Annotated in this window: 62 protein-coding genes (1 of these 62 only partly in view); 30 read left to right on the plus strand and 32 right to left on the minus strand. The window is 57.5% G+C overall.

Translation table 11 applies throughout. The features are described from left to right. The 3 genes from AC2FNR_RS20745 to trxB all read right to left on the minus strand — a co-directional run. A protein-coding gene (locus AC2FNR_RS20745) for an adenylate/guanylate cyclase domain-containing protein (protein ID WP_496851187.1) crosses the window boundary here: on the minus strand, positions 1–418 show its start. 1253 nt of this gene lie to the left of the window's left edge; only the first 418 of its 1671 coding nucleotides appear in the window; it begins with the start codon at positions 416–418; its stop codon lies beyond the left edge, outside the window. 60 nt (positions 419–478) lie between these two features. Beyond that, positions 479–748, minus strand: a complete 270-nt coding sequence (locus AC2FNR_RS20750) for an RES family NAD+ phosphorylase (RefSeq protein WP_496851479.1) — start codon at positions 746–748, stop codon at positions 479–481. A 191-nt stretch (positions 749–939) separates the two neighbouring features. Then, positions 940–1881 carry a thioredoxin-disulfide reductase gene (trxB, locus tag AC2FNR_RS20755; RefSeq protein WP_480867850.1) on the minus strand — a complete coding sequence of 314 codons (942 nt, stop codon included), beginning with the start codon at positions 1879–1881 and terminating at the stop codon, positions 940–942. Between the two features lie 227 nt (positions 1882–2108). Between trxB and AC2FNR_RS20760 the strand changes: the two genes are divergently transcribed. Further along, positions 2109–2609 carry an Lrp/AsnC family transcriptional regulator gene (locus AC2FNR_RS20760; RefSeq protein ID WP_170352355.1) on the plus strand — a complete coding sequence of 167 codons (501 nt, stop codon included), beginning with the start codon at positions 2109–2111 and terminating at the stop codon, positions 2607–2609. Positions 2610–2725: 116 nt separating this feature from the next. Here the strand turns inward: AC2FNR_RS20760 and AC2FNR_RS20765 are convergent, their stop codons facing one another. The 6 genes from AC2FNR_RS20765 to lgt all read right to left on the minus strand — a co-directional run bounded on the left by AC2FNR_RS20765 (position 2726) and on the right by lgt (position 6943). Beyond that, positions 2726–3502 (minus strand): Hint domain-containing protein, encoded by a 777-nt coding sequence (locus tag AC2FNR_RS20765; protein WP_170352356.1) that lies wholly within the window; start codon positions 3500–3502, stop codon positions 2726–2728. 2 nt (positions 3503–3504) lie between these two features. Continuing rightward, on the minus strand, positions 3505–3663 hold the full coding sequence (locus tag AC2FNR_RS20770; protein ID WP_170352357.1) for a hypothetical protein: 159 nt from the start codon (positions 3661–3663) through the stop codon (positions 3505–3507). A 173-nt stretch (positions 3664–3836) separates the two neighbouring features. Then, positions 3837–3965: a hypothetical protein gene (locus tag AC2FNR_RS20775; protein ID WP_269149638.1), complete on the minus strand. Its 129-nt coding sequence runs from the start codon at positions 3963–3965 to the stop codon at positions 3837–3839. A gap of 271 nt (positions 3966–4236) precedes the next feature. Next, entirely contained in the window at positions 4237–4995 is a 759-nt protein-coding gene (pgeF, locus tag AC2FNR_RS20780) for a peptidoglycan editing factor PgeF (RefSeq protein WP_170352358.1), read from the minus strand. Next, positions 4992–6059 (minus strand): class I SAM-dependent methyltransferase, encoded by a 1068-nt coding sequence (locus tag AC2FNR_RS20785; RefSeq protein WP_496851191.1) that lies wholly within the window; start codon positions 6057–6059, stop codon positions 4992–4994. The genes pgeF and AC2FNR_RS20785 overlap by 4 nt, the downstream gene beginning before the upstream one ends. Further along, positions 6056–6943: a prolipoprotein diacylglyceryl transferase gene (lgt, locus tag AC2FNR_RS20790; protein WP_496851193.1), complete on the minus strand. Its 888-nt coding sequence runs from the start codon at positions 6941–6943 to the stop codon at positions 6056–6058. The genes AC2FNR_RS20785 and lgt overlap by 4 nt, the downstream gene beginning before the upstream one ends. Before the next feature lie 97 nt (positions 6944–7040). Between lgt and AC2FNR_RS20795 the strand changes: the two genes are divergently transcribed. The 5 genes from AC2FNR_RS20795 (at position 7041) to AC2FNR_RS20815 (ending at position 10233) form a co-directional block, all read left to right on the plus strand. Continuing rightward, positions 7041–7289 carry an accessory factor UbiK family protein gene (locus tag AC2FNR_RS20795; RefSeq protein ID WP_170352360.1) on the plus strand — a complete coding sequence of 83 codons (249 nt, stop codon included), beginning with the start codon at positions 7041–7043 and terminating at the stop codon, positions 7287–7289. A gap of 309 nt (positions 7290–7598) precedes the next feature. Beyond that, positions 7599–8099 (plus strand): type III secretion system chaperone family protein, encoded by a 501-nt coding sequence (locus AC2FNR_RS20800; RefSeq protein WP_170352361.1) that lies wholly within the window; start codon positions 7599–7601, stop codon positions 8097–8099. Between the two features lie 37 nt (positions 8100–8136). Further along, positions 8137–8952 (plus strand): pyrroline-5-carboxylate reductase, encoded by an 816-nt coding sequence (proC, locus tag AC2FNR_RS20805; protein ID WP_496851196.1) that lies wholly within the window; start codon positions 8137–8139, stop codon positions 8950–8952. Further along, entirely contained in the window at positions 8945–9283 is a 339-nt protein-coding gene (locus AC2FNR_RS20810; RefSeq protein WP_170352363.1) for a tRNA-binding protein, read from the plus strand. Before proC ends, AC2FNR_RS20810 begins: the two co-directional genes overlap by 8 nt. Beyond that, positions 9283–10233 carry a 2-hydroxyacid dehydrogenase gene (locus tag AC2FNR_RS20815; RefSeq protein WP_496851198.1) on the plus strand — a complete coding sequence of 317 codons (951 nt, stop codon included), beginning with the start codon at positions 9283–9285 and terminating at the stop codon, positions 10231–10233. The genes AC2FNR_RS20810 and AC2FNR_RS20815 overlap by 1 nt, the downstream gene beginning before the upstream one ends. Here AC2FNR_RS20815 and AC2FNR_RS20820 read toward each other — a convergent pair. Both AC2FNR_RS20820 and AC2FNR_RS20825 read right to left on the minus strand, forming a co-directional pair. Further along, a complete protein-coding gene (locus AC2FNR_RS20820) occupies positions 10230–10808 on the minus strand; it encodes a thymidine kinase (protein ID WP_496851200.1) in 579 nt (192 codons plus the stop codon). The two genes, AC2FNR_RS20815 and AC2FNR_RS20820, sit on opposite strands and share 4 nt — an antisense overlap. A gap of 48 nt (positions 10809–10856) precedes the next feature. After that, positions 10857–11027 carry a hypothetical protein gene (locus AC2FNR_RS20825; RefSeq protein WP_496851201.1) on the minus strand — a complete coding sequence of 57 codons (171 nt, stop codon included), beginning with the start codon at positions 11025–11027 and terminating at the stop codon, positions 10857–10859. Between the two features lie 138 nt (positions 11028–11165). On the opposite strand from AC2FNR_RS20825, the gene AC2FNR_RS20830 reads away from it, so the two are divergent. Then, the gene (locus AC2FNR_RS20830; RefSeq protein ID WP_068336404.1) at positions 11166–11627 is read left to right on the plus strand and encodes a hypothetical protein; all 462 of its coding nucleotides are present in this window, start codon (positions 11166–11168) and stop codon (positions 11625–11627) included. Positions 11628–11641: 14 nt separating this feature from the next. Here AC2FNR_RS20830 and AC2FNR_RS20835 read toward each other — a convergent pair whose 3' ends face one another. Beyond that, entirely contained in the window at positions 11642–12028 is a 387-nt protein-coding gene (locus tag AC2FNR_RS20835) for an ankyrin repeat domain-containing protein (protein WP_496851203.1), read from the minus strand. Positions 12029–12156: 128 nt separating this feature from the next. Beyond that, complete coding sequence (locus AC2FNR_RS20840; protein WP_496851205.1) at positions 12157–13281, minus strand: beta-ketoacyl-ACP synthase III; 1125 nt, start codon at positions 13279–13281, stop codon at positions 12157–12159. A 169-nt stretch (positions 13282–13450) separates the two neighbouring features. Between AC2FNR_RS20840 and AC2FNR_RS20845 the strand changes: the two genes are divergently transcribed. Genes AC2FNR_RS20845 through AC2FNR_RS20855 form a run of 3 tightly spaced genes read left to right on the plus strand, consistent with a single transcriptional unit; the run spans position 13451 to position 18014 of the window. Continuing rightward, positions 13451–13918, plus strand: a complete 468-nt coding sequence (locus AC2FNR_RS20845; protein WP_496851207.1) for a MarR family winged helix-turn-helix transcriptional regulator — start codon at positions 13451–13453, stop codon at positions 13916–13918. Beyond that, positions 13915–14952, plus strand: a complete 1038-nt coding sequence (locus AC2FNR_RS20850; protein ID WP_496851208.1) for an efflux RND transporter periplasmic adaptor subunit — start codon at positions 13915–13917, stop codon at positions 14950–14952. Before AC2FNR_RS20845 ends, AC2FNR_RS20850 begins: the two co-directional genes overlap by 4 nt. 11 nt (positions 14953–14963) lie before the next feature. Beyond that, a complete protein-coding gene (locus tag AC2FNR_RS20855; RefSeq protein WP_496851210.1) occupies positions 14964–18014 on the plus strand; it encodes an efflux RND transporter permease subunit in 3051 nt (1016 codons plus the stop codon). Between the two features lie 53 nt (positions 18015–18067). On the opposite strand, the gene carB is transcribed toward AC2FNR_RS20855, so the two are convergent. Continuing rightward, positions 18068–21412, minus strand: coding sequence for a carbamoyl-phosphate synthase large subunit (carB, locus tag AC2FNR_RS20860; protein WP_496851212.1), 3345 nt, complete (start codon positions 21410–21412; stop codon positions 18068–18070). Positions 21413–21588: 176 nt separating this feature from the next. On the opposite strand from carB, the gene AC2FNR_RS20865 reads away from it, so the two are divergent. From AC2FNR_RS20865 to aspS, 4 genes are all read left to right on the plus strand, one after another. After that, positions 21589–22716: an aminodeoxychorismate synthase component I gene (locus AC2FNR_RS20865; RefSeq protein WP_480496958.1), complete on the plus strand. Its 1128-nt coding sequence runs from the start codon at positions 21589–21591 to the stop codon at positions 22714–22716. Continuing rightward, positions 22671–23318: an aminotransferase class IV family protein gene (locus tag AC2FNR_RS20870; protein ID WP_496851214.1), complete on the plus strand. Its 648-nt coding sequence runs from the start codon at positions 22671–22673 to the stop codon at positions 23316–23318. The genes AC2FNR_RS20865 and AC2FNR_RS20870 overlap by 46 nt, the downstream gene beginning before the upstream one ends. Beyond that, positions 23315–23986 (plus strand): CPBP family intramembrane glutamic endopeptidase, encoded by a 672-nt coding sequence (locus AC2FNR_RS20875; protein ID WP_496851216.1) that lies wholly within the window; start codon positions 23315–23317, stop codon positions 23984–23986. The genes AC2FNR_RS20870 and AC2FNR_RS20875 overlap by 4 nt, the downstream gene beginning before the upstream one ends. Before the next feature lie 79 nt (positions 23987–24065). Continuing rightward, the gene (gene aspS, locus AC2FNR_RS20880; RefSeq protein WP_496851218.1) at positions 24066–25841 is read left to right on the plus strand and encodes an aspartate--tRNA ligase; all 1776 of its coding nucleotides are present in this window, start codon (positions 24066–24068) and stop codon (positions 25839–25841) included. Positions 25842–26024: 183 nt separating this feature from the next. On the opposite strand, the gene AC2FNR_RS20885 is transcribed toward aspS, so the two are convergent. Next, positions 26025–26741, minus strand: coding sequence for a response regulator (locus AC2FNR_RS20885; protein ID WP_170753332.1), 717 nt, complete (start codon positions 26739–26741; stop codon positions 26025–26027). A gap of 137 nt (positions 26742–26878) precedes the next feature. Here AC2FNR_RS20885 and mce point away from each other — a divergent pair, with 137 nt between their 5' ends. Together mce and AC2FNR_RS20895 are read left to right on the plus strand one after the other, a co-directional pair. Further along, positions 26879–27283 (plus strand): methylmalonyl-CoA epimerase, encoded by a 405-nt coding sequence (mce, locus tag AC2FNR_RS20890; RefSeq protein WP_170352375.1) that lies wholly within the window; start codon positions 26879–26881, stop codon positions 27281–27283. Positions 27284–27299: 16 nt separating this feature from the next. Continuing rightward, positions 27300–27575, plus strand: a complete 276-nt coding sequence (locus AC2FNR_RS20895; RefSeq protein WP_170352376.1) for a DUF1467 family protein — start codon at positions 27300–27302, stop codon at positions 27573–27575. A 3-nt stretch (positions 27576–27578) separates the two neighbouring features. Here AC2FNR_RS20895 and AC2FNR_RS20900 read toward each other — a convergent pair whose 3' ends face one another. Further along, positions 27579–28274, minus strand: coding sequence for an EI24 domain-containing protein (locus tag AC2FNR_RS20900; RefSeq protein WP_496851481.1), 696 nt, complete (start codon positions 28272–28274; stop codon positions 27579–27581). Next, positions 28274–28852, minus strand: coding sequence for a nitroreductase family protein (locus AC2FNR_RS20905; protein WP_170753328.1), 579 nt, complete (start codon positions 28850–28852; stop codon positions 28274–28276). Before AC2FNR_RS20905 ends, AC2FNR_RS20900 begins: the two co-directional genes overlap by 1 nt. Before the next feature lie 136 nt (positions 28853–28988). Between AC2FNR_RS20905 and AC2FNR_RS20910 the strand changes: the two genes are divergently transcribed. Further along, the gene (locus AC2FNR_RS20910) at positions 28989–29264 is read left to right on the plus strand and encodes a DUF167 domain-containing protein (protein WP_496851221.1); all 276 of its coding nucleotides are present in this window, start codon (positions 28989–28991) and stop codon (positions 29262–29264) included. On the opposite strand, the gene AC2FNR_RS20915 is transcribed toward AC2FNR_RS20910, so the two are convergent. Continuing rightward, positions 29252–29500: a DUF8831 family protein gene (locus AC2FNR_RS20915; RefSeq protein WP_480867977.1), complete on the minus strand. Its 249-nt coding sequence runs from the start codon at positions 29498–29500 to the stop codon at positions 29252–29254. The genes AC2FNR_RS20910 and AC2FNR_RS20915 overlap by 13 nt on opposite strands. 123 nt (positions 29501–29623) lie before the next feature. Here AC2FNR_RS20915 and AC2FNR_RS20920 point away from each other — a divergent pair, with 123 nt between their 5' ends. From AC2FNR_RS20920 to AC2FNR_RS20940, 5 genes are all read left to right on the plus strand, one after another. After that, positions 29624–30331, plus strand: coding sequence for a M48 family metallopeptidase (locus tag AC2FNR_RS20920; protein WP_480867820.1), 708 nt, complete (start codon positions 29624–29626; stop codon positions 30329–30331). Beyond that, positions 30328–30696: a YigZ family protein gene (locus tag AC2FNR_RS20925; protein ID WP_480867819.1), complete on the plus strand. Its 369-nt coding sequence runs from the start codon at positions 30328–30330 to the stop codon at positions 30694–30696. The genes AC2FNR_RS20920 and AC2FNR_RS20925 overlap by 4 nt, the downstream gene beginning before the upstream one ends. Before the next feature lie 68 nt (positions 30697–30764). Next, complete coding sequence (locus AC2FNR_RS20930; RefSeq protein WP_234899418.1) at positions 30765–31040, plus strand: DUF6455 family protein; 276 nt, start codon at positions 30765–30767, stop codon at positions 31038–31040. A gap of 35 nt (positions 31041–31075) precedes the next feature. Beyond that, positions 31076–31300, plus strand: a complete 225-nt coding sequence (locus AC2FNR_RS20935; protein ID WP_496851482.1) for a DUF6455 family protein — start codon at positions 31076–31078, stop codon at positions 31298–31300. Continuing rightward, the gene (locus AC2FNR_RS20940) at positions 31300–31557 is read left to right on the plus strand and encodes a DUF6455 family protein (RefSeq protein ID WP_170753320.1); all 258 of its coding nucleotides are present in this window, start codon (positions 31300–31302) and stop codon (positions 31555–31557) included. Before AC2FNR_RS20935 ends, AC2FNR_RS20940 begins: the two co-directional genes overlap by 1 nt. Here the strand turns inward: AC2FNR_RS20940 and AC2FNR_RS20945 are convergent. Beyond that, positions 31554–31796 carry a CDGSH iron-sulfur domain-containing protein gene (locus AC2FNR_RS20945; RefSeq protein WP_170753318.1) on the minus strand — a complete coding sequence of 81 codons (243 nt, stop codon included), beginning with the start codon at positions 31794–31796 and terminating at the stop codon, positions 31554–31556. The two genes, AC2FNR_RS20940 and AC2FNR_RS20945, sit on opposite strands and share 4 nt — an antisense overlap. Before the next feature lie 216 nt (positions 31797–32012). Here AC2FNR_RS20945 and AC2FNR_RS20950 point away from each other — a divergent pair, with 216 nt between their 5' ends. Then, positions 32013–32201: a hypothetical protein gene (locus AC2FNR_RS20950; RefSeq protein ID WP_170352385.1), complete on the plus strand. Its 189-nt coding sequence runs from the start codon at positions 32013–32015 to the stop codon at positions 32199–32201. 125 nt (positions 32202–32326) lie between these two features. Continuing rightward, positions 32327–32683 (plus strand): diacylglycerol kinase, encoded by a 357-nt coding sequence (locus AC2FNR_RS20955; protein ID WP_170352386.1) that lies wholly within the window; start codon positions 32327–32329, stop codon positions 32681–32683. A gap of 126 nt (positions 32684–32809) precedes the next feature. Here AC2FNR_RS20955 and AC2FNR_RS20960 read toward each other — a convergent pair whose 3' ends face one another. Next, complete coding sequence (locus AC2FNR_RS20960) at positions 32810–33052, minus strand: hypothetical protein (protein WP_496851225.1); 243 nt, start codon at positions 33050–33052, stop codon at positions 32810–32812. Positions 33053–33156: 104 nt separating this feature from the next. After that, positions 33157–34545, minus strand: coding sequence for a 30S ribosomal protein S12 methylthiotransferase RimO (rimO, locus tag AC2FNR_RS20965; protein ID WP_496851227.1), 1389 nt, complete (start codon positions 34543–34545; stop codon positions 33157–33159). Positions 34546–34640: 95 nt separating this feature from the next. On the opposite strand from rimO, the gene AC2FNR_RS20970 reads away from it, so the two are divergent. Further along, complete coding sequence (locus AC2FNR_RS20970) at positions 34641–36596, plus strand: AsmA family protein (protein WP_496851229.1); 1956 nt, start codon at positions 34641–34643, stop codon at positions 36594–36596. A gap of 35 nt (positions 36597–36631) precedes the next feature. Here AC2FNR_RS20970 and AC2FNR_RS20975 read toward each other — a convergent pair whose 3' ends face one another. From AC2FNR_RS20975 to AC2FNR_RS20990, 4 genes are read right to left on the minus strand one after another with little or no spacing between them, the layout of a single operon-like run. Further along, positions 36632–38128, minus strand: a complete 1497-nt coding sequence (locus AC2FNR_RS20975; RefSeq protein WP_496851230.1) for a phosphomannomutase/phosphoglucomutase — start codon at positions 38126–38128, stop codon at positions 36632–36634. 15 nt (positions 38129–38143) lie between these two features. Continuing rightward, entirely contained in the window at positions 38144–38977 is an 834-nt protein-coding gene (gene kdsA / locus AC2FNR_RS20980) for a 3-deoxy-8-phosphooctulonate synthase (protein ID WP_496851232.1), read from the minus strand. 5 nt (positions 38978–38982) lie between these two features. Beyond that, on the minus strand, positions 38983–40557 hold the full coding sequence (locus tag AC2FNR_RS20985) for a KpsE/RkpR family capsule polysaccharide export protein (RefSeq protein WP_496851234.1): 1575 nt from the start codon (positions 40555–40557) through the stop codon (positions 38983–38985). After that, positions 40535–41194 (minus strand): ABC transporter ATP-binding protein, encoded by a 660-nt coding sequence (locus AC2FNR_RS20990; protein ID WP_170352393.1) that lies wholly within the window; start codon positions 41192–41194, stop codon positions 40535–40537. Before AC2FNR_RS20990 ends, AC2FNR_RS20985 begins: the two co-directional genes overlap by 23 nt. Before the next feature lie 217 nt (positions 41195–41411). Between AC2FNR_RS20990 and AC2FNR_RS20995 the strand changes: the two genes are divergently transcribed. Together AC2FNR_RS20995 and AC2FNR_RS21000 are read left to right on the plus strand one after the other, a co-directional pair. Beyond that, on the plus strand, positions 41412–41999 hold the full coding sequence (locus AC2FNR_RS20995; protein ID WP_353393629.1) for a uracil-DNA glycosylase family protein: 588 nt from the start codon (positions 41412–41414) through the stop codon (positions 41997–41999). Next, positions 41992–42780 (plus strand): SseB family protein, encoded by a 789-nt coding sequence (locus AC2FNR_RS21000; protein WP_496851236.1) that lies wholly within the window; start codon positions 41992–41994, stop codon positions 42778–42780. The genes AC2FNR_RS20995 and AC2FNR_RS21000 overlap by 8 nt, the downstream gene beginning before the upstream one ends. A 35-nt stretch (positions 42781–42815) precedes the next feature. On the opposite strand, the gene yghU is transcribed toward AC2FNR_RS21000, so the two are convergent. After that, a complete protein-coding gene (gene yghU / locus AC2FNR_RS21005) occupies positions 42816–43694 on the minus strand; it encodes a glutathione-dependent disulfide-bond oxidoreductase (protein WP_480867797.1) in 879 nt (292 codons plus the stop codon). A 248-nt stretch (positions 43695–43942) separates the two neighbouring features. On the opposite strand from yghU, the gene AC2FNR_RS21010 reads away from it, so the two are divergent. Then, positions 43943–44461, plus strand: a complete 519-nt coding sequence (locus AC2FNR_RS21010) for a YHS domain-containing (seleno)protein (protein ID WP_496851238.1) — start codon at positions 43943–43945, stop codon at positions 44459–44461. Between the two features lie 59 nt (positions 44462–44520). Here the strand turns inward: AC2FNR_RS21010 and AC2FNR_RS21015 are convergent, their stop codons facing one another. Beyond that, positions 44521–45174 carry a J domain-containing protein gene (locus AC2FNR_RS21015; RefSeq protein ID WP_496851240.1) on the minus strand — a complete coding sequence of 218 codons (654 nt, stop codon included), beginning with the start codon at positions 45172–45174 and terminating at the stop codon, positions 44521–44523. Between the two features lie 163 nt (positions 45175–45337). Further along, positions 45338–46204: a methylenetetrahydrofolate reductase [NAD(P)H] gene (gene metF / locus AC2FNR_RS21020; protein ID WP_170753528.1), complete on the minus strand. Its 867-nt coding sequence runs from the start codon at positions 46202–46204 to the stop codon at positions 45338–45340. A gap of 93 nt (positions 46205–46297) precedes the next feature. Here metF and AC2FNR_RS21025 point away from each other — a divergent pair, with 93 nt between their 5' ends. Continuing rightward, complete coding sequence (locus AC2FNR_RS21025) at positions 46298–47203, plus strand: LysR family transcriptional regulator (protein ID WP_170352400.1); 906 nt, start codon at positions 46298–46300, stop codon at positions 47201–47203. Between the two features lie 96 nt (positions 47204–47299). After that, positions 47300–48085, plus strand: a complete 786-nt coding sequence (locus AC2FNR_RS21030) for an inositol monophosphatase family protein (protein ID WP_170753297.1) — start codon at positions 47300–47302, stop codon at positions 48083–48085. A 54-nt stretch (positions 48086–48139) separates the two neighbouring features. Here the strand turns inward: AC2FNR_RS21030 and bhcD are convergent, their stop codons facing one another. Genes bhcD through bhcA form a run of 4 tightly spaced genes read right to left on the minus strand, consistent with a single transcriptional unit; the run spans position 48140 to position 52487 of the window. Beyond that, complete coding sequence (gene bhcD / locus AC2FNR_RS21035) at positions 48140–49123, minus strand: iminosuccinate reductase BhcD (protein ID WP_214648659.1); 984 nt, start codon at positions 49121–49123, stop codon at positions 48140–48142. 15 nt (positions 49124–49138) lie between these two features. Beyond that, positions 49139–50302, minus strand: coding sequence for a 3-hydroxy-D-aspartate aldolase BhcC (gene bhcC / locus AC2FNR_RS21040; protein ID WP_496851242.1), 1164 nt, complete (start codon positions 50300–50302; stop codon positions 49139–49141). Positions 50303–50313: 11 nt separating this feature from the next. Continuing rightward, positions 50314–51285: a beta-hydroxyaspartate dehydratase BhcB gene (gene bhcB, locus AC2FNR_RS21045; protein ID WP_496851244.1), complete on the minus strand. Its 972-nt coding sequence runs from the start codon at positions 51283–51285 to the stop codon at positions 50314–50316. A gap of 11 nt (positions 51286–51296) precedes the next feature. After that, a complete protein-coding gene (gene bhcA, locus AC2FNR_RS21050) occupies positions 51297–52487 on the minus strand; it encodes an L-aspartate--glyoxylate aminotransferase BhcA (protein ID WP_496851246.1) in 1191 nt (396 codons plus the stop codon). Positions 52488–52649: the final 162 nt, after the last annotated feature.

Below are 52649 nucleotides of genomic sequence, written 5' to 3' on the forward strand. Positions count from 1 at the left end.
GCATCCAGATCGCCGAGCTGGGCCACATCAGCGCGATGATGTATCCCATCTCGTCGTTCACGTTGAACACCTCGTGCGCGTAACGTGTGTGAACGATATGCGCGATCAGTTGCAGCGGGATCAGCAATCCCAGAACAATCTGCAATGCCATGCTCAGCGGCATTTTTAGTGTTTTGCGTTGACTGATCGAATAGAGCGCCAGACCCGAGTGAATGAACAAAGCAGCATAGAGCAAGGCGCTGCCGATGTCGTGACGGGTGACAGCGTGGCGGCCGTCTTGCATTCCGTGCAGGTAATCGGTGTGGAACAGGCCCAAGCCGATATTGATGAAGTGCAGGAATGCAAACGCGAACAGGATCAGGCCACTGCCAATCCTCAGCCGGGTTATCCACCCGCCTTGCCACAATACGCTCTTCACTTCAGGTCACCTGTGAATTCTTGCCTTGTGCCCCGAGTCTGATACGGGCGCGCGGGCGGGTCAAGAATAAGCAGGTACCCAGGTTTCTGACGGGGCATCGACGCAAATAAGCCGGGTACTGGTACGGAACAGAACCACATGGCTGAGCTGGGGCCGTGATCGAGAGCTATAGATAATGCCATCGGCACCTAAAGCTCGAGCCTTGTCCGAGAATTGCCAGGTTGGAGAACGCCCGCAGGCCTTTGCAATGTCTTGCCAAACGATGGATGCTTCGGGCTGACCTCTCAGGTCGAAAAGACGTGCCTCTGTGATCCTTGCACGTTGCAGGATTCGCGGTGGGTCATCGCGCTATACATAGCGACGTATCGCGACTTCGACCCCTTCGGGGCTGAGAGATGCATAAAGTGCGGTCTGACCGCATAGTGAAAACGCCCCTCTGGCGCCCGAGCGGGGGCCATAGGGGCGTCTGAATGTGTTCGAAACAGAATTCTCCAGACCGGGCCGGAGAATTCTATCATTGGCTAGTCCTGCTCCGCCAGGAACCGCTCGGCATCCAGCGCTGCCATGCAGCCCATACCGGCGCTGGTAACGGCCTGACGATAGATGTGGTCAGTCAAGTCACCGGCGGCGAATACGCCAGGTATGGAAGTCTCGGTCGAACCCGGCTTGGTCACGACATAGCCACCCATGTGGGTTTCAAGCGTGTCCTTGACCAGCTCGTTTGCAGGGGCGTGACCGATGGCAATAAACACGCCCTTACAAGGAATCTCAGAGATTTCACCGGTTTTCACGTTCTTGACGCGCACGCCCTCAACGCCCAAAGGCGCATCGGTGCCAAGCACTTCATCCAGCTCGTGGAACCAAAGCGGTTCAATCTTTTCGTTTTTCATCAGGCGATCCTGCAGGATTTTCTCGGCCCGCAACTCGTCGCGACGGTGGATCAAGGTGACCTTGCTGGCAAAGTTCGTCAGAAACAGAGCTTCTTCCACGGCAGTGTTGCCGCCGCCAATGACAACGATTTCCTGTCCACGATAGAAGAACCCATCGCAGGTGGCACAGGCCGAGACACCAAAGCCTTTAAACTTGTCCTCGGACGGCAGCCCAAGCCATTTTGCGCGTGCGCCGGTCGCCAGAATGACTGCATCAGCTGTATAGGTCGTGCCGCTGTCGCCTTTGGCAGTGAAGGGGCGTTTGCTGACGTCCAGATCGCTGATGATGTCACCGATGATCTCACATCCCATTGCCTTAGCATGGTCCTGCATACGAACCATCAGGTCGGGGCCTTGAACCTCTGTATCGCCGGGCCAGTTCTCGACCTCTGTGGTGGTGGTCAACTGACCGCCGGGTTCAATGCCCTGCACCAGGATCGGTTCCAGCATTGCGCGGCTGGCATAAACGCCCGCCGTGTATCCGGCGGGCCCCGATCCTATGATCAGAACCTTGGTGTGTTTCGTTTCGGCCATGGTACCCCCAACTCGATCTGCCTGATGTGGGCGCGTGGCCCCTTGGCGACTGGATATAGCGACCCGATGGCGTTGCTTAAAGCCCCTTCCTGACAGAGAACCGCTATGCGTCACGCGAATGGCGCCTATAAATAGGGCGTTTAAAATAAAGAATATTGCGCTAACGCGAAAGATTATTGCGCATCTTCTGGGTGCTGATATAACAACCGAAAAATCAGGAGCATTTTATGGTCGCGACACGGCTGGATGAGATTGACCGCAAAATTCTGGCGGAATTGCAGGCAGACGGTCGAATGACCAATGTCGAACTTGCGAAACGTGTCGGCATTTCTGCGCCTCCGTGTTTGCGGCGTGTTCGTACGCTTGAGGAATCCGGCCTGATCCGCGGCTACCACGCCGAAGTGAACGCGCGAGAGTTGGGATTTGAAGTTCAGGTCTTTGCCAGCGTTGGTTTGGAAAGTCAGGCCGAGACGGAACTGAGCGCCTTCGAAGAGCGGTGCCGTGACTGGCCCTTGGTTCGCGAATGCCACATGCTGAATGGCGAGGTTGATTTCATCCTGAAATGCGTCGCCCCTGACCTTAGCAGTTTTCAGCGGTTCCTGACCGGCGATTTGCTGACCACCCCAAATGTGGCCAGTGTTAAGACATCGCTTGTGATTCGAGGCGCTAAGGACGAGCCCGGTGTGCCGTTCGATGTTCTGGAAGAACGCATGAACCGGATGGCCTGAAGCGCATCCGTTTATGTGCGGAACAACATGGCGGAAGAATCGCTGTAACGATCAGGAACAGCACCCAACCCAAAAGAATCTGCATAAAGCCCCCACTCTGCAGCACTGACAAAAATTTACGCTGTGATCGCGTCCACCTCTCCGTCGCCAGCACGCGGCATCAGCAGCGGACCAAAATCATTCAGCGAATCGGCATGCGCGAACAGGTTCAGGTAGATCGAGCGCAATGAATGGCTGATCATCCGAACTGCATTGACACCGGGATGATACGTCTCGAACTGCAGCCCGTCGATCTTGATCACCGAATGGCGCTTGAGACAGATATGGAACAGTTCGATCGGCGTTGGCGGCAAGGTTTCGACCACGCTCATTCCGTCCTGAAATTCGTGAACCGGGGTCAAAACGGTCTCATTACCGTGCAGATGGCGCAGGTGGGACGGGGTTCCAACCAACCGCGCCGCTGGGCCCGCGATAACGCCTGAAAGAGGTTTCTGCATCCCGAATGTGTCAGCCATAATCCGCGTTAGAGGGCGAGTCCGACCTCGGGAATCCTCGCGTCCGGGAACCAGGGTCACAGAGCCTTTCCATAGCACAGTCTGAGACGAGCCATCCTGTGTCAGTACCGTATCGCCGGGCAGCAGGTCCTCAATCGCGAGCGGGCCGGTTTCCGTCTCAATTAAAGATCCTCGGGTAAAGGCGCAGAATGCGTCCTCGAACATCGGCAAAGCGGGCGCGATATGGCGGGTCTGAGAGATATCGCCATTTGGCAGCAGCGCGCTCACTTCATAGCGCCGCAGTTGCGCCTTTGGTTTGTCCCTTGGCGCATCCCGCAGCATCGCCGAAGTATCGACGGCGTTTTTGGCCGCGCGCGAAAGCGAATGTGGAATAGGCATTTTTATTCCGTCCCTTCTATCATCCGTGCAGACAGGTTGAACCCTCCGTACAGGCCCGTCTGACCGATCTTTTTCTTTGTTTTGAATGAAAGGGCGACCTCAGGGCGAGCGTCAAACCGACGTCGCAACGTGATGGTATTCAGCACACCTTTGGTCAACATCTTGACCCCCCAGACAAACTCACAACAACGCCGGCGAAAATTACCCGCGCACACAACGCCCCTGAACCTGACCGCGGAAAATACCTGCGGCAGGTCACGCATCGGGCCGGAGCACCCCTCCGATGCGCGTCTTGGCCCCTGGAACCGGCAGCTTGGTACCCTGGGCGTCACGATCAGACCCCTTCCGCCAAACGACGGGCAACCCTGACCGAGTCGCTGGAAATGCTTTTCCACGGCATCTCCGGCGTCTTTTCGTTGGTCGCCGCGACAACGGCGCTCAGAAAGCGAGATTTTACCTTCATGATCTGGTCCTGCTCCTCTGGGGTTTTTGGGCCCCATTTCCCTTTGGGATGCCAATCTGACGCCATATTGAGGCAGCGATAAGGCTGATCCGGGATCAATTCAGGACAAAATGAAGGTTAGCAGCTCCTCTTTCTTCATACTGTCTCACACTGCTGGAGCATCGGCAGATAAACACCTGAGAGCGGACAATAAAACTCAACTTGTTACGACTCAGGTAGACACAAAGAATGTGGCAAAAAAGCGGCGAAATCGCCACAATTCAGTCTAGGTCTACAATTTGATTGCAGAAATAAGGCGGCCATAGTCCGCTTCTTTGGCGTGCGTAGATCGCCGGTAGGAATAGAATCTGTCGGGGTCTGAATAGGTGCAGTGCCGGGTCCATTCAGCTTGGCCTACGCCTGCCTGTCGAAGGCGATGCAAACCGTAAGCGGGAAGGTCAAATTGCAACCTGTCGCCTTCCCCATTTGCGAAGAAACGCAGATTTTCTGGCGTTTCTGCGACGAAATCATCCAGGAACTCAGGCCCGACCTCGTATGCTTGTTGCGAAATCGACGGGCCAATTACAGCGACCGTGTTTTCGCGCTTTGCCCCCAGTTCTTCCATGGCGTCCAGAGTCGATTCGAGAACGCCGTCCAAAGCCCCGCGCCACCCTGCGTGGGCCGCGCCGATAACGTTTGCGTGGGTGTCGGCAAAAAGAACGGGCTGGCAATCCGCTGTAAGTATGGTCAGGGCCAAGCCCGGAGTGGCTGTGACCACTGCGTCCGCGCGTGGACGCTCGCCGTTCATCGGGGCGTCAACCTTAACCACGGTCGGAGAATGCACCTGGTGTACGCCAATCAGCGCTTCGGGCTCGACTTCCATCGCCTGAGCTACACGCGCCCGGTTGATCGAAACAACCTCGGTCTGGTCTGACGAGCCGTAGCCGCAATTCAAGCCGGAAAACACCCCTGATGACGCTCCGCCACGGCGGCTGAAAAAGCCGTGGCGTACGTCTGACAGCATGTCCGAGGTCAGTATTTCCAGTGTCATGGTTCCAGTCCCGGTGGAGGTGCCGCGTAAGAGGGGTAGAGCCCCAGTACTTTGAACAGGTTTCCCATTTCCTCGGGATGCGTCAACCTGCGATGTGCTGCCACCAGCGTATCAAGCTCGGACCCGCCGAGCGGTTTGGCCAAAGCTTGCGCACGGGCGGTAATGCCAAGCCGTTCCAGAAACACGCCCTGGGGGGTCAGGCGGGAATGGGCGCAACCGGCGGCACGCGCTGCCAGTGCAAGAGGTTCGAAATCCACATGTGCGGTCAGATCCGCCTGACCGGGTGTATCCAGCGGATTCACACGCTCATGCCCGCGCAGGGCCTGAAACGTGTCGCCCAGCGAATGCCAGTCGCCATAATCCACGATCAGACCGGCACCGCCGTGGCTGGCGATTCGACCTGCGATGACGGTTAGGATGGGGATAGCTGCCGCGCAAAGCTCAACCAGATCGCCATCTTTCGTGTCTTGCAATCGGTCCGTCAGAGCGACCTGATCCGCCTGAGCACCCAGTCCGAAGGTCAGCGATTCGCCCTCAGCCCCGATAAGGCGCTCGCGCCACGCCAGGCCGTCGCGCAGGAACTGGCGGATGGGCAGGGCGTCAAAGAACTCGTTGGCGACCAGAAACAAGGGCGCGTCGGGCAGGTCGGTGAGCGTTGTGATCCGGCGCGGTGCAAAATCCTTCAACGTTTCTGCCTGTATGTCGCGCAAGGTCGGTGAGGCTTCGAATAACACGATTTCAGCCGCATCATGGAACCCGTGGACCCCGCGTGTGGCCCGGAGGATGTCCGCCATCAGAGTTCCGCGCCCCGGCCCAAGCTCGGCCAGAACGAAGTGATCTGGGTGCCCCTGATCCATCCAGCTTTGCGCCAGACTTAGGCCGATTAATTCACCGAACATCTGACTGATTTCAGGCGCGGTGACGAAATCGCCCTGCGTACCCAACGGGTCGCGTGTGGTGTAATAGCCATACGTCGGGTGCAGCAGGCATTCGGTCATGTAGTCGGCCACGGTCATCGGCCCGTCTTGCGCGATGCGCTCCAGCAGATGGTCAATCAGGCTCATCGCGCGTTTCGCGCGCGCAGGGCGAACCATAGGCCAAGCGCGATCATTGGCAGCGACAAGAGCTGCCCCATGGTCAGGCCATATTCGCCAATAGGCCACGCCAGTCCCAGTGGGTTTCCGGCCGAGATAAACTGTGCGTCCGGTTGCCGAAAGAACTCAACGATGAACCGGGACGCACCATACCCGGCCAGAAACACACCCATAACCAGTCCGGGTTTGCGCAGCGCGCCCTTGCGGTAGACCAGCCACAGCAGCGCAGCCCCCAGCAGCAACCCCTCCAGCGCGGCCTCGTAAAGCTGCGAGGGATGACGTGCACACATGCCAACCAGCACACCGGGGCAGTCTTGCGCGGCAGGGCCGGGGAAGATTACCGCCCATGGCAACTCGCTGGGGCGGCCCCAAAGCTCGGCGTTGATGAAGTTGGCCAACCGTCCCAGCAGTAACCCCGGCGGAACAGTGTGGGCAATGAGATCAGCCAGCGGCAGTACCGATATCTTGTGACGGCGCGCATAGATGTAAGAGGCAACAATCACCCCCAGCAGACCGCCGTGAAAGGCCATGCCACCCTGCCAGACTTTCAAAATGTCCGCCGGGTTCGCAAGATAGTAGTCGCGCTGATAAAACAGCACGAACCCAAGTCGACCACCCAGAATCACCCCAAGGATGATCCAAGTGATCAGATCCTCAAGCTGCTGGGGTTTCATCGGCGGCGTGTTATCCGCCCAAAGCGCGGGGCGTTTCAGCGCCGCTGACCCCAGCCTCCACGCGATTAGGATGCCTGCGATATAAGCCAGCGCGTACCAACGTAGGGCGAACTCCATCCCCAATAGTGAGATCGAGAACAGTTCGGGCGACAGATCGGGGAAATTCAGAACAGCCTTCATGTGCGTCTCATTGCCCGTGCTTTGCAGGGCAAGTCAACCTTGAGCCTGACGCAAAGTTTACCCATATAGAGAACAACCGCGATTTCGGAGAAAAACCATGCAGACCCGCAACAAGATCCTCGACGATGTTTCCCAACTGATGACCAACGCCATGGGCGTGGCGCAGGGCGCGCGGGAAGAGGCCGAGAATGCGATGAAGTCGATGATCGACCGCTGGCTGGCGGACCGCGATTTCGTCACCCGCGAAGAATTCGATGCGGTCCGCGCCATGGCGCAAAAGGCGCGCGAAGAAAACGCAGCCTTGGAACAGCGTATCGCCGCGCTTGAGGCAAAGCTGGACAAGTAACGTCTCAGCACAGATTCGAAGATAAAGAGAACGCCGCGCAATCTGAGGCCAGATTGTGCGGTGTTGTGCATTTTGCTGCCCTGCAAACGCAAATCAAGACAAAGCTGTGCTCGGCGCCAATATTTTGATCTCCGTTGCTGTTCGTCCACAACTTATTGCTGTTATCCCCAATAAATAGGGTTGCCAGATGGGTGCGCGCGGCGCACCATATTTAGTACAGGCACATGGGGGAAGCCCGGCTTGTAGAGCAGGCAACTAGCGCTGGGGCGCTGCCAGCCCCGAATTGCTAGAGATAAGTGAGGTGGCATTATGGCCCTATCCGAGCAGTTTCTCGAAGAAGACCTTCATCCGATTGATATTGTTGAACACCTGGCCGAACATCACGACTGGGATTTTGATCGCATCGGCGATGATCAGATCGCCATGGCTGTCGAAGGACAGTGGCGCACCTATTCCATCACTCTGGCCTGGTCGAACTATGACGAAACCCTGCGCATGGTGTGCTCGTTCGAAATGGACCCGCCATCCGAGCGGGAAAGCGAGCTGTATGAGCTTCTGAACAAGATGAACGATCAGTGCTGGGCCGGGGCGTTTACCTATTGGGCTAACCAGAAACTGATGGTCTATCGCTATGGTCTGGTTCTGGCGGGTGGTCAGACGGCCAGCCCGGAACAGATCGACACGATGATCACTGCAGCTGTCCTGAGCGCTGAACGCTATTACCCGGCGATCCAGCTGGTCACTTGGGGCAATCGTGATCCCGAAGATGCGATGCAAGTCGCCATTGCAGAGGCTTACGGCCGCGCGTAAAGCTTTGCCCCAAGCCAGATAATGGGGAGGGGCAATCATGGACATGTCGCGCATCGCGGAACAGGGGCTTGTGCTTCTGGGATGCGGAAAGATGGGATCGGCCATGTTGGCTGGCTGGCTAGAGCATGGCTTACCAGCGTCGTCAGTCTGGGTCGTGGATCCGTACCCCTCGGACTGGTTGAAAGCACAAGGCGTCAATATCAACACACCGTTGCCCGAAGCCCCAGCCGTGGTGCTTGTGGCCGTCAAACCGCAGATGATGGGCGAAGCATTGCCCGCGATCAAAGAGCTGGGCGGGGGCGGAAGCCTGTTCGTCTCGGTCGCGGCGGGGACGTCGATTTCCACATTTGAATCTGTGTTGGGCGCGGGCACGCCGATCGTACGGGCGATGCCGAATACGCCTGCAGCAATCCGGCAGGGCATCACGGCGCTGATCGGCAATGCACAGGCCTCCGAGGCCGATTTGACTCTGGCCGAAAACCTGCTGTCCGCGATTGGTGAGACTGTCCGGCTGACGGATGAGGCGCAGATGGACGCAGTGACTGGCCTAAGCGGATCGGGTCCGGCCTATGTGTTCCACCTGATCGAAACGCTGGCCGCTGCGGGGCAGGCGCAGGGCTTGCCGCATGAACTGGCAATGAAGCTGGCCAAATCTACTGTTGCAGGGGCAGGCGCGCTTGCGATGACCGCCGACGAAGACCCCGCGCAGCTGCGAGTCAATGTGACCTCGCCCAATGGCACCACGCAGGCAGCGCTCGAGGTGCTGATGCACGAAGAACAGGGTTTCCCAGACCTGCTGCACCGCGCCGTCAAAGCCGCGACCGACCGATCCAAGGAGCTGTCCCGTGAGTGAGATTTCCTTCGACGATTTTCTCAAGGTCGACATCCGCGTGGGTGAAGTGATCCGCGCCGAGCCGTACCCCGAGGCCCGTAAGCCGGCGATCAAGATGTGGATCGACTTCGGCGATGAGATCGGCGAGCGAAAGACGTCGGCCCAGATCACCGCGCATTACGATCCGGCTACGCTGGTGGGCAAGCAAGTTATGGCCGTGGTGAACTTCCCGCCGCGCCAGATAGGCAAGTTCATGTCCGAGGTGCTGGTTCTGGGTCTGCCCGACGAAAATGGCGAGATCGTTCTGATCGGACCGGATGGAGAGGTTCCGACCGGCGGGAGGATGCACTGATGAAATTATTGATTACACGCCCCATGACCGACGCCGTAATGGAGCGCGCACGGACGGAGTTCGATGCGGAGATTCGCGAAGAAACGTCGCCACTGACACCGGATGAGATGCGGCGGGCCTTGACGGAATTCGACGTGGTAATGCCAACGCTTGGCGATCTTTTTTCGGCGCAGGTATTCGCGGATGTGTCCGATCCGCGCTGCAAACTGCTGGCCAATTTTGGCGTCGGCTACAACCATATTGACGTGGACGCGGCCAGCGCGTCAGGTATTGCGGTCACCAATACGCCGGGTGCCGTTACGGATGCCACAGCCGATATCGCCATGACTTTGTTGCTGACAACCGCGCGCCGTGTCGGGGAAGGAGAACGCATCGTCAGGGCTGGGGGCTGGCATGGCTGGCATCCCGCGCAAATGCTGGGCCACCACGTCACCGGCAAGCGGGTGGGTATCGTTGGCATGGGTCGGATCGGACAGGCCATTGCCCGGCGCTGTCACTTTGGGTTTTCCATGCAGGTTGCCTATCAGTCGCGTAGTGCGAAGGAATTGGAATTCCCGGCAGAGTTCGTACCCGATCTATCCGCTTTGGCCGCGTCGGTCGATTTTCTGGTGCTGGCCGTCCCCGGTGGAGCGCAAACTCAACATCTGATCAATGCGCCGGTACTTGAGGCGATGAACCCCAATGCCTTACTGATCAATATCGCGCGCGGAGAAGTCGTGGACGAGGCTGCCCTGATCGCAGCCCTTCAGTCCGGGCAGATCGCAGGGGCGGGGCTGGATGTATACGAATTCGAACCCAAGGTTCCGCAGGCGCTGATCGACATGGAGAACGTGACCCTGTGCCCGCATCTGGGTACCGCCACTGAAGAGGTACGCACCGATATGGGTTACCTGGCGCTGGACAATGTTGCGGCCTTTATCGCAGGCCGGGCGCTGCTGACGCCGGTTTAAGAGCCCATCGCTTCGCGCCAGTGTCGGCGGCAGAGTGAGACATAGGTTTCGTTCCCGCCGATCTGAACCTGTGCTCCTTCGGTGATCGTATTCCCGTGCGCGTCCTGACGGATGACCATTGTGGCCTTGCGCCCACATTCGCAAATCGTTCGAACTTCGCGCATCTCATCCGCCAAGGCCAAGAGGGCTGCAGAGCCGGGAAACAGCTGTCCCTGAAAATCTACCCGTAACCCATAGGCAAGAACCGGTACGTTCAGATCATCCACGGCACTGGCCAGCTGCCAGACCTGATCGCGGGTCAGAAACTGTGCCTCGTCCACAAACACGCAGGCCACCTTACCCTGCGCCAGACGGCTCTCGATCATGTCGAACACATTATCTTCTGCCCCGAACGTGTCGGCATCTGCAGATATGCCAATGCGCGAGGCGATCTTGCCCACGCCCGCGCGACCGTCAAGCTGTGCGGTCATAAGATAGGTGTCCATGCCGCGTTCACGATAGTTGTGCGAGGCCTGCAACAACACGGTCGATTTGCCCGCGTTCATGGTTGAATAGTTGAAGTACAGTTTTGCCATGTGCCCGGGTCTAAAACGCCTGATCCGCATGGGCAAGTAACCAAATTCTCAGAAATAAGCGACGTCGCCGTTGTCGTTGCAAGGGTCGAGCGAAAGCTCATTGGGGATGGATACCCCCACGTCAACAACAGCGACGCCGTCGGCCATCATGCGGCCAAAACAGAGCAAGACCAGAAAACCGCCTTGCAAACACTCATTACCGGCTGGAAACGCCGCCACTCACTCACAAAATCCCTGCATATCTGAGGGATAGTCAATTTATGGCATTTCAATTATGACTCGAGTATGGGAAATTTCCTTACCCTTTCCCCCATAGTGGCAGATGTCGTGGGAAAGCCAGGCAGTAAAGGTTGAAACATGGCAGATATCGGGGCTTATCTGAAAAAACATACCGAGGCGTTGGTAAAAGACGTCGGCATTGAATCGGCCTGCGAGATTACAGGCAAGTCCAAGGCAACATTGGGTCGGTACTACTCGGACAACGCGGAACATGCGGACCGTTTTATGCCAGTCGATGCGGTTGCTCGGCTCGAGGCCGTCTCGAACTTTCCGCATGTGACCTCGGCCCTGGCGGATCTTAAGAATATCACGCTGTCCTATGATGGCCGTAATACGGATACCCCCAGGACCGGAGGTGTGAATTCGGATGTCATCGCCTTAAGCCAACGGTTTGCAATGCTGATGACCGAATATCAAGCTGCTATTGAAGACGGCATCATCACCGTCAACGAGGCCAAGCGCCTGTTGAAGGAGACCAGCTTGTTGCAACAGGTCCTGATCGAGATGAAGCTGCATCTGGAAGAAGAAAGCGTGAGTTGATCGCCGGTTTTTCGTTAATCGAAATCGAAAAGCCGTTTAAGGTCGCCACCAAACGCGTCAGCTAATTCCTTTGCAGACTGATCGAATTCCGATTTCAGAAGGGGATCAGCACCCGCTTTCAAAAGCGCTTCAATAACGCTCAGGTTTTGTTTCTTAACCGCGACGTGAAGGGGCGTTTCCGACATGTCGCCGACTGCGTTTACGTCAGCGCCAGCGGCAATCAACGTCAGGGCCGCGTAGGTGTCGTCGCGCCAAAGAACGGCGTGCAACGCAGTATCACCGTTTGACGCGCGGCTGTTCAAAGAAACCGGAGCTTCGCCGAGAGATTCCGGGAAAAGAACGTCCGAACAAGATGCCAGGATATCTTCCAGAGTCGCACGTGCTTTAGGTTTGGTTGCCATTTTGTGAACTCAGAATGATTGGTGTCGCTGACTCAGCAAATGCGTGCAAAGGCAAGTTGACTTCAATCCATCACGCCAAAGGGTTTTGGAGCAATTGAATTCTTGAGTTGCGCGATGGATCGAGCTGACTATCCGTGCCGCCGCACGATTACCGAACCTACGGAATACCCCGCCCCGAAGGAACAGATCAGACCGATTTCTCCATCCGCGAAATCATCCGAGTATTTCGAGAATGCGATGATCGACCCTGCTGAGGACGTGTTGGCGTAGTCCTGCAAGATATTGGGTTGTTCGCCGGGTTCGGGCTCGCGGCCCAGAACTTTTTTGCCTATGAAATCGTTCATCGTCTTGTTCGCCTGATGTAGCCACAGGCGTTTCAGGTCAGAGCTGTTTAGCCCTTCGGAGTCCATATGGTCGGCAATGTGCTTGCTGACCATCGGAAGCACTTCCTTGAAGACTTTACGGCCGTTCTGCATGAATTGCATGTCGCGGCGATCAACTACGCCATCGGGGCGCGAACGGCGCAGGTAGCCGTTGTTGTTGCGAATGTTGTTCGAAAACTCGGTTGCGCAACGGGTGGAGAGGATTTCGAAATAGGGACCATTTGCGTCTTCAACACGCTCGATCAGGGTGGCGGTCGCTACGTCTCCGAAAATGAAATGGCAATCGCGGTCGCGCCACTCCAGATGGCCCGAGCAAATCTCGGGATTGACCACCAGCGCGGATTTCACTGACCCTGACCTGATCATGTCAGCGGCCGCCTGAATACCGAAGGTGGCCGAGGAACAGGCGACATTCATGTCAAAGCCAAAGCCTTTGATCCCCAGCGCCTGCTGGATTTCGATCGCAATCGCCGGATAGGCCCGTTCGTGGTTCGAGGCGGCGCAGATCACCAGATCCACATCTTCTGGTGCGCGCCCGGCCTGGGCCAGCGCCTTTTTGCAAGCATCCACGGCCATCTCAGTCATGATGCCGGGTTCATCATCACTGCGCTGGCGCAGCAAGGGGTGCATCACGTCGGGGTCCAGCACGCCGGTCTTGTCCATCACATACCGGTTCTCGATGCCTGACGCTTTGAGAATGAACTCTTCCGATGAATGCTGCAGGGGTTCCACTTCACCCGAAGCAATCGCGTCGGCATTTTCGGCATTCACCTTATCGGCGTATGCATTAAAGGCGGCAACAAGTTCCGCGTTGGTGATGACGTTGTCTGGCGTGAACACACCGGTGCCGGTGATTGCTGGCGTATACATTGTTGCCCCTGCGTTTTTCGGATTTGCCCAAAATGCAGTCAACGCAAGGTTAGTTCAAGAGAGATTGACCCAAGGGAATATCAAAGTTGCGGTGTCAATGCGCTTCAAATCTTGAATAGTTCATTTTTTGAAGTATATGACGCCCCGTGAACGGCAACGGATTCGGCACATGACATTCGACGACAGCGCACTGGTAAAGCGACTAAGCCCCGAAATGCAGGCCATGATGGGGGTCTATGCCCTCTATTGGAAGCTGGAAGAAAGCTTTGATTTGATGGAGGTCGAACTGACCCATCAAGAGTGTCACATGGTGATAAAGCTGGACCAACCCAAGCGTATGGGCGTTTTGGCGGCGGATATGCTGACGGTGCCATCCACAATCACGTCTACCGCTGATGCTTTGGAAACGGCAGGATACCTGACGCGAGAGCGCGATCCGGACGATCGTCGAGCCTTGCTGTTGGTGTTGTCCGACAAGGGGTTGGCGATGCGCCAGACTTTGGTGGCCGAGGCCGGGGCGCTGTTTCAGCGCGCATCCGGTTTGACGCCTGATGAAACGGCCGAATTTGCCCGGCTTGCCCGGAAAATCCGGGAAAACATTCTGAAAACGGGAATACCCGAGGGGTTGAAGAAATGAAATTGATCTCTGTTTTGGGCCTCGCCCTGACCATGCTGGCCACCACGGCCATGGCAGAAAGTGCTGCCAAGCCGGTCAAGCTGATGGTTGTGCAAGAAACTGCGCCCGGGTTTTCGCGGCAGTTCTTTGGCCGGGTCGCAGCGCGACAGACGGTTGATCTGGCTTTTCAGGTGGCGGGGCAAATCGTTGATATGCCGGTAACCGAAGGTTTCGTGATTCCCAAAGGCGAATTGATTGCGGAACTGGATCGTGAACCATTCCAGCGTCGCTACGACCGGGCTGTGCTGCAGAAAGATCAGGCGGACCGGACGCTGGCGCGCTTGTCCCGTCTGCGGGGAACTGCAGCAAGTCAAGTTGCTGTGGATGATGCCGAGACAGCGGCTCAGCTGGCGGATATTGCGGTGCGCGATGCGCTTTATGATCTAGAGCAGGCAACGCTAACAGCCCCCTTTGATGCTCTGGTTTCAAGCCGGGCAGTGGAATCCTTTACGACCGTCTCGGCGGGGACACCGATTGTGCGTATCCATGACATGTCCGAGCTACGCATCGAAGTCGACGTGCCCGAGATTTTGTTCCAGCGCTCGGGCCAGCAGGATGACATCACCATCACGGCGAAATTCCCTGTCAGTGACGAAGTATTCCCTCTGCAAATTCGGGAATTCGACGCCGAGTCGTCGAGCGTCGGTCAGACTTTCCGTATTCAATTCGGCCTGACACCGCCAGAAGGTCTGCAGATTCTTCCTGGGTCATCGGTAACGGTGAATGTGCAGGTGCAGGACCAACGTACAGGTATCGTTGTTCCGGCCACAGCGGTTGTTGCGGATGCGGAAGGTGTTTTGGGTGTCTTTGTCTTTTCGCCCGTCGGCGCGGATGAAGGCAGTGTCAAATGGGTCCCCGTGACCATTGAACCCACGGCATCGGGTGACGTAAGCGTCCTGTCCGGGCTGGAGGATGGCGATGAAATCGTGGTTGCCGGAGGCGGAGCGCTGATCGACGGGCAAGCCGTACGCCGCTTTGCCGGCTTTGCGAACTAAGGGGCGGACGCATGAATATCGCACGCGCATCCATAGACCGGCCAATCTATACGTGGTTGATCATCCTGATCGCCTTGTTCGGCGGCATCTGGGGTTTTCTGTCGCTTGGGCGACTGGAGGACCCGGCCTTTACCATCAAGAATGCTGTCATCGCCACGCAGTATCCCGGCGCAACGGCCGAGCAGGTGGCTCTGGAGGTATCGGAGCCACTGGAATCCGCCATTCAGCAGATGGGAGAGGTCAAAACCATCACCTCGCTCAACCAGCCGGGATTTTCGCTGATCGAGGTTGAGATCAAGTCAACCTATGACGGTACCGAGCTGCCCGAAGTCTGGACCAAGCTGCGCGCCAAGGTTCGCGACGCAGCCCGGGCGTTGCCGTCCGGAGTCGGCCAGCCGCTGGTCAACGATGGATTCGGCGACGTGTTCGGCCTTTTCTATGCAGTCACTGCGGATGGCTTTTCGGACGCTGAAAAACACGAACTATCCACGTTTCTGCGGCGCGAATTGCTGACGGTCGAAGGAGTGGCCGATGTCGAAGTCATGGGCCTGCCGCAAGAGGCGATTTTCGTCGAACCGGACTTGGCAATCTCGGTCAATCAGAACGTGCCGCTGCAGGCAATCAACGATGCGATTGCCAATGCGGATTCGGTGAACGCATCAGGCTCGTTGCGGTCTGCAGATGACCGAACAACGGTCCTGACCGCCGAAGGCTCCGACACTGTTTCGGCCATTGCGGGTCTGTCCGTTGGGTCGCAGGGGCAGGTGATCAACCTGTTTGACATGTCAAATGTGTACCGCGGCCGCCAGACCGACCCGGATGTCATCATCCGCTTTAACGGGGAAGAAGCCTTTACGCTGGGCATTGCGGGGCTGTCGACCGAGAACATTGTCGAGGTTGGCAAGCGCGCAGACGAGAAATTTGCCGAACTTGACGGGCAAATCCCCTACGGTGTCGAAATCCTGCCGATCTATCAGCAGCACGTGGTCGTCGAGCAAGCCTCGAACGATTTTCTGTTGAACCTTGCGATGTCGGTGGCAATCGTCGTTCTTGTCCTGGCCTTGTTCATGGGTTGGCGGGCCGCGATTGTCGTCGGCTCGACGCTGTTGCTGACCGTTGTCGGGACGTTGCTGTTCATGGCGCTGTTTTCCATCGAGATGGAACGGATTTCCCTAGGGGCCCTGATTATTGCGATGGGTATGCTGGTCGACAACGCCATCGTGGTCGCCGAAGGAATGCAAATCGCAATGTTGCGGGGCAAAAACTCGCGCGATGCAGCGGACGAGGCCGCGTCCAAAACCCAAATTCCGCTTTTGGGGGCGACCATCATCGGCATCATGGCTTTCGCCGGGATAGGCTTAAGCCCGGACGCGACCGGAGAGTTCATGTTCTCGCTGTTTGCCGTCATCGGAATATCACTTTTGCTGAGCTGGATTCTGGCCCTGACGGTTACTCCGATGCTGGGACATTACTTTTTCAAGCAGGGTAAAGCTGGTGCAATTGATGCCTATGGCGGTATCATGTTCCGCGTCTACGGAGCGATCCTAAGATGGGCATTGCGGTTCCGCTGGTTGGTGATTGCCTTGTTGATGTCTGTCACCGTGGCATGCTTTGCCGGGTTCGGGCTGGTGAAACAGCAGTTCTTTCCCGACTCGAACACGCCGCTGTTCTTCGTCCATTACAACCTGCCGCAAGGAACGCCGATCGCGCGGACCGCTGAGGATATGGCGGTTTTCGAAGAGTGGCTGGCCAACCGGGATGATGTAGTGTCCGTCGCCACCTTTGTCGGGCAGGGCGCGACCCGTTTCCTGCTAACTTATGAGGCAGAAAAACCCAATCCAAGTTACGGCCACCTGATCATCCGTACCAGGACGCTGGAGGACATCCCCCCGCTGCGTGCCGAACTTGCGGAATTTGGTCAGGCGCAATTTCCTGAAGGAAAGTTTCGTACAAGACGACTGATCTTTGGTCCGGGTGGAGGCGATCCGATCCAGGCCCGCTTCTCGGGCAGTGACCCGGTTGTGCTGCGCCAGCTTGCGGATGAGGCTGTGTTGCGGATGCGGGATGCGTCGCAAAACGCGCTACACGTTCATCATGACTGGCGTGAAAAGTCGTTGGCCGTCCAGCCGATCTATGCGACCGAACGTGCGCAGACGGCGGGTGTTACGCGCGAGGATATTGCGGCCACGCTACAGTTTTCGACCGATGGAATCACGGGCGGCGTTTTCCGCGAAAGGGATCGCCTGATCCCGATCATCCTGCGTCGACCGGCGGACGGAGATTATTCGATCGTGGACCAGGTCGTGTTCTCGGACCAATCCGAGCGCTTTGTTCCTATCGAACAGATGGTGGATGGGTTCGAATACAAGGCGTTGAACACGCTTGTGCACCGAAGGGACAGGGTTCTGACCATCACAGTTGGCGCGGATATTCCGGCGGGATTCACGGCGGCTCAGGTCCATTCCGAGGTCCGTGAGGCCATCGAAAGCATGGACCTTCCTGCAGGGTATCGGATGGAATGGGGTGGTGAGTTCGAAAATGCCGGCGAAGCGAATGAAAGCCTTGGGCGTCAACTGCCGCTGAGCTTGCTGATCATGGTGCTGATCTCGGTGCTGATCTTTAACGCGATCCGTCAGCCGATCATCATCTGGTTGCTTGTGCCTATGTCGGTCAATGGGGTGGTCTTGGGCTTGCTGGGCACCGGATTGCCCTTCACGTTTACGGCGCTGCTTGGGCTGCTGAGTCTCTCGGGGATGTTGATCAAGAACGGAATCGTTCTGGTCGAAGAGATCGATCTGGTACGCGAAACCGGCAAAGGGCTGCGCGAGTCGATCATTGAAGCCTCGGTCTCGCGTCTGCGTCCTGTGATGCTGGCAGCGATCACCACCATTCTTGGGATGGCGCCGCTGTTGACGGATGCATTCTTCAAATCGATGGCGGTGACGATCATGGGCGGACTGGCTTTTGCCACGATCCTGACCATGGTGGCGGCGCCGGTGTTCTACATGGTGTTCTTCCTGCCGGAATACCGGCGAAAGTCCGCGCCGCAACCTGTTGTTTAAATGAAAAACCCCCGGTCATCGACCGGGGGCTTTGCTTTATTCTGGTGCGGGGGTCAGCCCTGAAGAGATTTGACCTCGACATCGCCCTCGGCCTGCGCCTTGATCGCCAAAGCGGCTGCATGGCTGGCGGCCGCTGTGGTGAAATAGGGGATCTTGTCATAGAGCGCGATCGACCGGATGGCTTTGCTGTCTTCGACCGCCTGCGCACCTTCAGTGGTGTTCATCACCAATTGTACCTGACCGTCTTTCAACATGTCTGCCACGTCCGGACGACCTTCATAGACCTTGTTGACTACGTCGCAGGCCACACCCTGTTTCGCCAGCCATGATTGCGTGCCGCGCGTGGCAACCAGCGTAAAGCCCTGTGCCGTCAGCACCTGCGCCGCCTCAAGCATCGAGGGTGTTTTGTCGGCATCCTTGATCGAGATAAATGCGCGGCCCTCAGACGGCAGAACCATACCAGCGCCCATCTGCGCCTTGAGGAAGGCACGCGGGAAGTCGCGGTCCCAGCCCATGACCTCGCCGGTCGAGCGCATTTCCGGCCCCAGAATGGTGTCGACACCGGGGAAGCGGGCGAAGGGCAGCACCGCCTCTTTCACCGAGAACCACGGCATGTCCGGGTCGGCCAGCGTCATCTGGTCGGCAATCTTGGTGTCTTGACCTTCTTTGTAGGCAGGGCGCATCGGGAAGGTCGAGAGCTTCTCACCAGCCATGATACGCGCCGCGATGGACGCAATCGCGCTGTCGGTCGCCTTGGCGACGAACGGCACGGTCCGCGAAGCACGGGGGTTCACTTCGATCAGGTAGATTTCATCGTCCTTGATCGCGAACTGCACGTTCATCAGGCCCACGACGTTCAGCGCCTTGGCCAGTTTGAACGCCTGATCCTTGACCTGGTCGAGGATATCTTTGGACAGCGAGTAAGGCGGAAGTGAACAGGCCGAGTCGCCCGAATGCACACCGGCCTCTTCGATATGCTGCATAATGCCGGCCACATGCACATCAGCGCCGTCGCACAGCGCATCGACATCCAGTTCGACCGCGCCGGCCAGATAGCTGTCCAGCAAAACGGGGCTATCGCCCGAGACCACTACGGCCTCGTTAATATAACGTTTTAATTGCTCCATATCGCGCACGATCTCCATTGCGCGTCCGCCCAGCACGTAAGAAGGGCGGATCACCAGCGGGAAACCGATCTCGTCCGCGATCTCAAGCGCCTGTTCATCGGTCGAGGCGATGCCGTTCTTGGGCTGTTTCAAGCCCAGTTCGTTGACCAGCGCTTGGAAGCGTTCGCGGTCTTCGGCAAGGTCGATGGCGTCGGGCGTGGTGCCAAGGATAGGAATGCCTTCGGCCTCAAGCGCGTTGGCCAGTTTCAGCGGGGTCTGACCACCGAACTGAACGATCACACCGTGCAGCGTGCCGTTTTCCTGTTCCTTGGTCAGGATTTCCATGACGTGTTCAAAGGTCAGCGGCTCAAAGTACAGGCGGTCCGAGGTGTCATAGTCGGTGCTGACGGTCTCGGGGTTGCAGTTGACCATGATGGTCTCATAGCCCTGTTCGGTCAGCGCGAAACATGCGTGACAGCAGCAATAGTCGAACTCTATTCCCTGACCGATCCGGTTGGGACCACCGCCGAGGATGACAACCTTTTTACGGTCGCTTGGGCGGGCTTCGCATTCGACCTCGCCCATCATCGGGGCCTCATAGGTCGAGTACATATAGGGTGTCTGCGCCTCGAACTCGGCGGCGCAGGTGTCGATGCGCTTGAATACAGCGTGCACACCAAGGTTGCGGCGGGCGCGGCGGATATTGGCCTCGTCCCGGCCAGTCAGGTTGCCCAGACGCGCGTCGGTGAAGCCCAGCATTTTCAGTTTGCGGATACCGTCTTCGGTGACGGGCAGTCCCTCTTTGCGGACCTGACGCTCGGCGTCGATTATCTCGCGGATGCGGGCAAGGAACCACGGGTCGAACTTGGTTACGCCGAAAATCTCATCGTCGGTCAGACCATGGCGCATGGCCTGCGCGATGGTGCGTAGGCGATCCGGTGTCTGTTGGCTGATGGCCTTGATCACGGCGGCCTTGTCGTCGGCTTCATCCCATAGGCCAACGTTCAGGCCGGGGATTTCAATTTCATCAAAGCCGGTCAGGCCAGATTCCATCGAGGCCAGCGCCTTTTGCATCGATTCGTGGATCGTGCGGCCGATGGACATGGCCTCACCCACCGATTTCATTGCGGTGGTCAGGTAGGGTTCCGAGCCGGGGAACTTCTCGAAGGCGAATTTCGGGATTTTGGTGACGACATAGTCGATGGTCGGCTCGAAGGACGCAGGCGTGACCTTGGTGATGTCATTGTCCAGCTCATCCAGCGTGTAGCCCACGGCCAGTTTCGCGGCGATTTTCGCAATCGGGAAGCCGGTCGCCTTGGACGCCAGCGCAGACGAGCGCGACACGCGCGGGTTCATCTCGATCACGACCATGCGGCCATCGACGGGGTTGATCGCCCATTGCACGTTCGATCCGCCGGTCTCGACCCCGATCTCGCGCAGCACGGCAATCGAATGGTTGCGCATGATCTGGTATTCTTTGTCGGTCAATGTCAGGGCAGGGGCCACGGTAATCGAGTCACCCGTATGCACGCCCATCGGGTCGACGTTTTCGATGGAGCAGACGATGATGGCGTTGTCGGCGGTGTCGCGCACCACCTCCATCTCATATTCTTTCCAGCCCAGTAGGCTTTCGTCGATCAGGATCTGACCCACGGGGGATGCATCCATGCCTGTGCGGCAAATATGGATATAATCCTCGCGGTTATAAGCCACGCCGCCGCCGGTGCCGCCCAATGTAAAGGCGGGGCGGATGATGGCGGGCAGACCGACGGTCTCCAGCGTCTCAAGCGCCAGCGCCACGCCCGCGTCCAGATCTTTCTTGCCGTCCGCGTCCTTGGGGGCGGTCACAATCTCGGCCTTGGGGTTTTCGATGCCCAGCCGGTCCATCGCCTCGCGGAATAGCGCGCGGTCTTCGGCCATCTCGATGGCGTCACGCTTGGCGCCGATCATCTCGACGCCGAACTTGTCCAGCACGCCCATCTCTTCCAGCGCCAGCGAAGTGTTCAGCCCGGTCTGCCCGCCCATGGTGGGCAGCAGCGCGTCGGGGCGCTCTTTCTCGATGATCTTGGCAACAACTTCGGGGGTGATCGGCTCGATATAGGTGGCGTCGGCCAGACCGGGGTCGGTCATGATCGTGGCAGGGTTCGAGTTCACCAGAATGACCCGGTAGCCTTCTTCGCGCAGCGCTTTACATGCCTGAGCGCCGGAATAGTCGAACTCGCATGCCTGACCGATGACAATGGGGCCCGCCCCGATGATCATGATCGACTTGATGTCGGTTCTTCTCGGCATGGCCACGTTCCTTCAATTGTTCGCGAGTCAGGGCACCCCCAAGCGCCCAAATTGTCCTGCGTTATAGGGACAGCGCGAAAAGGTTCAAGGGGTATCGGAAACAGGGGTGAAATTGCCGCTTTCCCCTCTTTCCCTCGGCACCGTATTCTCTATACCGCGCAGCACGGCAAATGAGGATGCAGGTGCGTATTCGTTTCGATCAGGGCCCGGCCGGGCAAGGGACCACTTTTGACCGGCCCACGCAGGTGATCCGCGCCGACCGCGCGGAGGACGTGCCCCACGCGTTGGAGGCGCTGGATTCCGCGCGCGCGGATGGTGCGTGGTTGGCCGGTTATGCCAGCTATGAGCTTGGTTATGCGCTGGAGCCGAGGTTGTCCGCGCGGATGCCCGAGGGCCGTCGCCTGCCATTGCTATGCTTTGGCGTCTTTGACGCGCCAGCCCAAAGCGACTTGCCTGCGCCTGCGGGCGGAGTGACCGGTTTCGCGCCTCGCTGGGACGAAGCGCGTTATACTCGCGCCTTCAACCGAGTGCACGAGGCCATCGGCGCGGGCGATATCTATCAGGCAAACCTGACCCTTCCGATTGACCTGATGCTCGAAGGCGCCAGCGCTGCGCTTTATGCAGCGCTGGCGGCGGGTCAGCCCGTGGGCCACGGCGCGCTTGTACAGCAGGACGGGTTGCCTGACTTGCTCAGCCGCTCGCCCGAGCTGTTTTTCCGTACCGATGCCGACCGTTTGATCGAAACGCGCCCGATGAAAGGCACCCAACCGCGCAGCGAAGACTTGGCCGAAGACGCCCGCCGCCGCGATTTCCTGTCGACCGATGCAAAGAACCGGGCGGAGAACCTGATGATCGTCGACCTGCTGCGCAACGATATCAGCCGTGTGGCGCTGCCCGGTTCGGTCAACGTGCCCGAACTGTTCAAGGTCGAAACTTATGCGACCGTGCATCAGATGATCTCGCTGGTGCAGGCGCAGCTGCATCTGGGGGCCGAGCTTTCGGACATTCTGATGGCGCTTTTCCCCTGCGGCTCGATCACCGGCGCGCCCAAAATCCGCGCGATGGAGATTCTGTCCGACCTCGAACCCTGGCCGCGCGACATCTATTGCGGTGCCATCGGCTGGGCCGCGCCGGATGGGCGGTCGGAATTTAACGTTGCCATCCGCACGCTGATGGTCGAGGGCGGCAAGGCCACACTGAATGTGGGCGGCGGCGTGGTCTGGGACAGCACCGCCCCATCCGAATATGAGGAGGCGCTATGGAAAGCCCGCTTCGCCCGCCAGATGATCCTGACTTCCGCCTGATCGAAACGCTGGCCTTCCGGCCGGGGCAGGGGTTTGTGCGCCGTGATCGCCATTTGGCCCGCATGGGTCGCTCCGCTGCGGCGCTAGGAGTGCCGTTTGATCGGGACCGAGCTATTGCCGCTTTGGAAGGTGTCGCGGGTCCATCCCCTCTGCGTTGTCGCCTGACGCTGGACGCAGCGGGCGCTGTAGAGGTGACGACCGGCGCACTGGCCGAGAACCCGCCGCTCTGGCGGGTGGCAATAGCGGACCAGCGTCTGCAGGCCTCGGATGTATGGTTGCAGCACAAGACAACGCAGCGCGCTTTGTACGATGACGCCCGCGCATCGCTGCCACCGGGGATAGATGAGTTGCTGTTCCTGAACGAGCGCGATGAACTTTGTGAGGGCACGATCACCAACTTGTTTGTACACATGGCGGATGGCCGGCGATTGACACCTGCGTTGTTCAGCGGCGTCCTGCCTGGCATTCTGCGCGAAGAATTGCTGGATAATAAACAGGTTACCGCAGCCCCGGTGACCTTGACCGAACTGCAAAACGCGGAAAAACTCTATGTCGGAAATTCTCTACGTGGTCTGATCCGGGCGGAGTTGGCAATACAGTGAGCAAACAAACCGATTGGGCCGAAAGTGCGGCACCGCTATTGCGGTTGCGGCTCGAGTTCTGTCTGTTTTTTGTTGCAGTACCGGTGTTGATCGCGGTGTTTTTCCCGCCGAACTGGATGTTTCCGTCGCTATTTACCTTTACGGCCATCGGCATCGTCCTGCTGCATTACACACCGGGATTTGCGTGGGCAGAGCTTCGATACAACCCGTACAACTGGTCCTGGACCGAAGTCGCCATTTTCGCAATCTTGATGACCGGGATCTGTGTGGCCGTGGTCATGATCGCCCGGCCCGAGGCGGCCTTTTTCCTGCTGCGCGAACGGCCGCAGATGCTGTTGGTGATCTGCATGTTCTATCCGATTGTCTCGGCCCTACCGCAAGAGCTACTCTTCCGGTCGCTGTTCTTCCGCCGCTATCATGCAATTCTGCCGGGCGAGCGCGCGGCCTATCTACTGAACGCCGCGCTGTTTTCGCTGGCTCACCTGATGTACTGGAGCTGGATCGTCGCCATCATGACCTTTGCGGGCGGGCTGCTGTTCACCTGGGCCTATCGCAGGCGCGGTTCGTTTTTCTACGCAGTGCTGCTGCACGCAATTGCCGGGAACATCATCTTTGCGGTCGGTCTGGGCATCTATTTCTACTCGGGCAACGTGCAAAGGCCGTTTTGAGCGGGATACCTGCCTTGACTTTCGCGGCCCGACGGGGTGTATCGGCGCGACGAATTCTGCGCCCGAAGGGATATGATCCATGCACGCCTATCGCAGCCACACCTGCGCCGCTCTGACCGCCGCCAATGTCGGTGAAACCGTCCGCCTGTCCGGCTGGGTGCATCGGGTTCGCGACCACGGTGGCGTGCTGTTCATCGACCTGCGCGATCACTTTGGTGTGACCCAAGTTCTGTGCGACGGCGACAGCGCCGCCTTTGCCGAGCTGGAAAAAGTACGCTCCGAATGGTGTATCCGCATCGACGGTACCGTCAAAGCGCGCGACCCGGAACTGGTGAACCCGAAACTGCCCACCGGTGAGGTTGAAGTCTACGTGCGCGAGCTAGAGGTGCTGGGCGCAGCCGACGAACTGCCGTTGATGGTGTTCGGTGATCAGGAATACCCTGAGGAAACCCGCCTGCGCTATCGCTATCTGGACCTGCGTCGGGAGGCGATGCAGCAAAACATGACCCTGCGCTCGGACGTTGTGTCCTCGATGCGTCGCCGCATGTGGGATCAGGGCTTCCGCGAATATCAGACGCCGATCATCACGGCGTCCTCTCCCGAAGGCGCGCGCGACTTTCTAGTGCCCTCGCGCCTGCATCCGGGTAAGTTCTATGCGCTGCCGCAGGCCCCGCAGCAGTTCAAACAGCTGATCATGGTGTCGGGCTTCGACAAGTATTTCCAGATCGCGCCGTGCTTCCGCGATGAAGACCCGCGCGCCGACCGCTCGCCCACCGATTTCTATCAGCTTGACCTTGAGATGTCCTTTGTTGAGCAGCAGGACGTGTTTGACACGATCCAGCCCGTTCTGACCGGTGTGTTCGAAGAATTCGGCGGTGGCCGCAAAGTGGATCAGGAATGGCCACAGATATCCTACAAGGACGCGGCGCTGTGGTACGGCAGCGACAAGCCCGACCTGCGGAACCCTATTAAAATGCAAGTGGTTTCCGACCACTTCCGCGGGTCTGGCTTCGCGATTTTCGCAAAGCTGTTGGAGCAGGACGGCACCGAAATCCGCGCTATCCCAGCGCCGACCGGCGGCAGCCGCAAATTCTGTGACCGTATGAATGCGTTTGCGCAAAAAGAGGGCCTGCCGGGGATGGGTTACATCTTCTGGCGTGATCAGGGCGAAGGGATGGAGGCCGCAGGTCCGCTGGCCAAGAACATCGGTCCTGAGCGTACCGAGGCGATCCGTCAGCAGCTGGGTCTTGGCGTCGGCGATGCCGCGTTCTTCTTGGGCGGCAAGCCGAAAGCCTTTGAAAAGGTCGCCGGTAAGGCGCGTGATGTTATTGGCGAAGAGCTTGGCCTGACCGAGAAAGACCGCTTTGCCTTTGCCTGGATCGTCGATTTCCCGATCTATGAGCAGGACGAAGAAACCGGCGCGATCGACTTTGAACATAACCCGTTCTCGATGCCGCAGGGCGGGATGGAGGCGCTGAACGGCAACCCTCTGGACGTGCGCGGCTATCAGTACGATCTGGCCTGCAACGGGTATGAGCTGGTCTCAGGTGCGATCAGGAACCACAAGCCCGAGATCATGTTGAAAGCTTTTGAGCTGGCAGGCTATGGCGCGGATGAGGTGAAATCCCGCTTTGGTGCGCTGTTCAACGCGTTCCACTATGGCGCACCGCCCCACGGTGGTTGTGCTGCAGGTATCGACCGGATCGTGATGTTGCTGGCGGATGAAGCCAACATCCGCGAAGTCATGATGTTCCCGATGAACCAGCGCGCCGAAGATTTGATGATGGACGCTCCGTCCGATCCAAGCTCGGATCAGTTGATGGAACTGGGACTGAGGATCATCCCGCAGGAATAACAAAAACCCGTCGCATCCTTTGCGGCGGGTTTTTTCTGTACGCCAAGCTATATCCGTCCGGTCTTTTCCAGCGGATCGCTGACTTCGTCGCGGGCTGCACTAATATTGCGTGCTGCAAGTCTTGCCTGGCAATAAGCCCACAGGCAGACCAAACCTGCGGTTACAAAATAGGCGGTTGCCATCTCAGATAGCCTCGCGCTGTTCAAGTCGTGCCTGAACAATGCCGGCCACCTGAGCCGCAAGTGCCGTTACCGGAGTGCCACTCGCGCGTGACTCAGCAAGTTTGCTGGCAGCTTCAGCCAGAATCGCGTCTTCGGCATCGCGTGCAACGCCACGCAAGAACTGCGCCGCATAGTCCAAACTTCGGTGATCGTTCGGCCCGGCAAGAACATCAGCGATATGGGCCATATCGTCCTGATAGGCCATTGGGTCCGGGTGAATAACTTCGTCCCGGACAGCGTGCAGACTGTGAGGGCGGCGGTCCGCGGGCAGACGCTCTAAAATCGACTTCTGAAAATAGGAAAGGGATTTTAGGGGTTTGGCCAAAAACCCATCGGCCCCTGCGGTTTGCGCATCCTTCTGTGCGTAGTCATCCCCGGACATACCCAGAATGGCACCGATCCGCGGCACAGCCTCAGTTAGTTCGGCGATCAAATCAGCGCCTGACCCGTCAGGCAGGCCCATATCGACCAGAATTACCGAGGGGCGATAAATCTGCAGGTGTCTGCGGGCCGATTTCAAGCAATCTGCGCGTCGAATACGTGCGCCAGAGTGCAAACACATCAGGCGTATCGCATCGCAGGCATAGCGGCTGTCTTCGACAACCAAAATCGTTTGACCCAGCAGCGGCCGCGTCGCCGTTGGCTGCGCGGGCGAGGTGAAGGGGTTCGAATCGTCCATGGCAGAACTCCTATTCAGCAGATGCCTTCAGGCTAGGAACTTCTGGCTAACACGACGTTAACGGCAATTTGGCGCACTTGTTCTTTGCCCGGACACGCCCCATAACCGCTGCAACGCAGAGAACAGAGGAGAGTTCCATGATTGGTCGTCTGAACCACGTCGCCATCGCCGTGCCTGACCTAGAGGCCGCATCGGCGCAGTACCGCAACGCGCTGGGCGCCAAAGTCGGTGCACCGCAGGACGAGCCCGATCACGGGGTGACCGTTGTGTTCATCGAACTGCCAAACACCAAGATCGAACTGCTGTATCCGCTGGGCGATGACAGCCCGATCAACGGATTTCTGGAAAAGAACCCCGCTGGCGGCATCCACCATGTCTGCTATGAGGTCGAGGATATCATCGCGGCCCGTGATCATCTGAAGGAAACTGGCGCCCGCGTGCTGGGATCTGGTGAGCCCAAGATCGGGGCGCATGGCAAGCCGGTGCTGTTTCTGCACCCCAAGGACTTTAACGGCTGTCTGGTCGAGCTAGAACAGGTTTAACCGAAGCGAGGATGTCATGACCATTACTGCTGCACTCGTCCTGTTTGCCGTCATCTGGTTCATGACGTTGCTGATCGTGCTGCCGATCCGTATCAAGACGCAGGGGGATCTGAACGAGATCGTGCCGGGTACCCATGCGGGTGCGCCGGAAGTCCACCACATGAAAAAGAAGATGTGGATCACCACCGGAATTTCCGTGGTGCTGTGGGCGATTATTGCCGGGATCATCGTTTCCGGCGTGATCTCGGTCCGCGATTTCGACTGGCTGAACCAGTTGGAGCCCAGGGGATAACTGTCAGGGCGTCGGCCCTGACAGCTTGTGATAGATGTGGGTGAATGTAGCCGCACCGATGATCGGGATCACAAGGTTCACTAGCGGCACTGACAGCGGGATGGCCATCAGTGTGCCGGCAAGCCAAATGGTTGAAGTGTGTTTTGCGCGCAGCTTCCGCGCTTCGTCGCGCCCGATCCGGCGCATCGCGGCCAGAGTGAAATATTCCCGTCCCAGCAAGAAGCCATTCATGGCCCAAAAGATAAACGGAGCCAAAGGCGAGAAGATCACATAAAGGATCAACGCCAGAAGGTTGGCCACAATCAGCACGCCCATAAAGCTGAGCGCATCTCGGACACCGTCGCTAAACGGGATGCCGGGTACGGCGGGCAGCGTGGGATAATGCTTGTCTTCGACCGCCTGCGCGACCTCTTCGAGAAACATCGAAATGATGGCCGAGGCGACGGGCATCATCAAGAATACCGGTAGCACCAGAACGACAAAGATGCCCGAATAGTTCAGCACGTCGTTCAGCCATGAGACTGTACCGATCCAAGGCAATGAGATTTCACTGCTTGCCAACCAGTTAATCAACCAAATCGCCGCTGCGCAGCCCGCAATCAGAAGAATGATCGTTAACCCGACACCGCGTAAAAGGACCGAGCGGAACTTCGGGTCGCCGATCTGACCAAGCGCCGCGAAGAACGCGTTGAGGATCATCATTCGGACACCCATTCGATCAGTGCGGTCACATCGGGTCGGGGGCGTTCAGGCGGTGTGACAGATTCTGTGGCGATGTGGATAAAGCCTGCGATCCGTTCATTGTCCTTTAGACCCAAAGCTTCGCGGCAGAACTCGGGGTCATGCGATTGCCAGCCAGACAGCCAGTTTGCCCCCCAACCGGCCGCCAAAGCCGCGTTTAGCAAGCCAAGGCAAACCGTGCCTGCCGAATACGTTTGCTCGATTGAAGGCACCTTGTCAGACGGTTTTTGGACCTCAACCACAGCGACAGCCAACTGACCCATGTCGAATTGGCTGCGGGTCTTATTGATATCTTCCGGAGTTTTGCCCAAACGCTCGCCGCAGGTCTGTGTCAGGGCAGAAAGCCTGGGCATCGCGCCTTTCTCGATCACAATAAACCGCCACGGTTCCAGCTTGCCGTGATCGGGGCTGCGAGCGGCGGCTGTCAGCAAAGGCAACAGCTCTTCTCGGGTCGGGGCAGGGGCGACCAGCGTCTTTGCGGGCCGGGACCGGCGCGTTTGCAGAAACTCAAGGGCGGCCGGGTTCTTCAAGGACATATGTTAACTTCCTTCACATAGGCAGATTGTATCTGGTTGACCATCTGGCAGGTTTCAAGAGCAAACGGCTGGACTGCGAGGATCATTTCCATCCCACGCCATAGGGTGCAAGTGTGTTTGGGGACAGGAGGTCCGCATGGCAAAGCCAAAACTGCGAAACGTGCCGGATTTAACCGGCATTGCTCTTCCAGGGGCTGAGATCAACGTGAAGGTAACACCCAAAGCTGCCTTGGACCGGATCACGCTTGATGGCGGTTTAATTCGCGCCTACGTCACCGCCCCGCACGCCGAAGGTAAGGCCAACGACGCAGTGCGCCAGGTTCTTGCGATTGCGTTAGGCGTTCCGGCGACTTCACTGAAACTAAGGCGGGGGCAGACATCACGGGACAAGCTGTTTGTCTATGACCCTTGATCCGGTGTCTCGTGAATCTGGTAAACCCCCTCGGGCAGGTCAAGGGCAGCAGCCAGATCCCGAACCTGTTCGGGCGATAGTGTAATTTTTTGCACTGTGTCGGTCCGTGGATCCAATTGTTCCAGCGTGACGCATTCGGCAAAATTGTTGATGATTACGTCCTCCTGCAAAGGCTTTCGGCCCTCGTCCACCAGAGTAATCACTGTCGAGTCGAATTCATGCTCAATCGAAAACATGTGATCAGATTGCCGGGCGTTTAACGCCATTGCAACCCGTTCAAACGCATTCAACCAGTGGCGGTCTTATTCTGGGCGCGCTATGGTCGAAAAAAGCGGCAGGACTGTTTAAAGGGATGATGAATGCGCCGTCTGATTGCTTTGATTTTACCTGTGGTGTTGGCAGCTTGCACAGCCGATACGCTGCGTGTTCAACCCGCTGAAGACTGGCAACAGGATTCTGCTGGTTTTGCGGTTCAGGCAACCGCTTTTCAGGAGATCAGCCGGAGGGTGGGCCGACAGGCTCGCAGTGAATGCCTGAAACGGGAAGGTGTCAGGAATTGCGACTTTACCATTGTTGTTGACCTGAACCCAAAAGCCCCCGCAAATGCCTTTCAAACGCTGGACGATAAGGATCAGCCGGTAATCATCTTTACAAGGGCCATGATTCAGTCGGCTGAGAATGCGGATGAATTGGCCTTTGTTATGGGGCATGAGGCCGCCCATCACATCCTGCGGCACATTCCCCGGCAATCGGTGAATGCACGCGAAAGTGCTGCCATTTTTGGTGAACTGGCCCGGCTTGGCGGGGCGCAAGGTGCAGATGTGGAAGAGGCGCAGAAGCTAGGTGCTCAGGTCGGGGCGCAAGTCTATATCAAGGACTTCGAGCTCGAGGCCGACGCGCTTGGTACCGTTATCACTTACAAGGCAGGTTATAACCCACTTGTTGGGGCCAAGTACTTCGATCGCATTCTAGACCCCGAAGACAGTTTTCTAAGCACTCATCCGCCCAATGCAAAACGGGTTCAGGTTGTGGTGGATACAGCGCGCCAGCTTGGGTTGACGCAATGACCGGGTTGAAATGCTTGGGGGTGGTTCTGACTGACCGGGGATCAAAATACGCCGTGTCGGGTGCTCCGGTCGCATCGCGGGCCGATGTGGAAGTCGTTCTGAAGACGCTGAAATCGGATAAGAGTTATGCCAAGGCAACGCACAACACTTGGGCTGCGACACTGCCGACGGGTGCGTTAAAGGCGGACGACGGTGAAGCCGGGGCTGCCATGGTTATTCTGCGGATGATGGAACGTGCGGCTTTGGACGGGCACGTTATCATCGTAACGCGTTGGTATGGTGGTAAAAAACTGGGCGGAGACCGGTTCCGCCGCGTTCAGGATGCAACACGAGCCTATCTGGACCAGATCGTTGCAGAGTGTTGACCTGAGTCAAGGGCGTCGCAGCAGCTTTCGGATACTCTGATCAAAACGTGTCAGGGAAAGGATGCCGAATGCCCAGCCGAGAAACGTTGAAGCAGCACGCAAGTCTCGTTGATCGAATGGCAACGCGGGTCGGTATCGACCTTGAAGATGCGGCGATCCGGGGGGATGTCTCGATCGATCAGATATCAGAGGCGGTGCTGCGTTGCACGGAATGCGGAAATCCCGGACATTGCAAAACCCTAATGGAGCAAGACGCGACATCGCCGTCGGCACCAGAATATTGCCGCAATAAGGATCTGTTTTCTCAACTGGTCTCGTCGGCGGCTATGTCATGCAAAAATTAGGGAACGTTATGACTCATCTGCGGCTGGTGCTGCGTATGGGAAAGGCGACAGGCACAGATGTGACTTCGGCTCACCGACAAGGGCGTCTTAGTCAGCAGGATTGGGCAAGAATGGTGAGATCCTGTCAGGGATGCAATTGGGCCGAACGATGCCCAGACTGGCTGTCTGATGCTCAAAATGCGGTATGCGCGCCGCAGACCTGCCCAAACCGAGAGCGGTTTGCAGAACTAAAGGTGCAACAAATGCAGGAGACCCATTAATGCGGGACGTTCTAGGCGAAGTGGAGATGCATTTCTGGCTTACGCGGTCTATGGCCAGATGTATCGACCTATCGCTGTCGGAGGCAATGGCAGAGGGCAGGCTCAGTACAGATGACTACGCGACTATGGTGACGCGATGCAGGGCCTCGAAATGCAGCGGTCAATGCGCCAGATGGCTTGCGGACCAGCAAGCAGGGGCCGACAAGGCCCCCGGCTTTTGCGCCAATGCCGAGACTTTGAACGCCTTGAAGGCTTAGAGCTTTGAATGGGATCCGTCGCAAAGCGGCGGATTAGCGCTGTGTTTGCACCCGCAAAAAAACACCTTCTTGGTGCTTTCCGCGGTGTATTTTACCGGCTCAATACCGCTTCCCTTGTGAGACCCATCGCAAAACGGCTGGCGCTTAGACTGTCCGCACGCACACCAGAAGTAGTTTTTGCCCTCGGTCACCTCGACCGGGTATGGGGCTTTCTGAGCGATAATTGGCGCATCTGACATTTGGCTGCTCCTTTTCTTGGCGTGTGTTGTCCGATGGTTTTAGTTCAAATCCTCTGAAACTCCAGCAACGGTCGGATATTCCGCCACAACGGCGTAGAATTGCTGGCCTCACATTTTTGTGATCGGATTTGTTGCAAATTCGCCAGCGAAGTCGTATTTTGAGACTGGCCCCGAATTTCTGGGGAATATCAGGAAATTAATAAAGGAATGACGGACATGAAATTGAAATTCGCTACAGTTGGCGCGTTTGCATTGATCTTGGGCGCGTGTTCGCAACAGGAAGAACCGGCACCGGTTTATATCACTCCTGAATACGACAAGGTTGGAAACCCAAGCTGCCCTGCGGGTACTCAGCTGGCAACGACCGAAGCAGGTCAGACAGTTTGTGACCCGGTCGCACAATAACCATATCGCGGGCGACCTTCGCAGGGTCGCCCGTTTCCAGAAACGTGCCGCCCTTTGGGCGGTTTTTTCTTGCCTGCAGCCCCCGGATTGAGGTTTTGTCCGCTCTACTGTTATGCAGAGGGCGCATGAAAAACTTTCTGATCCGATTAAAACACCGCACAGTCTGGAGTTGGCAAGGACTGGCCGCCACGTGGCGCGACGAGTATTCGTTTCGTGTTTGGGGCTGGGCTAATCTCATTTCCGCTGGGCTTGCGGTTGCTTTGCCTCTTACAGGCAGTCTGCGCGCGCTAATCATCGTGCTGGGCATATTGGTTATGGTCGCCGAGCTGTTCAACACGGCGATCGAACGGGCTGTGGATCACACATCCACCGACCACAGCATATTGGCTGGTCAAGCCAAGGACGCCGCCAGCGCGGCGGTTGCGCTGACAGCCGTTGCCGCCGGGGTTGTATGGGTTATTGGCCTGATCACACTGATCTGACGTGGGCTATTTGATTCGATATCTTGCAAACCCACGATGGAATTTATGATGCCGAAACCCATGGCGTCGCGGCGTATAGTATTTATAGTATTTCTTTTTGTGCCGCTTGAACGACGATCGGTGGTGCTATTTTACCGGTTTCGCGTGATGTAATTTTGCTTTTGCAGCAGGTTTATGCACTTTCGGCGCGATAAAATGCCGATGTACCCGCGCTTTTCCGCGATGCGAAATGCCGAAGGATTTCACCCCGGAAAGCGTAACTTTGGCCGAACTGCCATGTCGGTGGTCAGCGGCGGCAGGGGCCGCAATCAGTTGAGCGGCAAGCACCGCCACTGCTAATTTCGCCGCGAAGGGACGCAGTTTAGTCATGATAACCCTCCTTCTTGCGTGTTGAGGTCTCATGTCTATGTGGGGCGCCGAGTGGTTGATCTCCAATAAACTCGGCTCACGCTTCGACTATAATCAATGACCGATCAGGCCAGTTTGCCCCAGAGATCGTATTCCCCCGCTTCATCCACTTCGACCGAGACAATATCGCCGGGTTTGAGATCCGCGAACTCTTCGTCAATGAACAAATTGCCATCGATCTCGGGCGCGTCGGCCTTGGTGCGGCAGGTGGCGGCCTCGTCATCGACCTCATCCACGATCACGTCCAGCGTTTGTCCAACCTTTGCGGCCAGCTTTGCCTCGGATATCGCCTGCGCCTTTTCCATGAAGCGTTCCCAGCGGTCCTGTTTGACCTCGGCCGGGACATGATCAGGCAGATCGTTCGAGCGCGCCCCGTCCACGTTTTCGTACTGAAAGCAGCCAACACGACCCAGCTGCGCCTCGTCCATCCAATCCAGCAAAGTCTGGAACTCGGCCTCGGTCTCACCGGGATAGCCGACGATAAAGGTCGAGCGCAGGGTGATATCGGGGCAGGTCGCGCGCCACGCGGCGATTTCGTCTAGCGTTTTGGCCGCCGCCGCCGGGCGTGCCATACGTTTCAGAACGTCTGGATGGGCGTGTTGGAATGGAATATCCAGATAAGGCAGCACGTTGCAGCCTGCATCGGCCATCAGCGGGATCAACTCGCGCACATGCGGATAGGGATAGACGTAGTGCAGGCGTACCCAGGCATCGAATTGCCCCAGCTCGCGCGCCAGATCGGTGATGTGGCTGCGGACCTCGCGATCTTTCCACGGGTTCACGTCATATTTGCGGTCCAACCCATAGGCCGACGTGTCCTGAGAGATCACCAGCAGCTCGCGCACGCCATTGTCGACCAGTTTTTCAGCCTCGCGCAGCACCGCGTGGGCCGGGCGGCTGGCCAGCTTACCGCGCATGTCGGGGATAATGCAGAACTTGCACTTGTGGTTACAGCCCTCGGATATTTTCAGATAGCTGTAATGGCGCGGGGTCAATTGCACGCTGGCGGCGGGCAGCAGGTCTACGAACGGATCGGGATCTGGTGGAACCGCCTGATGCACGGCGTCCAGCACCTGTTCATACTGATGTGGCCCGGTGACGGCCATGATGCGCGGATGATGCTCGCGGATGTAATCCGGCTCGGCCCCCAGACAGCCCGTGACGATAACCTTGCCGTTTTCGACCAGAGCTTCTCCGATTGCGTCCAGTGATTCTGCTTTGGCGCTGTCAAGGAACCCGCAGGTGTTCACGATCACGGCATCCGCCCCTGAATAGTCCGGAGAAATACCGTACCCTTCCGCCCGCAGACGGGTCAGGATGCGTTCACTGTCCACCAAAGCCTTGGGGCAACCCAGCGACACCATACCAATGGTCGGCTGGTTCGCGCGGGGCGCTTCGGTGATCCGGGCGGCAGGCGCCAGGTCGGGGCGGAGGTTCGGCGGGTTTGTACTCATGGCGCGGCATATAGTGGGGAACGCTTCCCCTTGCAAATGCACTGAAGGCCAAGAATGATCATTTCCAAACAAGCCGAAGGGCGGAGAGCAGAAAAATGAAATGGCTGTTGCGCATTGTTTTCCTTTTTATAGCGGTGCTTGGGCTGGTAATCGGCGCTTTGCTACTGATGCCAGGTGACAAGTTGGCATCCATACTGGCTGAGCAGGTCAAAGCGGAAACCGGGCGCGATCTGAACCTGTCGGGCGATGTCCGTTTATCGTTCTGGCCTGTCTTGGGAATGGAAACCGGCCCCGTTGCCTTTGGCAACGCGCCTTGGGCAGGCTCCGATCCGATGCTGAGCGCCCAAAGCCTGGCCGTGGGCGTTGACGCGGCGGCGCTGACGGGGGGCGATTTGCGGATCAAACGGATCATTGCCGAAAACCCGACACTGCGGCTGGAATTGTCGGATGGGCGCGGGAACTGGGAGTTCACTTCGGCAACCCCGACTGAGGGCACCACCAGCGCAGCAGCGACCCCAGCGCAAGGGCAGCAAGGCGCGGTGACATTGGACCGTCTGCAGTTAACGAACGCGCGGCTTGTCTATGTCGAGAATGGTTCCACTCGGTATGATTTCGACAATGTCGATCTGGCCGCAAGTTGGCCGGACCCGAGTGCGCCTATGACCCTCGAAGCCCAAATGACGGTGCCGGGTGGCGCTGTGGACGTCGATCTGACGATTCCTGACCTTCCCGCCTATGCTTCGGGTGTTGCGACGCCTTTGACCGTGACGTTGACCGCACCCGGCGGAGACGTGCGATTTGATGGCCGCGTTAACCTCGCTGGTGAGATGGACGGCAATTTCCACGTCAGAACGCAAAACACCGAGCGGATGCTGGCAGCTTTTGGTCAAGCTGGTGTTGGCGTACCACTGGGGTTGGGGACGGCAGCAGACATATCGGGGCATATGACTTACACGCAGGATGGTCGCATTTCTGTTCGCGATATGGTTGCTCAACTGGACGAAAACCGAGTGACCGGCGAGGCGGATATTCTGATCTCGGATCCTCCACAAATCACGGCGCGGCTGGACGCTGGTGACTTGGACCTGTCGAAATACAACACGGCCCCGGCAGGCCCGTCAGGCGGAACAAGCACAGGTCCGGTTAATGACACTGGGTGGTCCACCGATCCCATCGACGCATCGGCTTTGGCACTGGCGAACGGGAAAATTCGGCTGAAGGCCAGCTCGATTGCGGTTCCGGGACTGACCCTGGGCCCCAGTGATCTGACGCTGAACCTTGATCGGTCGCGCGCAGTTCTGCAGATGAATCCGGCCAGCTTGTTTTCAGGTCAGTTGACCGGGCAGGTCGTAGCCAATAACCGAAGCGGATTGTCGGTCGGCGGTGACCTCAAGGCCGAGGGCATCGACATCGAACAGGCTTTGACTGCGCTTGCAGGTGTCGATCGCCTGTCGGGGACCGGGACAGGTTCGTTCAAGTTCCTCGGTGTCGGCCAAACCGAAGATCAGATCATGCGGTCGCTCAGCGGCGATGGGCGGCTGGATGTTGGCGCCGGGGTCATCAGCGGATTTGATCTGGACCGTCTGATGGGGCGCAGCTCGGAAACGGGTGGGACAACCGTCTTCAACAGCCTTTCAGCAAGTTTCACCTTGGATCAAGGCGTGCTTAGGAACGACGACTTGTTGATGTCACTCAAAAATTTCCGTGCGGATGGTGAGGGGCGTGTGGGCATTGGCGCGCGTGACATTGATTATCTTTTCACCCCTACAGCATTGCAGGCTAACGCAGGTCAGGGGCTTTCGGTACCCGTTCGAATTGTCGGCCCCTGGAGCAATCCATCGATCCAACCTGACCTAAGCAAAGTACTTGAAGCGGCAGCAGAGGGCAAAGTCAAAGAGTTGGAGGATGATGCCAAGCAAAAAGTTCTGGAAAAGGTTGGCGATGAGCTTGGAGTTACGGTGACCGACACGGAAAGCATCGAAGATGCGGTAAAAAACAAGCTGCAGGAAGAGGCTGCAAAAGGGTTATTGAAACTCTTGGGCGCAGATTGAGAGGGCAGGGGGCGTAAAGTGCCCCCCTTGCCGGTTCAGATGGTTTGGTCGTAGTCGCCGACGCCAGGTTCCGTTCGAATAACGGCGTCGATATCAGCGAAAATCGCACGCATCTCTTCTTCGCTTTCGCTGCTTTCGCATACGACAACCAGATTGGGCGTGTTGGACGATGCGCGAACCAATCCCCAGCTGCCATTGTCTAGAATGACACGGGCTCCGTTGACAGTGACCACCTCTTTTATGTTGCGCCCTGCGAAAGTCTCGCCAGCTTCGGATTTGGCGACCAGCTTGTCGACCAGACGCTTTAGGATGTCGTATTTTTCGGTATCCGCCGCGTAGGGTGACATGGTCGGGGTCGACCAAGTCTTGGGGAGGGCCTTGCGTAGATCAGACATGCTTTTGTCGGGGTTTCGATCCATAAGCTTGCAGATCTCAACCGCCACGCGCATCCCGCAATCATAACCACGCCCGATGGGTTCAGCCAAGAAGTAGTGGCCCGACTTTTCGAAACCAGCTAGCGCATTGATTTCCTTAACCCGCCGCTTCATGTGGCTGTGGCCCGTCTTCCAGTAATCCGCTTTGACGCCGTGGGCCTGCAACTCGGGGTCACTGGCAAACAGGCCGGTGGATTTCACATCGGCCACAAAGGTGGAATTCGGGTACAGCTTGGCCAGATCGCGAGCCATGATCACTCCGACCTTGTCGGCAAATATCTCCTCGCCCTCGTCATCTACCACGCCGCAACGATCGCCATCACCGTCAAACCCAAGCGCCATGTCGGCACCGCTGGATTTCACGCTGTCGGCCATGTCGTGCAACATCTCCAAGGCTTCGGGGTTGGGGTTGTAGTTGGGAAAGGTATAATCTAGCCGGTTATGACTGGGTACAATCTCGACCCCCATCCGTTCAAAGACCTCGGGTGCGAAGGCCGACGCAGTTCCATTGCCTGTCGCGCAGACGACTTTAAGCGGGCGGGACATTTTGAAATCGCCGACCAGATCGTCGATATACGCCTCTTTCACCCCGTCGACAAATTCATACGAACCGCCTTCGTGCGGCTGACCTTCGCCGTTCAGAACGATGTCGCGCAGCTCGGACATTTCATCGGGACCATGGGTCAACGGACGCTCAAACCCCATTTTAACCCCTGTCCAGCCGTTCGGGTTGTGGCTGGCCGTGACCATCGCAACCGCAGGCACATCCAGATGGAACTGCGCGAAGTAAGCCATCGGGCTAAGTGCCGGGCCGATATCCTTGACCTGTACCCCCGCCTGCATCAGCCCCAGGATCAGCGCGTTCTTAATCGCAAGAGAGTAGTCTCGATAGTCGTTGCCAACCGCGATCACCGGCGCGATTCCGCGGCGACGCATCTGTGTTCCAAGACCCAGACCCAGCGCTGTCATGCCCGGCAAGTTGATCTCTTCGGGGTATTTCCAACGCGCGTCGTATTCACGAAAACCCGTTGACTTGATCATTGCGTCGCGCAGAAATGTCCAGGTGTTCGGGGTCACCTCGGGGAGTGGTTTGGTCATCAAGAATCTCGGTTGTTAAATCTGAATCGGATTGGCTTTGGCAAGCGTATCAAATCGCATCAATGTATCAATCAGTTGAGGCATCTGATCCAGGTAAATCATATTCGGGCCATCACATGGCGCATTGTCCGGATCCTGATGCGTTTCCATAAAGACGCCGGCAACGCCAACAGCAACGGCCGAACGTGCCATAACAGGCGCAAATTCGCGCTGGCCACCTGATGCGCCGCCCAAACCGCCGGGTTGAGCCACAGTGTGCGTGGCGTCCATGATCACCGGATACCCGGTTCGCGCCATTTCCGGTAGCGATTGCATATCGACCACCAGACGGTTGTAGCCAAAGCTGACGCCACGCTCGGTCAACATGATGTTGTGGTTGTCGGTGCTTTCGATCTTGGCAGCAACATTTTGCATGTCCCAAGGGGCCAGGAACTGTCCTTTCTTGACGTTCACCACCGCGCCTGTTGCGCCTGCCGCCTTAAGCAAGGCAGTCTGGCGACACAGAAACGCAGGGATCTGAAGGATATCGCACACCTCGGCCACTGGGGCGCATTGTTCTTTCTCATGTACATCGGTGGTAACTGGCACCCCGATGCTGTCCTTGACCGATTGCAGAACGGACAACCCCTTTTCCAACCCCAAAGCAGGGGCGGCATTTATCGAGGTGCGGTTGGCCTTGTCGAACGAGCCCTTGAACACATATTGCGCGCCCGCGGTATCGCACGCCTCTTTCATTTTACCGGCGATCATTTGGGCATGATCGGCGCTTTCAAGCTGGCAGGGGCCGGCAATGATTGTCAGAGGCAGATCATTGCCGACCGTGAGATCGGAGATTTTTACATGTTTCATGTGTCTTACGAGGATACCTGTTCACGAAGGACCGACGCGGTAAGCGAGATCAACAGGTAGATACCAGCAAACAACAGGAATGCCAAAATCGTATTTTCGAATTTGCGCGGGTAAGTGGGGTCCTGACTGGGCACAGGATTAACCGAGACTGTCAGATATCTAACCTTACGGTTAGCCTCGGTCCGGGTGGTTTCCATTTGCTGCATAGCGTTTTGCAGCATCATATCCCGGGCAATCAAATCGGCCTGAGCCATTTGAAGGCGCACGCTAAGCTGGGCAAGCGAATTTTCGCCTGCCGAGACATCCAGCATCTGTGCATTAAGCTCATCCAGGACTTGTTCAAGACGACGGATATCTGCACGCGCGCCATCGACCTTGGCTTGGTTGGGCCGCAGGTTGTCCAGCAAAGCAGCCAATTGCAGTTCTTTGTCTTGAATCTCGGTTTCCAGCGCGTTGATGCGCCCGCGCAGACCAGCGATCACGTTTTCAGGGTCCAGCAAAGCACCTTGCAACTGCAACTCGATCAAGTCTTCCTGCGCTTTTCGGCGCTCGGCCTGGGCCAACTCGAATCCGGCGCGGGCCTCGCGCATCTGGTCTTCGCGTTTCAACTCGGTCAGTCCGTTGATCGTTTCTTCAGCATAGGACAACAAGCGCTCGGACAGACCGACGGAAAGCTCGGCCGATGGGGCGGCAACCTCCATCCGTATGATCCCGTCGCTTGGGTCATATCCGATCGTTATCATCCGTTTGAACAGCTTGTAGGTTTCTTCCAGACTGGCATCAGGCGACAGGCGCTGAATTGGATCAATCCACTCCTGTTTGAAGATTTCGGCGAAGCCCATGTCCCGATCCAACCGAAGAAGGGCATCTTTGGATTCCAGGAACTCCTGCGTCGCCACCGAGTCCTGCGCTGTGGCATATTGCGTACCGGCCAAAAACCCACGGAACGATGCGCCCCCGCCATCGGCCTGAAGAATCGAGAAAGCCGAATCGCTGGCATACATTGGGGTCGCGTAGCGATAGAAATAGGTGCCCACGATTAGCGTCGGAAGCAGAACAAATGCAGCGAGGCGCGCGAACAATGCCATCAGCTTGCGCCTGCGTCTGCGAGCAATGTCCCTTTGGATCTCCTTGATCTCAATCTCGCGACGCTCTGCCGGGTTCATTTCGGGGCCAGGCAGGGTTTGAGCGGCTTCAGAAAACGTTTGGGGCAGTTGGATGGTGATTTTGTCCTTGGTCTCACCCTCAGTGCGTTTCTTCTCAGCGGCTAGATCTAAAAGGTTAGCCCGCTCAAACGGGTCGATACCTTTTTTCCGCAAAAGACGTACGGCATCATAATCCGAGGTCGCGGCAAGCCCGTTTTTCTGAGCAAGACGTCGTGCTACCCTAAGCTGCCGTCCGGTCAGCCCTTCGCGTTTGATCTCGTCGATTTCAGTAGCAGTCTGCGACTCGTTTGCGGCGGCCGGAGCCTGCGTTGCCTTGCGAATACGCGAGATCGCCTCAGCGCGCGCTTCAGGGTCGCCAGAGCCTTTGCGCTTGCGGCGCAGGTTGTAGATGCTAGCCTTGGGTTTGGTAGTCATATAGCTGCTTAGCCTCTTCCAAGGTGTCAAACATGTAAAGCTGACCGTCCACGAGAACGGCAGCCTGACGGGCGAATTTTTCCAGCACTGCAGGGCTGTGGGATACGATGACCAACGTGGTCGTGCGCAACCTTTCCCTCAGAATGTCACCGGCTTTCCTGTTGAATTCGACATCCGTGGTGGCGGGCATGCCTTCGTCAATCAGATACATGTCGAAATCAAGTGCCAGCATCAAGGCAAAGGTGAAACGGGCCTTCATGCCCGATGAATACGTGGCCATTGGCTGGTCAAAATACTCGCCCAGATTGCACAGCCATTTACAATAGGCTTCGACGTAATCGGGATCCATGCCATAGATTTTCGCGATATATCGCGCGTTTTCCAGTGCCGAAAGCTTGTTCGCAACGCCACCAGTGAACCCCATCGGAAACGAAATCCGGCAGGACTTGCGGATCACGCCTTCATCCGGTTTCTCTAACCCGGCCATCATGTTGATCAGTGTTGTTTTGCCAGTGCCGTTCGGGGCAAGCACGCCCAGAGATTTTCCAAGCTCAACCCTGAACGACACCCGGTCCAGGATCACCTTGCGGCGCGTCCCGGTCCAGAAAGACTTACTGACGTTCTCAAACTCAAGCATACTGGGCCTGCTACATATGTCTTTTTATTGCACCGACCAAGCCGGTGATGCCGCGTTCACGCGTGCTGCATTATGTCGAAAAATGAGGGGGGGGATCAATGCGTTCGCTTGCATGCTGTTGCTATTGTGACTTTTCCATCTGTTGGCGTCCAAAGGCGCGTTGTCTATCCTTTGATCTAACCGTCACTCATTTTGATGCAGGAAACCTTGCGATCTGATGAATACACTCGAGAAAGACATCGCAGCCTGCAGGATCTGCGCCGATAGGTTTGCCGACACGCACACTGCGCACGAACCTCGACCGGTGGTCTGGTTCCGCAAAGGAACTTCGGTTCTGATTGCAGGGCAGGCACCCGGCGCACGCGTTCACGAATCCGGTCGCCCTTTTACCGACCCCTCCGGGGATCGCCTGCGGGATTGGTTGGGGCTTGATGAACCGACATTCTATGACCGCTCAAAGGTGTCGATTGTGCCAATGGCATTCTGCTTTCCCGGATATGATGTGCGCAAAGCCGATCTGCCTCCACCGCCGATCTGCGGGCAAACCTGGCACGACCGGGTGATGCAAGCGCTGGGCGAAATGCCGTTAACGGTTCTGGTCGGGGGCCATGCGCAAAAATATCACCTGGGCACAAAAAGCTCGGTGACGGAAACGGTGCGCAACTGGCGGGACCATGCGCCGCGCGTCTTTGCCTTGCCTCATCCGTCTTGGCGGAATACGGCATGGATGAAGAAAAACCCCTGGTTCGAGGCCGACCTTCTGCCGGTCTTGCGTGCGCGGGTGCAAGAGGTTCTGAATGACTGACACAACAGCTCTGGATGCCGCCCATTCCGCGATGGAGGCTGCCCCACTGGACGATGCTGCCCGACTGCGCTTTTTTGAACGGCTAGCGGATAGCGAGTTGTTTCTTTTGCTGACCGAAGAGGCGAAAGACGAAAACATCTCGCCCGAATTGTTCGATGTGGCTGACGGCCGGTTTGTTCTGGCCTTCGATCGGGAAGATCGGCTTGCCCGATTTGCGGAACGCCCGGTGCCTTATGTTGCTTTGTCGGGGCGGATTTTGTCCAACATGCTGGCCGGTCAGGGGATTGGTCTGGGTCTGAACCTTGAGGTCGCGCCATCGTCCATGCTGATCCCGTCCGAGGCCCTTGGATGGTTGGCTACGACTTTGCAGCACGCGCCAGAGGAAGTGCAGCAACACCTGTCCGAGTTCCTACCCCCCGTTGGGTTGCCCGAAGATCTGTTAACGGCCCTGGACGCCAAACTGGCAACGGCCGTAGGTCTGGCGCAGGCGGCATATCTGGTCGGCACAAAGACGTCTGAGGGTGGCACAGGTCATCTGCTGGGCTTTGTCGGAGCGGTGAGCGGGGCTGAGGCTGCGCTGGCCAAAGCTGCGTCCGAAGCGTTGATCTTTTCGGGTATCGAAGCTGGGGCCATGGATGTCGGTTTTTTTTCAGCGCACGACTCAGCTGCCGCAGCGTTGGCGCGCGTTGGGCTAAGGTTCGATTTGCCCCAGCCCGAGACGTCCGAATATGCGCAGATAGCACCGGGCAGCGACCCGGATAAACCACCAATTCTGCAATAATAAGGCCCCGCAGATTAAGCTGCGAGGCCCATGCGTTACTCCGCTGCAGGTTCCAGCTTGTCCTGAGTGCGGGTTTCAAAGTCGCTGGCCTCGTGGCGTTCGTGAAGCTGCATGTGCTTTTCACCGAAGGGACGGTTGACCATGCGACCGCGCAGTACTGCGGGGCGTTCGTCGACTGCTTTGGCCCAACGCATAACGTTCTTATAGGATTCGACGTCCAGAAACTCGGCGGCGTCATACAGACGTCCCAGAACCAACTGACCGTACCAGGGCCAGATGGCCATGTCGGCAATGCTGTAATCGTTGCCTGCAATATAGGCATTTTCCGCCAGTTGCTTGTCCAGAACGTCTAACTGGCGCTTGGTTTCCATTGCAAACCGGTTGATCGGGTATTCCCATTTCTCGGGCGCATACGCATAGAAATGGCCGAACCCGCCGCCCAGATAAGGTGCGCTGCCCATCTGCCAGAATACCCAGTTCATCACCTCAGTCCGTTCGGGACCGGATTTCGGCAGAAAGGCGTCGAATTTCTCGGCCAAATGAAACAGGATCGAGGCGCTTTCGAACACGCGCACAGGTTCATCCCCCGACCGGTCCCAAAGCGCGGGTATCTTTGAGTTCGGGTTTGCCCCGACAAAGCCCGAACTGAATTGATCGCCCTCGCCGATATTGATCAGCCAGGCGTTATATTCGGCCTCTTCATGGCCAAGGGCCAACAGTTCTTCCAGCATCACCGTGACTTTGACACCGTTTGGCGTTGCCAGCGAATACAACTGGAACGGATGGCGTCCTACAGGCAGGTCTTTGTCGTGCGTCGCGCCGGAAATGGGGCGGTTGATATTGGCGAATTGTCCGCCATTCTGACTGTCCCAAGTCCAAACCTTTGGCGGGGTATAGGTCGATTGCTCGCTCATTTCTTGCCTTCCTCAGCAAATCTGGTGTGCATTGTCTGTCCGCAGCAACAGCTAATATTGCAAAGCGCCGAGTCCAACCCCGCATCTGTGGTTCATTTTGTAACATTCGGCGCCAATACTCTCACGTTTCTTCATCGGACGTCACAGCGCCGCGAGCAGGACTGCTCTGAGCCCTGAAATCGCTTATTGTCTGGTCAGACCCGGAATGCGGGTGACCTTGAAACCTAAGGACAAGAGGATTGACCTATATGAAACGTTTTGCCCTGACCCTTGCAGCAACGCTGGCATTCGCTGTTCCGGCATTCGCTGGTGATCAGTATGTTGATGGAACCGGTTATGCTGTTTCAGGCTATGATGTTGTGGCCTATCGCAGCCTGGATCAGTCACCGGTTGGTAAGGCGCAGCCGGCGGGCGTTCGTGGGCGTTCCGACAACACCGCTGAATACAATGGCGCAACCTGGGCATTCTCGACCGAAGAAAACCGCGACAAGTTTTTGGAGAACCCCGCGTACTACGCGCCGCAGTATGATGGCCATTGCGCCTATGGCGTGTCACGTGGCGGCAAGGTTCCGGCCAACCCGAACCTGTGGCGCATCGTTGATGACAAGCTGTACCTGAACATCACGGACGTGGTTGTTGGATTCTTCGAGGAAGATATCCCGGGTAACATCAATCTGGCGGAAGGTAACTGGCCGGGTATCGAGCCTGCGAAAGCTTCGACCGCAGTTATCCCGAAATTTACCTCGGACGCTCCGATTTCCAACTAAATGGAATCCGACAAACGAAAACCCGGCTGGTATCAGCCGGGTTTTTTGCATTTCAGGCCTCAGCTTGCCAGTTCAAAGGCATCCTGCAGGGCCTGATCCGCATCGAACCGTATGCGAACACTTTTGGCGCCAGGAAACTTTCGGGCCATGATCGCGTCAGGGACAACGACTTCGCCGGCACCTGCGTTCTTGGATTGGAAATTCAAAACTTCGGTTTCCGTTTTGCGAAACCCAGCCAGAACAGATGTGGGCAAAGCAACGCGGTTCGCACCTTTGCAGACCGGAGACTTCACGAAGTATATCAGATTACGACCAAAACACTCGATAGCGCTGGGGATGTGGTCCGAGTCAGCAACGATTTGGTCGGCACCGTCAGTTGGCGCAGTTTTGCCAGAATGGGCCAACGCCCGAGCAAGCAGATCACGACAGGCGCTGACTTCGGTGTCTTTCAACCGGATCACGCGTTTGCGCAGCTTGGGCCTTTTGGGCTTGCCATGCATCGAGCTCTTGGTGGTCAGCCCCTCTTGCCGCAGAAGATCATAAGCGTCTTTGGCGCGGACAAAATCCGAGCAATCATTGTCAGCGCGGTCAGGATGTGCGCTGAAGGCAATCTTGCGCCAAGCGTTGCGGATGTCGTCGGAACTGGCACTGTGGTCCAGCCCAAGCGCATACAAAGCATCTGTCCGCGCCTTGATCTTTTCAACTGCTTCCATACCCAAATCACTCACTAAACAACAACATGCCCTAGTGTTGTGACGGTCGCAATTTTGTCAAATTTGGTGAGTTTTTAGGGGGTATGTGGGAACAATTTCGAGATAACTATTTTGATTGTTCCCACTATTGCGTCTGATTGGCCAGGTATCGTCCGGCCTTTCGTTAGGCCACGTTCTGCAACGAGGGCTTTGGTGTGATCCCAAGAGCAAAGCAGACATCGCGCGTCAGTTCTGGCCGGTTCAGTGTATAGAAATGCAGTTTGTCCACACCGCCTTCTATAAGGTCCGAGCACAGCTCGGTGCACAATGCAGTAGCCAGCAAATCCTCGCGGTCATCCCGGAGGGCCTTGTCAAATGCCTGCTCGATCCAGCCGGGAATGCGTGTACCACAACGTTTGGCAAAGTTGCGCGCGCCTTTCCAGTTCTCGATTGGCAGGATGCCCGGCACGATGGGCTTGTCGATCCCGGCCTTTTCGCAGGCGTCGCGGAAGCGGAAAAAAGTCTCGGCCTCAAAGAAGAACTGCGTCAGCGCTTCGTCTGCGCCAGCGTCCAGCTTGGCTTTCAACCAGTCGATATCAGTGCGAGCGCATTGCGCTTCGGGGTGGATGTCTGGATAGGCGCCCACGCGGATGTTGAACGCGCCGGTGTCTGAAAGCGCTTCGATCAGTTCGACCGAATTGGCGAACCCGTCTGGATGAGGGACGAACCGGTCCTGTCCTTTGGGGGGGTCGCCACGCAGTGCCACGATGTCTTTCACACCTGCCTTGGCGAAGGAATCTGCTATTTGCAGGGTCTCAGCGCGGGTCGCATCGACGCACGTCAAATGCGCGGCCACGGGAAGACCCGAAGACTTGTGCAAAGTCGCCACCGCATCGCGGGTCAATTCCCGCGTGGTGCCACCAGCACCATAGGTGACTGACACAAAGCGCGGGTCCAGCGGAGCCAGCGTCTGCACGGTGTCCCACAGGCGGAACGAGGCCTCGAGCGTTTGGGGCGGGAAGAATTCGAATGAAATCTCAGGTTGTGTCATCTCGGCCTCGTAAATACTGGTTGCAGGCCTTGTGCCATGACCTGCATTGTGAGACAAACTCATATTCCTCAAGAACAACATGAGTTCCATTGAATGCATATCGAATTCCGGCACCTGCGCACGATCAAGGCGATCCATGAATGCGGCGGCCTGGCCCGCGCGGCGGATCAGCTGAACATCACCCAATCGGCGTTGAGTCATCAGATCAAAGGGCTTGAGGATCAGGCCGGGGTTGAGCTGTTCCTGCGTCGCTCCAAACCGATGAAGCTGTCGGCGGCGGGGTTGCGCCTGTTGCGGCTGGCCGAACAGATACTACCGCAGGTCGAAGCGACGCAGCACGAATTTTCTTCCCTGCGTGACGGGCGCACGGGCCGGATGCATATCGCGATCGAGTGCCATGCCTGTTTCGAATGGCTGTTTCCGGTGCTGGAGGCGTTCCGGAAATCCTGGGGCGATGTGGATGTCGATATCCGCCCCGGTCTGGCGTTTGACGCCTTGCCCGCGCTGCAGAAGGAAGAGGTTGATCTGGTGGTGTCATCTGACCCAGAAGACTTACCGGGGGTCGAGTTCATCAAGCTTTTCGACTATGACGCGGTGTTCGTTGCGGCCTCGGCCCACCCATTGGCACAAAAGGATTTCATTGAGGCCGAGGATTTCCGCGGTCAGACTCTGATCACCTATCCGGTCGAACGCACGCGTTTGGACGTGTTCAGCCAGTTGCTGATCCCGGCGCGAGTGGAACCGGCGGCCATCCGGCAGGTGGAGCTGACAGCAGTTATCCTGTTGCTGGTCGCTTCGAACCGGGGGATTTCGGTCCTGCCCGACTGGGTGGTGCGCGAGGTCAAGTATAACTCGGACTATGTGACCCGGCCACTGACCAAGGACGGGATCACCCGCAGTCTGTATGCGGCGGTGCGGTCCGAGGACCTTGAAAAACCCTATGTGCAGGAACTGATCGAACTGGCCGGGACCGAGGCGCGCAAGCTGCAATCGCAATAGGCGCGAAACGCGGGGCTGCTATGCGCATCAAGCCTCTTGGCAAGGGCGCATTGCATCAGTATACGCGCGGTTTGACCGAACAGGAGCCTTGGGACAATGGTAGGCAGTGCAAACCTCAACATCATGATCAAAGCCGCGCGCAAGGCGGGGCGGTCTCTGGTCAAGGATTTCCGCGAAGTCGAGAACCTGCAGGTCTCGATGAAAGGTGCGGGTGACTTTGTCTCCAAGGCCGACATCGCCGCCGAGGCGATCCTGAAAGAGGAACTGCTGGGTGCGCGCCCGACCTATGGCTGGCTGGGTGAAGAAGGCGGCGGGCAGGCGGGTGAAGACCCAACGCGCCGCTGGATTGTCGACCCGCTGGACGGCACCACGAACTTTCTGCACGGGCTGCCGCATTGGGCGATTTCGATCGCTCTGGAACACAAGGGCAAGATCGTTTCGGGCGTGATCTATGACCCTGCCAAGGACGAGATGTTCTTTGCCGAAAAGGGCGAAGGCGCGTGGATGAACGACACCCGCATCCGCGTTTCGGGCCGTCACCGTATGATCGAATCGATCTTTGCGACCGGTTTGCCTTTTGGTGGCCGTTCCGACCTGCCTGCTACCTTGCAGGATCTGGCTCGTATCATGCCCACCTGCGCTGGCGTGCGCCGTTGGGGATCGGCAGCGCTGGATTTGGCTTATGTCGCTGCAGGGCGTTACGAAGGCTATTGGGAGCGTCGACTGAACGCGTGGGACGTGGCAGCCGGGATCATCATCGTGAAAGAGGCTGGCGGATTTGTGCAAGCCATCAATCCAGAAGGCAGTGTCTTGGAGGATGGTGAGGTTATCTGTTCGAATGAGCCGATCTTTGACCAGTTCTCGAAGGTGATCCGGGGCTGATTTTCTTAAGCCAGTGCCGAACAAGCGCGCCCCGTACAAGGCGCGCTTTTTTGTTTATAACGCAATGCGTTGGGCTAACCCGCAGTCTTCAGCCAGCCGTGCGGCGACGGATGCGACCGCCAGGTCCTGCAGGCCGACGCCTGTTCCATCGAACAAGGTGATCTGATCCGCCGAAACCCGGCCAGGATGAACGCCATTGATCACAGCGCCGATGGGCGTAATAGCCTTCTCTGTAAGAGCCCCGTTGCCAACGGCGTGCTGCGCTTCACCAATCGAGACGGATTGCGCCACCTCATCCGTAAAGACCGAGGCCGCAGAGACCAGTGCCGGGTCGACTTCTTGCTTTCCTTTGGTGTCGGTGCCCATACAGGCCAGATGGGTGCCGGGTTCGATCCACTCCTTCATCAGCAAGGGCTCGAAAGCCGAGGTGATGGTGATGATCACGTCCGCCTGTGCGCCCAACTCCTGTGGGCTGACGCTTTCGAATTCCAACCCGATCTCGTCAGCGACGGAGGCCAATCGAGGCAGCATGTCCGGATGTGGATTCCACGCCACGACCTTTTCGAACGCGCGTTGCTCGGCGGCTGCGCGCAGTTGAAAGGTGGATTGATGGCCAGCCCCGACCATGCCCAGAACCTTGGCGTCCTTACGGGCCAGATAAGCGATGGACACAGCAGATGACGCCGCAGTGCGCACCGCCGTCAGATAGTTGCCGCCAACCAGTGCCGACAGCCGACCCGTGTCCGGGTCGAACAGGAACACTGTGGATTGATGGTTGGTCAGGCCGCGATCTGTATTCCCTGGCCAATACCCACCGGACTTCACGCCCAGCACTTGCCCTTCGCGGTCGAACCCTGACTTGAACCCATAAATCGCATCTGCGTGGCCCAAAGCCTCGCGGATCACGGGAAAGTTTCGCGCCCCGCCGCTGGCCATGGCGCCGAAGACGGCCTCGACAGCATCAAATGCTTGTTGACGGCCCACGAGTTGGGCACATAAATCCTCGGTCACGATCAGCGGTCCGTCTTGAGTAATCATGGCATCCCTCATCGCTTAATACGCCTTTCCGCGCGCCGACACTGGCCACAACGCTTCGACTTTGCCGCCGCGTACGCCGACATACCAGTCATGGACATTGCAAGTGGGGTCGCAGTGACCAGGCACCAGCCGTAGCTTGTCATTGACTTTCAAAACCCCGTCCGGGTCGCCAATCACGCCATGTTCGTCCGAACATTTGAGGTATTCCACGTCGTCACGCCCATATACGAAGGGCAGGCCGCTATCGACAGACTGGGCTTTTAGACCCGCATCGCAGACCGCAATATCAGGTTTGGAATGGCTCATGACACTGGTCAGAATGAACAGCGCGTTCTCCCATTCACCTTGGTCAATCCGGTTGCCGTCCTTGTCCAGAATGCGTCCGTAATCAGCATCCATGAACGCGTAAGACCCGCATTGCAATTCATTGTAAACGCCTGACTCGCTTTCAAAATAGTACGACCCAGTTCCCCCGCCCGAGACCAGTTCGCAGTCTATCCCTTCCGCTTTCAAACCGTCGACCGCGTCTTTGACCATCGCGATGGCGACGTCCAGTTTTTCCTTGCGGGCTTCATAACTGTCCATGTGCTGCATCGCACCCTGATAGGCCTGTATTCCTGTGAACTTAAGATTTGCGGCGGCGTGAACCGCTTGGGCGATTTCAACGACTGCTGCGGTCGAGGTCACGCCGCAACGTCCTGCGCCGCAGTCGATTTCGACAAAAACCTCCAACTCGACGCCGTGCCGCGTGGCTGCCGACGACAGCTCGGCGACGTTGTCCACGTCATCTACGCAGACGATTGTGCGCGCACCCAGTTTGGGCAGACGCGCCAAGCGATCGATCTTGGCTGGGTCGCGCACCTGATTGGATACGAGGATGTCTTTGATACCACCACGGGCAAAGACTTCGGCCTCGGACACTTTCTGACAGCACACGCCGACCGCGCCACCCAGTTCTTCTTGTAGCTTGGCTACGTCCACGGATTTGTGCATTTTGCCATGCACCCTATGCCGCATCCCGTGCGCTTTGGCGTAGTCACCCATCTTCTTGATATTTCGTTCAAGCGCATCAAGGTCCAGGATTAGGCTTGGCGTCTGGATATCGCGTTCGTCCATCCCAATGGCGGCAGGGATGTCGAAGCCGATCTCGAGATCGTCAAATTTCGCGGATTTGTTCATATTCTCTCTCCTCATCCTTGCAACCATGGCAACTTGTCTAGATCGACGTTCCCGCCTGTTATGATCACGCCTACACGTTTGCCGCGGAACACGTCTTGGTTCTTCAAGATGACCGCCAATGGCACCGCCGAAGATGGTTCCATCACCACCCGAAGGTGCTTCCACGTCAATTTCATAGCGGCGATGATCTCGTCGTCAGAGGCTGTGAAAATGTCCGTCACATGGTTCGAGACAAAGTGCCATGTGTTCTCTTTCAAGGGCACCAGCAAGCCGTCAGCGACGGTATTGGGTGCGTCGTCGGCAATTATGTACCCAGCCTTGAAGGACCGAAACGCATCATCCGCCTGCTCGGGTTCGGCCGCGTAAATCTCTGTGCCGGATGCAAGGTTCGAGACGGTCAGGCAGGTGCCCGAAACCATGCCGCCGCCGCCAATCGGGGCGATAACGGCGTCAACGCCGCCGGTTTGATCCAGCAATTCAGCGGAGCAAGTGGCTTGCCCTGCGATCACACGCGGATCGTTGTAGGGGTGGATGAACTCACCTCTTGTCCGGGCCTGAACCTCGGCAAAGGTAGCCTCGCGCGATGAGGTTGAAGGATCGCATTCCGTGATGGTACCGCCATACCTGCGTACCGCGTCTTTCTTGGCCTGAGGCGCGGTGCGGGGCATAACGACGTTGCACGGGATACCCCGGCGACCAGCAGCGTATGAGAGCGACAACGCGTGGTTGCCGCTGGAATGGGTGCACACCCCCTTGACGGCCTCTTCTTCGCTGAGGCTGAAGACCGCGTTGCAAGCACCGCGCACTTTGAAAGCACCTGCCTCCTGAAAGTTCTCGCATTTAAAGAACAACTGCGCGCGGGTCAGGTCATTCAGGTAGTCCGACGTCATCAGCGGTGTGCGTCTGATATGAGGTGCGATCCGCCGTTGCGCCGCGCGCATGTCCGCGATCGTCAAGTTGGCGGCTTGTGAATGGTCCAACATCTCAACCCTCCTTATGCGGCTGCCTTGGCGTGGTCCGGTGACCCTTTGCGATAGAAATCCTGTGCGGCGGCGACTCCGCTGCCCAAGTTGATCGGATAGTGCAGATCGGCCATCGCCATCTCAATCGTCGACAGGCCGGACAGGACCATCGCATCCGTCAGGCTACCCAAATGACCAATGCGAAACGCCTTACCATCAAGCTGGCCCAGGCCGATGCCGAATGACATCCCGTATGCGTTGAACGCATGATCTGTCAGCGCATTGCTGTTGATACCATCCGGTACATAGATCGCGCTGACAGTGTCGGAATAAAGCTCAGGCGCCTCGGCAACCAGTTGCAGGCCCCAGGCATCAACGGCGCGCCGAACGCCTCCAGCAAGACGGGTGTGGCGGGCATAGACATTCTCAAGCCCTTCCTCGAACAACATTTTCAGGCTTTCCCGCATCCCGTAGATCAGTTGCAGCGGTGGGGTATAAGGAAAGCCACCAGACGCATTGGCTTGCATCATGTCGCGAAAATCGAAGAACGTGCGCGGTAGCGTCGCCGTTGCCGAAGCCGCCAGAGCCTTGGGGCTGACACAAAGGATCGCCATGCCGGTTGCCAGCATGAACCCTTTTTGCGACCCGGACACGGCGATATCGACACCCCATTCGTCAAACTCGAACGGCATGGAAGCTAGGGAACTAACACAATCCACGAATAGCATCGCGGGATGATCGGCGGCGTCAATTGCGCGCCGAACTGCACTGATGTCCGACCGAACGCCGGTTGCGGTTTCGTTATGGGTCACCAGAACCGCGCGGATTTGGTGTGCATTGTCCTTGGACAGGGCGGTTTCGAACTGCTCGGCAGGGGCACCGCTGCCCCAAGGGCAGTCGATCACCTGAACGTCCAGTCCATGCCGTTGGCACAGGTCGATCCAACGGTGACTGAATACGCCGTACCGCGCCACCAGCACCTTGTCACCGGGGTTGAGCGTGTTGGTCACCGCAGCTTCCCACCCGCCAGTTCCGCTGGCGGGGTAGGTGACGACCTGACCAGAGGTGGTGCCAAAAACCTTCTTTGTGTCTTCAAGCACGGGGGCAAAGGTTTCGATGAAATCGGGCGCGCGGTGGTCCTGAGTCTGGACCTGCATTGCAAGACGCAGCCTGTCCGGGATGTTAGTCGGGCCAGGAATGAAAACAGGGTTTTGGTTGGACATGACGTGTTCCTCCGCATTTGAGGTCAGTGTCCGGGAATGCTCGGTTCCATGCAATTTTCTTGAAAAATATTTTCATTTTTGCAAGTTTAATGCTAAAGTAATGATTTTATTTAAATTTCTTTTTTTCATTTCTTGGAGAAGAAAAACGGACCAAAAATATTT

The organism is Ruegeria sp. SATB045 (genome assembly GCF_059613525.1).

What these genes read in the sequence shown, in the direction of transcription:
- trxB (WP_480867850.1), bottom strand. Translation starts at nt 1,881, where the DNA reads ATGGCCGAAACGAAACACACCAAGGTTCTGATCATAGGATCGGGGCCC.
- AC2FNR_RS20760 (WP_170352355.1), top strand. Translation starts at nt 2,109, where the DNA reads ATGGTCGCGACACGGCTGGATGAGATTGACCGCAAAATTCTGGCGGAA.
- AC2FNR_RS20765 (WP_170352356.1), bottom strand. Translation starts at nt 3,502, where the DNA reads ATGCCTATTCCACATTCGCTTTCGCGCGCGGCCAAAAACGCCGTCGAT.
- AC2FNR_RS20770 (WP_170352357.1), bottom strand. Translation starts at nt 3,663, where the DNA reads ATGTTGACCAAAGGTGTGCTGAATACCATCACGTTGCGACGTCGGTTT.
- AC2FNR_RS20775 (WP_269149638.1), bottom strand. Translation starts at nt 3,965, where the DNA reads ATGAAGGTAAAATCTCGCTTTCTGAGCGCCGTTGTCGCGGCGACCAAC.
- pgeF (WP_170352358.1), bottom strand. Translation starts at nt 4,995, where the DNA reads ATGACACTGGAAATACTGACCTCGGACATGCTGTCAGACGTACGCCAC.
- AC2FNR_RS20785 (WP_496851191.1), bottom strand. Translation starts at nt 6,059, where the DNA reads ATGAGCCTGATTGACCATCTGCTGGAGCGCATCGCGCAAGACGGGCCG.
- lgt (WP_496851193.1), bottom strand. Translation starts at nt 6,943, where the DNA reads ATGAAGGCTGTTCTGAATTTCCCCGATCTGTCGCCCGAACTGTTCTCG.
- AC2FNR_RS20795 (WP_170352360.1), top strand. Translation starts at nt 7,041, where the DNA reads ATGCAGACCCGCAACAAGATCCTCGACGATGTTTCCCAACTGATGACC.
- AC2FNR_RS20800 (WP_170352361.1), top strand. Translation starts at nt 7,599, where the DNA reads ATGGCCCTATCCGAGCAGTTTCTCGAAGAAGACCTTCATCCGATTGAT.
- proC (WP_496851196.1), top strand. Translation starts at nt 8,137, where the DNA reads ATGGACATGTCGCGCATCGCGGAACAGGGGCTTGTGCTTCTGGGATGC.
- AC2FNR_RS20815 (WP_496851198.1), top strand. Translation starts at nt 9,283, where the DNA reads ATGAAATTATTGATTACACGCCCCATGACCGACGCCGTAATGGAGCGC.
- AC2FNR_RS20820 (WP_496851200.1), bottom strand. Translation starts at nt 10,808, where the DNA reads ATGGCAAAACTGTACTTCAACTATTCAACCATGAACGCGGGCAAATCG.
- AC2FNR_RS20830 (WP_068336404.1), top strand. Translation starts at nt 11,166, where the DNA reads ATGGCAGATATCGGGGCTTATCTGAAAAAACATACCGAGGCGTTGGTA.
- AC2FNR_RS20835 (WP_496851203.1), bottom strand. Translation starts at nt 12,028, where the DNA reads ATGGCAACCAAACCTAAAGCACGTGCGACTCTGGAAGATATCCTGGCA.
- AC2FNR_RS20840 (WP_496851205.1), bottom strand. Translation starts at nt 13,281, where the DNA reads ATGTATACGCCAGCAATCACCGGCACCGGTGTGTTCACGCCAGACAAC.
- AC2FNR_RS20845 (WP_496851207.1), top strand. Translation starts at nt 13,451, where the DNA reads ATGACATTCGACGACAGCGCACTGGTAAAGCGACTAAGCCCCGAAATG.
- AC2FNR_RS20850 (WP_496851208.1), top strand. Translation starts at nt 13,915, where the DNA reads ATGAAATTGATCTCTGTTTTGGGCCTCGCCCTGACCATGCTGGCCACC.
- AC2FNR_RS20855 (WP_496851210.1), top strand. Translation starts at nt 14,964, where the DNA reads ATGAATATCGCACGCGCATCCATAGACCGGCCAATCTATACGTGGTTG.
- carB (WP_496851212.1), bottom strand. Translation starts at nt 21,412, where the DNA reads ATGCCGAGAAGAACCGACATCAAGTCGATCATGATCATCGGGGCGGGC.
- AC2FNR_RS20865 (WP_480496958.1), top strand. Translation starts at nt 21,589, where the DNA reads ATGCAGGTGCGTATTCGTTTCGATCAGGGCCCGGCCGGGCAAGGGACC.
- AC2FNR_RS20870 (WP_496851214.1), top strand. Translation starts at nt 22,671, where the DNA reads ATGGAAAGCCCGCTTCGCCCGCCAGATGATCCTGACTTCCGCCTGATC.
- aspS (WP_496851218.1), top strand. Translation starts at nt 24,066, where the DNA reads ATGCACGCCTATCGCAGCCACACCTGCGCCGCTCTGACCGCCGCCAAT.
- AC2FNR_RS20885 (WP_170753332.1), bottom strand. Translation starts at nt 26,741, where the DNA reads ATGGACGATTCGAACCCCTTCACCTCGCCCGCGCAGCCAACGGCGACG.
- mce (WP_170352375.1), top strand. Translation starts at nt 26,879, where the DNA reads ATGATTGGTCGTCTGAACCACGTCGCCATCGCCGTGCCTGACCTAGAG.
- AC2FNR_RS20895 (WP_170352376.1), top strand. Translation starts at nt 27,300, where the DNA reads ATGACCATTACTGCTGCACTCGTCCTGTTTGCCGTCATCTGGTTCATG.
- AC2FNR_RS20900 (WP_496851481.1), bottom strand. Translation starts at nt 28,274, where the DNA reads ATGATCCTCAACGCGTTCTTCGCGGCGCTTGGTCAGATCGGCGACCCG.
- AC2FNR_RS20905 (WP_170753328.1), bottom strand. Translation starts at nt 28,852, where the DNA reads ATGTCCTTGAAGAACCCGGCCGCCCTTGAGTTTCTGCAAACGCGCCGG.
- AC2FNR_RS20910 (WP_496851221.1), top strand. Translation starts at nt 28,989, where the DNA reads ATGGCAAAGCCAAAACTGCGAAACGTGCCGGATTTAACCGGCATTGCT.
- AC2FNR_RS20915 (WP_480867977.1), bottom strand. Translation starts at nt 29,500, where the DNA reads ATGTTTTCGATTGAGCATGAATTCGACTCGACAGTGATTACTCTGGTG.
- AC2FNR_RS20920 (WP_480867820.1), top strand. Translation starts at nt 29,624, where the DNA reads ATGCGCCGTCTGATTGCTTTGATTTTACCTGTGGTGTTGGCAGCTTGC.
- AC2FNR_RS20925 (WP_480867819.1), top strand. Translation starts at nt 30,328, where the DNA reads ATGACCGGGTTGAAATGCTTGGGGGTGGTTCTGACTGACCGGGGATCA.
- AC2FNR_RS20930 (WP_234899418.1), top strand. Translation starts at nt 30,765, where the DNA reads ATGCCCAGCCGAGAAACGTTGAAGCAGCACGCAAGTCTCGTTGATCGA.
- AC2FNR_RS20935 (WP_496851482.1), top strand. Translation starts at nt 31,076, where the DNA reads ATGGGAAAGGCGACAGGCACAGATGTGACTTCGGCTCACCGACAAGGG.
- AC2FNR_RS20940 (WP_170753320.1), top strand. Translation starts at nt 31,300, where the DNA reads ATGCGGGACGTTCTAGGCGAAGTGGAGATGCATTTCTGGCTTACGCGG.
- AC2FNR_RS20945 (WP_170753318.1), bottom strand. Translation starts at nt 31,796, where the DNA reads ATGTCAGATGCGCCAATTATCGCTCAGAAAGCCCCATACCCGGTCGAG.
- AC2FNR_RS20950 (WP_170352385.1), top strand. Translation starts at nt 32,013, where the DNA reads ATGAAATTGAAATTCGCTACAGTTGGCGCGTTTGCATTGATCTTGGGC.
- AC2FNR_RS20955 (WP_170352386.1), top strand. Translation starts at nt 32,327, where the DNA reads ATGAAAAACTTTCTGATCCGATTAAAACACCGCACAGTCTGGAGTTGG.
- AC2FNR_RS20960 (WP_496851225.1), bottom strand. Translation starts at nt 33,052, where the DNA reads ATGACTAAACTGCGTCCCTTCGCGGCGAAATTAGCAGTGGCGGTGCTT.
- rimO (WP_496851227.1), bottom strand. Translation starts at nt 34,545, where the DNA reads ATGAGTACAAACCCGCCGAACCTCCGCCCCGACCTGGCGCCTGCCGCC.
- AC2FNR_RS20970 (WP_496851229.1), top strand. Translation starts at nt 34,641, where the DNA reads ATGAAATGGCTGTTGCGCATTGTTTTCCTTTTTATAGCGGTGCTTGGG.
- AC2FNR_RS20975 (WP_496851230.1), bottom strand. Translation starts at nt 38,128, where the DNA reads ATGACCAAACCACTCCCCGAGGTGACCCCGAACACCTGGACATTTCTG.
- kdsA (WP_496851232.1), bottom strand. Translation starts at nt 38,977, where the DNA reads ATGAAACATGTAAAAATCTCCGATCTCACGGTCGGCAATGATCTGCCT.
- AC2FNR_RS20985 (WP_496851234.1), bottom strand. Translation starts at nt 40,557, where the DNA reads ATGACTACCAAACCCAAGGCTAGCATCTACAACCTGCGCCGCAAGCGC.
- AC2FNR_RS20990 (WP_170352393.1), bottom strand. Translation starts at nt 41,194, where the DNA reads ATGCTTGAGTTTGAGAACGTCAGTAAGTCTTTCTGGACCGGGACGCGC.
- AC2FNR_RS20995 (WP_353393629.1), top strand. Translation starts at nt 41,412, where the DNA reads ATGAATACACTCGAGAAAGACATCGCAGCCTGCAGGATCTGCGCCGAT.
- AC2FNR_RS21000 (WP_496851236.1), top strand. Translation starts at nt 41,992, where the DNA reads ATGACTGACACAACAGCTCTGGATGCCGCCCATTCCGCGATGGAGGCT.
- yghU (WP_480867797.1), bottom strand. Translation starts at nt 43,694, where the DNA reads ATGAGCGAGCAATCGACCTATACCCCGCCAAAGGTTTGGACTTGGGAC.
- AC2FNR_RS21010 (WP_496851238.1), top strand. Translation starts at nt 43,943, where the DNA reads ATGAAACGTTTTGCCCTGACCCTTGCAGCAACGCTGGCATTCGCTGTT.
- AC2FNR_RS21015 (WP_496851240.1), bottom strand. Translation starts at nt 45,174, where the DNA reads ATGGAAGCAGTTGAAAAGATCAAGGCGCGGACAGATGCTTTGTATGCG.
- metF (WP_170753528.1), bottom strand. Translation starts at nt 46,204, where the DNA reads ATGACACAACCTGAGATTTCATTCGAATTCTTCCCGCCCCAAACGCTC.
- AC2FNR_RS21025 (WP_170352400.1), top strand. Translation starts at nt 46,298, where the DNA reads ATGCATATCGAATTCCGGCACCTGCGCACGATCAAGGCGATCCATGAA.
- AC2FNR_RS21030 (WP_170753297.1), top strand. Translation starts at nt 47,300, where the DNA reads ATGGTAGGCAGTGCAAACCTCAACATCATGATCAAAGCCGCGCGCAAG.
- bhcD (WP_214648659.1), bottom strand. Translation starts at nt 49,123, where the DNA reads ATGATTACTCAAGACGGACCGCTGATCGTGACCGAGGATTTATGTGCC.
- bhcC (WP_496851242.1), bottom strand. Translation starts at nt 50,302, where the DNA reads ATGAACAAATCCGCGAAATTTGACGATCTCGAGATCGGCTTCGACATC.
- bhcB (WP_496851244.1), bottom strand. Translation starts at nt 51,285, where the DNA reads ATGTTGGACCATTCACAAGCCGCCAACTTGACGATCGCGGACATGCGC.
- bhcA (WP_496851246.1), bottom strand. Translation starts at nt 52,487, where the DNA reads ATGTCCAACCAAAACCCTGTTTTCATTCCTGGCCCGACTAACATCCCG.